Origin of the sequence: Streptomyces sp. NPDC006208 (genome assembly GCF_040613775.1) — a bacterium.
In the GTDB taxonomy this organism is placed as follows: domain Bacteria; phylum Actinomycetota; class Actinomycetes; order Streptomycetales; family Streptomycetaceae; genus Streptomyces.
The window spans coordinates 1-44,489 of the sequence record NZ_JBEXSW010000062.1 but is presented as its reverse complement, the minus strand read 5'-3'; the positions used below and the strand labels follow the sequence as shown (position 1 = coordinate 44,489).

At 70.1% G+C, this 44,489-nt stretch carries 37 protein-coding genes, 2 tRNA genes and 2 pseudogenes; 23 read left to right on the top strand and 18 right to left on the bottom strand.

Features of this window, described 5'->3' with window-relative positions; genetic code table 11:
- Positions 1–565: glycoside hydrolase family 20 zincin-like fold domain-containing protein (locus ABZ208_RS34765; protein ID WP_356913426.1), on the bottom strand; the 565-nt coding region annotated here is incomplete at its 3' end.
- Positions 566–807: 242 nt separating this feature from the next.
- Here ABZ208_RS34765 and ABZ208_RS34760 point away from each other — a divergent pair.
- The 5 genes from ABZ208_RS34760 to ABZ208_RS34740 all read left to right on the top strand — a co-directional run bounded on the left by ABZ208_RS34760 (position 808) and on the right by ABZ208_RS34740 (position 5,313).
- On the top strand, positions 808–1,092 hold the full coding sequence (locus ABZ208_RS34760) for a hypothetical protein (protein ID WP_356913425.1): 285 nt from the start codon (positions 808–810) through the stop codon (positions 1,090–1,092).
- Between the two features lie 10 nt (positions 1,093–1,102).
- Positions 1,103–3,283 carry a 4-alpha-glucanotransferase gene (gene malQ / locus ABZ208_RS34755; protein WP_356913424.1) on the top strand — a complete coding sequence of 727 codons (2,181 nt, stop codon included), beginning with the start codon at positions 1,103–1,105 and terminating at the stop codon, positions 3,281–3,283.
- Positions 3,229–3,459: a hypothetical protein gene (locus tag ABZ208_RS34750; RefSeq protein WP_328400539.1), complete on the top strand. Its 231-nt coding sequence runs from the start codon at positions 3,229–3,231 to the stop codon at positions 3,457–3,459. Before malQ ends, ABZ208_RS34750 begins: the two co-directional genes overlap by 55 nt.
- Positions 3,460–3,685: 226 nt before the next feature.
- Positions 3,686–4,627, top strand: coding sequence for a DMT family transporter (locus ABZ208_RS34745; protein ID WP_356913423.1), 942 nt, complete (start codon positions 3,686–3,688; stop codon positions 4,625–4,627).
- 110 nt (positions 4,628–4,737) lie between these two features.
- Positions 4,738–5,313 (top strand): dihydrofolate reductase family protein, encoded by a 576-nt coding sequence (locus ABZ208_RS34740; protein WP_356913422.1) that lies wholly within the window; start codon positions 4,738–4,740, stop codon positions 5,311–5,313.
- 266 nt (positions 5,314–5,579) lie between these two features.
- Here ABZ208_RS34740 and ABZ208_RS34735 read toward each other — a convergent pair whose 3' ends face one another.
- The 6 genes from ABZ208_RS34735 to pepN (ABZ208_RS34710) all read right to left on the bottom strand — a co-directional run bounded on the left by ABZ208_RS34735 (position 5,580) and on the right by pepN (ABZ208_RS34710) (position 12,598).
- Positions 5,580–6,677, bottom strand: a complete 1,098-nt coding sequence (locus ABZ208_RS34735; RefSeq protein ID WP_356913421.1) for a selina-4(15),7(11)-diene synthase — start codon at positions 6,675–6,677, stop codon at positions 5,580–5,582.
- Between the two features lie 350 nt (positions 6,678–7,027).
- A complete protein-coding gene (locus ABZ208_RS34730) occupies positions 7,028–7,648 on the bottom strand; it encodes an ATP/GTP-binding protein (RefSeq protein WP_356913420.1) in 621 nt (206 codons plus the stop codon).
- Complete coding sequence (locus tag ABZ208_RS34725) at positions 7,629–7,988, bottom strand: DUF742 domain-containing protein (RefSeq protein WP_328400544.1); 360 nt, start codon at positions 7,986–7,988, stop codon at positions 7,629–7,631. The genes ABZ208_RS34730 and ABZ208_RS34725 overlap by 20 nt, the downstream gene beginning before the upstream one ends.
- Positions 7,985–8,401 carry a roadblock/LC7 domain-containing protein gene (locus ABZ208_RS34720; protein WP_328400546.1) on the bottom strand — a complete coding sequence of 139 codons (417 nt, stop codon included), beginning with the start codon at positions 8,399–8,401 and terminating at the stop codon, positions 7,985–7,987. Before ABZ208_RS34720 ends, ABZ208_RS34725 begins: the two co-directional genes overlap by 4 nt.
- Positions 8,398–9,849 carry an ATP-binding protein gene (locus ABZ208_RS34715; protein ID WP_356913429.1) on the bottom strand — a complete coding sequence of 484 codons (1,452 nt, stop codon included), beginning with the start codon at positions 9,847–9,849 and terminating at the stop codon, positions 8,398–8,400. Before ABZ208_RS34715 ends, ABZ208_RS34720 begins: the two co-directional genes overlap by 4 nt.
- Positions 9,850–10,027: 178 nt before the next feature.
- Positions 10,028–12,598, bottom strand: coding sequence for an aminopeptidase N (pepN, locus tag ABZ208_RS34710; protein WP_356913419.1), 2,571 nt, complete (start codon positions 12,596–12,598; stop codon positions 10,028–10,030).
- Between the two features lie 119 nt (positions 12,599–12,717).
- Between pepN (ABZ208_RS34710) and ABZ208_RS34705 the strand changes: the two genes are divergently transcribed.
- Together ABZ208_RS34705 and ABZ208_RS34700 are read left to right on the top strand one after the other, a co-directional pair.
- Positions 12,718–13,965, top strand: coding sequence for a flavin-dependent oxidoreductase (locus ABZ208_RS34705; protein WP_356913418.1), 1,248 nt, complete (start codon positions 12,718–12,720; stop codon positions 13,963–13,965).
- An 87-nt stretch (positions 13,966–14,052) separates the two neighbouring features.
- Positions 14,053–14,142: pseudogene (locus ABZ208_RS34700) on the top strand (type II toxin-antitoxin system PemK/MazF family toxin); the annotation flags it as partial.
- 124 nt (positions 14,143–14,266) lie between these two features.
- Here ABZ208_RS34700 and ABZ208_RS34695 read toward each other — a convergent pair.
- Positions 14,267–15,283 carry an aspartate-semialdehyde dehydrogenase gene (locus ABZ208_RS34695; RefSeq protein ID WP_356913417.1) on the bottom strand — a complete coding sequence of 339 codons (1,017 nt, stop codon included), beginning with the start codon at positions 15,281–15,283 and terminating at the stop codon, positions 14,267–14,269.
- A 260-nt stretch (positions 15,284–15,543) separates the two neighbouring features.
- On the opposite strand from ABZ208_RS34695, the gene ABZ208_RS34690 reads away from it, so the two are divergent.
- Together ABZ208_RS34690 and ABZ208_RS34685 are read left to right on the top strand one after the other, a co-directional pair.
- Entirely contained in the window at positions 15,544–15,975 is a 432-nt protein-coding gene (locus ABZ208_RS34690; protein WP_356913428.1) for a sigma-70 family RNA polymerase sigma factor, read from the top strand.
- Positions 15,972–16,691, top strand: coding sequence for a hypothetical protein (locus ABZ208_RS34685; RefSeq protein ID WP_356913416.1), 720 nt, complete (start codon positions 15,972–15,974; stop codon positions 16,689–16,691). Before ABZ208_RS34690 ends, ABZ208_RS34685 begins: the two co-directional genes overlap by 4 nt.
- Positions 16,692–16,774: 83 nt before the next feature.
- Here the strand turns inward: ABZ208_RS34685 and ABZ208_RS34680 are convergent, their stop codons facing one another.
- Positions 16,775–20,113: a S8 family serine peptidase gene (locus ABZ208_RS34680; protein WP_356913415.1), complete on the bottom strand. Its 3,339-nt coding sequence runs from the start codon at positions 20,111–20,113 to the stop codon at positions 16,775–16,777.
- A gap of 819 nt (positions 20,114–20,932) precedes the next feature.
- On the opposite strand from ABZ208_RS34680, the gene ABZ208_RS34675 reads away from it, so the two are divergent.
- Positions 20,933–21,400: an NUDIX hydrolase gene (locus ABZ208_RS34675; protein ID WP_356913414.1), complete on the top strand. Its 468-nt coding sequence runs from the start codon at positions 20,933–20,935 to the stop codon at positions 21,398–21,400.
- On the opposite strand, the gene ABZ208_RS34670 is transcribed toward ABZ208_RS34675, so the two are convergent.
- Both ABZ208_RS34670 and pepN (ABZ208_RS34665) read right to left on the bottom strand, forming a co-directional pair.
- Entirely contained in the window at positions 21,376–22,365 is a 990-nt protein-coding gene (locus tag ABZ208_RS34670; protein ID WP_356913413.1) for a hypothetical protein, read from the bottom strand. The two genes, ABZ208_RS34675 and ABZ208_RS34670, sit on opposite strands and share 25 nt — an antisense overlap.
- 734 nt (positions 22,366–23,099) lie before the next feature.
- Entirely contained in the window at positions 23,100–25,673 is a 2,574-nt protein-coding gene (gene pepN / locus ABZ208_RS34665; RefSeq protein ID WP_356913412.1) for an aminopeptidase N, read from the bottom strand.
- A gap of 117 nt (positions 25,674–25,790) precedes the next feature.
- Between pepN (ABZ208_RS34665) and ABZ208_RS34660 the strand changes: the two genes are divergently transcribed.
- Positions 25,791–26,429, top strand: a complete 639-nt coding sequence (locus tag ABZ208_RS34660) for a DsbA family protein (protein ID WP_356913411.1) — start codon at positions 25,791–25,793, stop codon at positions 26,427–26,429.
- Between the two features lie 117 nt (positions 26,430–26,546).
- On the opposite strand, the gene ABZ208_RS34655 is transcribed toward ABZ208_RS34660, so the two are convergent.
- From ABZ208_RS34655 to ABZ208_RS34645, 3 genes are all read right to left on the bottom strand, one after another.
- Complete coding sequence (locus tag ABZ208_RS34655) at positions 26,547–27,191, bottom strand: superoxide dismutase (protein ID WP_356913410.1); 645 nt, start codon at positions 27,189–27,191, stop codon at positions 26,547–26,549.
- Between the two features lie 190 nt (positions 27,192–27,381).
- Positions 27,382–28,812 carry an amino acid permease gene (locus tag ABZ208_RS34650; protein ID WP_356913409.1) on the bottom strand — a complete coding sequence of 477 codons (1,431 nt, stop codon included), beginning with the start codon at positions 28,810–28,812 and terminating at the stop codon, positions 27,382–27,384.
- Positions 28,813–28,950: 138 nt separating this feature from the next.
- A complete protein-coding gene (locus ABZ208_RS34645) occupies positions 28,951–30,336 on the bottom strand; it encodes an amino acid permease (protein WP_356913408.1) in 1,386 nt (461 codons plus the stop codon).
- Positions 30,337–30,597: 261 nt separating this feature from the next.
- On the opposite strand from ABZ208_RS34645, the gene ABZ208_RS34640 reads away from it, so the two are divergent.
- Positions 30,598–31,218, top strand: a complete 621-nt coding sequence (locus tag ABZ208_RS34640; protein WP_356913407.1) for a biotin transporter BioY — start codon at positions 30,598–30,600, stop codon at positions 31,216–31,218.
- Positions 31,219–31,309: 91 nt separating this feature from the next.
- Here ABZ208_RS34640 and ABZ208_RS34635 read toward each other — a convergent pair whose 3' ends face one another.
- Positions 31,310–32,752 (bottom strand): amino acid permease, encoded by a 1,443-nt coding sequence (locus tag ABZ208_RS34635; protein ID WP_356913406.1) that lies wholly within the window; start codon positions 32,750–32,752, stop codon positions 31,310–31,312.
- A gap of 194 nt (positions 32,753–32,946) precedes the next feature.
- Between ABZ208_RS34635 and ABZ208_RS34630 the strand changes: the two genes are divergently transcribed.
- Both ABZ208_RS34630 and ABZ208_RS34625 read left to right on the top strand, forming a co-directional pair.
- Positions 32,947–33,435 (top strand): ribose-5-phosphate isomerase, encoded by a 489-nt coding sequence (locus ABZ208_RS34630; RefSeq protein ID WP_356913405.1) that lies wholly within the window; start codon positions 32,947–32,949, stop codon positions 33,433–33,435.
- A 205-nt stretch (positions 33,436–33,640) separates the two neighbouring features.
- A complete protein-coding gene (locus tag ABZ208_RS34625; RefSeq protein WP_356913404.1) occupies positions 33,641–34,450 on the top strand; it encodes a DNA-formamidopyrimidine glycosylase family protein in 810 nt (269 codons plus the stop codon).
- Positions 34,451–34,501: 51 nt separating this feature from the next.
- Here the strand turns inward: ABZ208_RS34625 and ABZ208_RS34620 are convergent, their stop codons facing one another.
- Positions 34,502–35,731 carry a GNAT family N-acetyltransferase gene (locus ABZ208_RS34620; protein ID WP_356913403.1) on the bottom strand — a complete coding sequence of 410 codons (1,230 nt, stop codon included), beginning with the start codon at positions 35,729–35,731 and terminating at the stop codon, positions 34,502–34,504.
- Positions 35,732–35,837: 106 nt separating this feature from the next.
- Between ABZ208_RS34620 and ABZ208_RS34615 the strand changes: the two genes are divergently transcribed.
- Positions 35,838–36,983 (top strand): PP2C family protein-serine/threonine phosphatase, encoded by a 1,146-nt coding sequence (locus tag ABZ208_RS34615; RefSeq protein WP_356913402.1) that lies wholly within the window; start codon positions 35,838–35,840, stop codon positions 36,981–36,983.
- Positions 36,984–37,031: 48 nt separating this feature from the next.
- A complete protein-coding gene (locus tag ABZ208_RS34610; RefSeq protein ID WP_356913401.1) occupies positions 37,032–37,493 on the top strand; it encodes an HD domain-containing protein in 462 nt (153 codons plus the stop codon).
- A gap of 6 nt (positions 37,494–37,499) precedes the next feature.
- Here the strand turns inward: ABZ208_RS34610 and ABZ208_RS34605 are convergent, their stop codons facing one another.
- Positions 37,500–38,666: an acyltransferase family protein gene (locus tag ABZ208_RS34605; protein WP_356913400.1), complete on the bottom strand. Its 1,167-nt coding sequence runs from the start codon at positions 38,664–38,666 to the stop codon at positions 37,500–37,502.
- A gap of 445 nt (positions 38,667–39,111) precedes the next feature.
- Between ABZ208_RS34605 and ABZ208_RS34600 the strand changes: the two genes are divergently transcribed.
- Positions 39,112–39,306 (top strand): hypothetical protein, encoded by a 195-nt coding sequence (locus ABZ208_RS34600; RefSeq protein ID WP_328400588.1) that lies wholly within the window; start codon positions 39,112–39,114, stop codon positions 39,304–39,306.
- 102 nt (positions 39,307–39,408) lie between these two features.
- Here ABZ208_RS34600 and ABZ208_RS34595 read toward each other — a convergent pair.
- Positions 39,409–39,479, bottom strand: a tRNA-Gly gene (locus ABZ208_RS34595).
- Positions 39,480–39,620: 141 nt separating this feature from the next.
- On the opposite strand from ABZ208_RS34595, the gene ABZ208_RS34590 reads away from it, so the two are divergent.
- From ABZ208_RS34590 to ABZ208_RS34565, 6 genes and pseudogenes are all read left to right on the top strand, one after another.
- Positions 39,621–39,697 (top strand) — tRNA-Pro (locus ABZ208_RS34590).
- A 147-nt stretch (positions 39,698–39,844) separates the two neighbouring features.
- Positions 39,845–41,239, top strand: a complete 1,395-nt coding sequence (gene tig, locus ABZ208_RS34585; protein ID WP_356913399.1) for a trigger factor — start codon at positions 39,845–39,847, stop codon at positions 41,237–41,239.
- 307 nt (positions 41,240–41,546) lie between these two features.
- Positions 41,547–42,152, top strand: coding sequence for an ATP-dependent Clp protease proteolytic subunit (locus ABZ208_RS34580; protein ID WP_356913427.1), 606 nt, complete (start codon positions 41,547–41,549; stop codon positions 42,150–42,152).
- A gap of 58 nt (positions 42,153–42,210) precedes the next feature.
- Positions 42,211–42,900 carry an ATP-dependent Clp protease proteolytic subunit gene (locus ABZ208_RS34575; RefSeq protein ID WP_328400592.1) on the top strand — a complete coding sequence of 230 codons (690 nt, stop codon included), beginning with the start codon at positions 42,211–42,213 and terminating at the stop codon, positions 42,898–42,900.
- Between the two features lie 144 nt (positions 42,901–43,044).
- On the top strand, positions 43,045–44,328 hold the full coding sequence (gene clpX / locus ABZ208_RS34570) for an ATP-dependent Clp protease ATP-binding subunit ClpX (protein ID WP_328400594.1): 1,284 nt from the start codon (positions 43,045–43,047) through the stop codon (positions 44,326–44,328).
- A gap of 67 nt (positions 44,329–44,395) precedes the next feature.
- Positions 44,396–44,489 (top strand): annotated as a pseudogene (locus tag ABZ208_RS34565) (potassium-transporting ATPase subunit C); the annotation flags it as partial.

Here is a 44,489-nt window from a genome sequence, read left to right as displayed (position 1 = left end):
GCCAGTCGCGTATCAGGACTCCGGCGACCGACCCGCCGTCGATCAGCTGCCGCAGGGTCTGTACCCCGTGGAAGAGGCCGTCCTCGCCCACGCCGTCGAGCGCGACCGTGTCACGCCCCGCGACCTTGCCCACGGCGAGCCGGTAGCCCCCGGCGGGCAGATCGGCGCGTTCGGGTGCGCGCAGGGCGCGCAGCGCCTTCTCCGCGCCGACGCCGCCGATGTGCACGACCGGGCCACGGCCGGGCAGCCCCGGGTGGACGGTCTTGACCCCCGCGTCGCGCAGCAGTTCCCCGGCCAGCTCGACCGCGTACGGGTCGGCATTGAACGCGGCGACCAGGGTCACCTCGTCGCCGAGCGGCACGTCCTTGCCGGCGGGCTTCACCGCCTGCGGGCGCGGCCAGACGGCCGGCAGGTCCACCGCGCCCTCTGGGTCCTGCGCGCTGCCCGCCGGGGAGCCGGGCTCCTGGGGAGCGGCGACCGCGCTGTGCGTACCGCCGAGCAGGCTGCCGATGACGGCCACCGCGACGGCCGCCGCTGCTTGCCTTCTGCCCGCCCCGAGCCGCACGCCGCTCTCCCCTCGGTCTCCCCTGACGTTCCGGTGGGTTTCGAGCCCACCACCCCCACCGTGAGGGTGTCAATGCGCGTGGCCGTTGTGCGGCTTTTTGCCTGGTGTGGTGGATGATCGGAGCCAACTGCCGGACGGGGGACGGAACGTGACAGACATCACGCCGACCGTTCGCACAGGTCTGCCGCCGTGCCCGGTGGGTAGGGCTGTGGTGACCCTTCCATCCGTTTGGAGTGACCACTGTGACCGCATCCGCACACCTGCTGCTCTCCGCTCTGTCCAAACAGATCCCGGAGCCGTCCGACCGGGTTCCGGCCCCGTCGCGACGGGTCGCCGGCCCGCTCGCCCCCGAGGCTCCGCTGACCAGCGAGCCACAGCTCAGCTACGACACGCCGCTCACCAGCGAGCCCCCGCTCGCCCACGCCGCCCCGCTCACCAGCGAGCCGCCGCTCGCCGACATCGCGCCCCTCACCAGCGAGCCGACCGCCCACGGCACGGCCGGCGGCTCGGAGTTGCCCGGGGTCTGAAGGAGTCCGCATGGGCCTTGCTCGGCTCGCCGCGCTGCACGGAGTCGCCACCGCCTACGCACCGTCCGAGGGGGTCACCGTCCCGGTGGCCGACGCCACCGTCGTCCGCGTGCTCGCCGCCCTCGGCGTGGACGCATCCACACCGCAGGCCGTCCGGGCCGCCGTGGGACGTGCCGATGCGGCCGCCGCCGGGCGGCTGCTGCCGCCCACGGTGGTCGCCTGGAGCGGTGCCGACGGCTCTGTGGCCGAGCTGCCGCAGGCCCTGGCCGAACTGCCCGGTGACACAGCCGTACGGATCACCACCGAGCAGGGTGCCGAGACCGCCTGGAGCGCGCCCGGGCAGACGGCCGGATCGACCCGACTGCCTCTCGGTGTCCACCGGTTGCACGCCACGGCACCGGACGGACGGGCCGCTGAAGCGACTCTGGTCGTCGCCCCGGACCGGGTGCCGCGGCCCCAGGGGCGCTCGCACGGCTTCCTGGTGCAGCTCTACTCCCTGCTGTCCGCCCGCTCCTGGGGCATGGGCGACCTCGGTGACCTCGCCGAGCTCGCCGCCTGGTCGGGCCGGAGCCTCGGAGCGTCCTTCGTACAGGTGAATCCGTTGCACGCCGCCGTACCGGGCGCCCCCAGTGACCCCTCGCCGTACCGCCCCTCCTCGCGCCGCTTCCCCGATCCGGTCCATCTGCGCATCGAGGACATCCCCGAGTACGCGTACGCGGACGGCCCCGCCCGCGAACGCCTGTGCGAGCTGCGCGACAAAGGGACCGAGCTGCGTGAATCCGTCCTGGAAAAGGGTGCGTTGATCGACCGGGATGCCGTATGGGCCCTCAAGCGGGAGGCGCTGGAGCTGCTGCACCGCGTGTCCCTCGGTCCGGGCCGCCGCGCCGCGTACGGCGACTTCCTGGCCGGGCAGGGCCAGGCACTGGAGGACCACGCCACCTGGTACGCCCTGGCCGAGGTGTACGGCGCCGACTGGCACAGCTGGCCGGCCGAGCTGCGCGACCCCCGCTCGCCGCGGACGGCGCGGGCCAGGAACGAGCTGAGGGACCGGGTCGACTTCCACAGCCGGCTCGCCTGGCTGACCGACGAGCAGCTGGCCGCCGCCGGGCGATCGGCGCGCGAGGCGGGCATGGGCGTCGGGATCGTCCATGACCTCGCCGTCGGAGTGCACCCGGGTGGCGCCGACGCCTGGGCGCAGGGCGAGGTCTTCGCCGCCGGGATGTCGGTCGGCGCACCTCCCGACGCGTTCAACGCCCGCGGTCAGGACTGGGGTCTGCCGCCGTGGCGTCCCGATGTGCTCGCCGCGTCCGGCTATGCCGCGTACCGCGGACTGCTGCGCGGCATCCTGCGGCACGCGGGCGCGCTGCGCATCGACCATGTGATGGGCCTGTTCCGGCTCTGGTGGGTGCCCCAGGGCTGTCCGCCCACCGAGGGCACCTATGTCCGCTACGACGCCGATGCGATGCTCGCGGTCCTGGCCCTGGAGGCGTACCGCGCGGGCGCGGTGGTCATCGGGGAGGACCTCGGGACGGTCGAGCCCGGCGTGCGCGAGACCCTGGCGCGGCGCGGGGTGCTCGGCACCTCCGTGCTCTGGTTCGAGCGCGACTGGGCCGGCTCGGGCAGCCCGCTGGCGCCGGAGGAGTGGCGCGAGGGCTGCTTCGCCACCGCCACCACCCATGACCTGCCGTCCACCGCGGCCCGGCTGAGCGGAGGCCATGTGGAGCTGCGGCACCGGCTCGGTCTGCTCGCCCGCCCCCTGGAGCAGGAGCGGACCGAGGACAGCGCGGACGTCTGCGCATGGCTGGACCTGCTCACCGGGCTCGGTCTGCTGCCCGAGGGCGCGGGCGACGAAGAGGGCGGGATCCGGGCGGTCTACCGCTTTCTGCTGCGTACGCCCGCGTCCATGGTCGGCATCTGGCTGCCGGACGCGGTGGGGGACCGGCGGCCGCAGAATCTGCCCGGCACCTGGGAGGAGTACCCGAACTGGCGGCTGCCCGTCGCGGATGCGTCCGGGAGCCCCGTCGGCCTGGAGGAGCTGGCCGCCTCGCCCCGGCTGCACGCGCTGCTGGACGTCTTCCCGGCCCGTACGGCACCCCCGGACGCGCGGCCCGGTCAGCCGTTCGCTACGTTGGCACCGTGGACAAGAAGAACGCCTTGCGCGCCGGCGCCGTCGCGGCCGGTACGACGCTGATGATGCTGCTCATGTCGTCTCCCGCGCTTGCGCTCACGCCGGACGACGGCGACGACCCGGGCCCGGGTCTGAGCGTGATGGAAACGGTCAGCCTCTTCGTGATCGCGCCGATCGCCCTGTTCGTGGTGATCGCGGGTCTTGTGATGGTGCTCGACAAGTCCAAGAAGCAGGTCTGACGCAGGTCCGGCGCAGATCTGACACATGTGTGCGGCAGGGCCGGTCCTGCCGATGAGGCGCCCAGGGTGTGCAGAAGCCCGGGGCGCCTTCGTCATGTCCCCATCCTCCTGACCGTTCAGTTCGGCTTCACGGAATGATCGAAAAGATTCGATGGACCTGAGAAGTCGCGCGATGTGACGGTGATCCCGATGGTTGCCACGCCCTGCGGGGCGGCGGAGGCGAGGGATGGCCGTGACGACAGATCTGGACCCGGTCCGCACCGGCGGACCTGGGCACGCGCACCGGCGGGTGCGGCGGTGTGCCCCGGGCGCCGGGCTGCTGCTGGCCGCGACGGCGACGGTCGTCTGGTCCGGCAGCTTCGTCACCTCCCGCGCGCTGCACGACTCCGTACCGCCCGTGCAGGCGGCGTTCTGGCGCTGGATCATCGCGATCGTCGCCGTCGCCCCCTTCGCGCTGCGGCCGACCTGGCGACGGCGCGCGCTGATCCGCCGCCACTTCGGCCATCTCGCCGCCTCTTCCCTGCTGGGCGTCACGCTCTACAACACCCTGGTCAACCAGGCCGGCCTGACCACGTCCGCCGGCACCATGGGCCTGATCATGGCCGCGGCGCCCGTCCTGCTGGTGGTGCACGAACGCCTCACGGGTACCCGTCCGGGTGCGCGGCGCGCGATCGGCACGGCCATCGCCTGCGGCGGGGTGCTGCTCCTGGCCGGCGGCTCCCGGGCCGTGGATGTTGCGGCCGGCGACCTGTGGATGTGCGGGGCCGCGGTCAGCTTCGCCGCCTACAGTGCACTGCTGCGCCGCCGCCCCGGGGCGATCGGCGGCGTGGTCCACCTGTTCACGACCTTCGTGCTGGGTGCGCTGATGCCGGCCCCCGCGTTCGGCATCAGCCTCGCCCTCCAGGGCGGCTTCACCCCGTCGGCGGGGACGGTCGGGCCGCTGGTCTATGTCGGTGTCTGCTCGTCCGCCGTGGCCTTCTTCGCCTGGAACAGGGCGATCGCCCTGATCGGCGCGGCCCGGGCGGGCGTCGTCTACTACGTGCAGCCCGTCTGCGTGGCGCTGCTCTCCTTCGCCCTCCTGGGGGAGACGACCGGTCCGATGCAGCTCGTGAGCATGGTGCTGATCCTCGGGGGCGTGCTGCTGGGGGCAGCAGGCGCTCCCAAGTGAGGCCGGGGAAAAGGGTCTTGCACAAACCACTACAGGTGAAGCACTATAAGTGTCGTGGTCGAGGCGGGTGCCCCGGCCGGTCACTGCCGCCAAGGACAAAGAGGATCAGCTTGCGCAAGCTCGCGTACTACTTCGCCACATCCGTCGACGGCTTCATCGCCGACCCCGACGGAGACGGCAACATCTTCCCGGTCAGCGAGGAGTTCACCGCCTTCGCCACCACGGAGTATCCCGAGACACTGCCGACGCACGTCCGCCCGCACCTCGGCATCGAGAACGCCCGGAACGTGCGCTTCGACACCGTGGTCATGGGGCGGCGCACCTATGACCCGGCCCTGCAGATCGGCATCACCAGCCCGTACGCCCACCTGCGCCAGTACGTCGTCTCCCGCAGCATCGAGCAGAGCCCCGACCCGGCCGTCGAGATCGTCCGTGGCGACGTGGTCGCCAAGGTGCGGGAGCTCAAGAGGGAGAACGGACTCGACATCTACCTGTGCGGCGGCGGTGACCTCGCGGGGCAGTTGCGCGACGAGATCGACGAACTGCATGTGAAGACCTACCCGGTGCTGCTCGGCTCGGGCATCCCGATGGTCTCCGCCTCCTTCGCCGTCACCGACTTCCAGGTCGCCTCCACCCGGGTCTTCGACAACGGTCTGATCTTCACGACGTACACCAGGAAGCGTTAGCGGGCGGGGTGTGGACAGCGTGCGGGCATGACCGAGTGGGACTTGAGGAAACTGCGGATCCTGCGCACGCTGAGCGAGCGGGGGACCGTGACCGCCCCGCCGTGGCGCGGAAGCCGGTCCGGGGGTGGCGCATGTCCTCGACGCGCTGCGCGAGGCTGCGGCGCAGCGGGCGGGCTGAGACCGCAGGGCCCGCCCGGCGGCACAGCGGGTTCACGGCACGGCGGACATCCGGCCGGGAGCGGAGCGACAGCCGCCCGGCCGTCCGTTCACACGCCCTGCTGCACGGGGATGCGCCGCGCGGGCACCGCCGCCTCCTTCGGCAGCAGGTCCCACCACCAGGCGACCGCCGGGATGTCCAAGGGCTGGTCGCTGTCGTCGGTGGGCGTGTCCCGGAAGACCGGGGGAAGGTTCGCCGGGTCGTCCGGCGTGGTGTGGCGCACCGAGCTGATGCCCCAGTCCTGGGCGCCGCGTATGAAGCAGGAGAGGCTGTGCAGATACTGGCGCAGCTGCGGGCTGCCCGTCCTGGCCAGGTGCTCACTCACCTTCATGTACAGGCACATCACCCGGTCCCGCTGGGATATCGCGGTGTCCAGGGCCTGTCCGGGGGTGAGCCGGTGGTGCTCCTCCAGCACCCGCAGGACGTTGAGGTAGTAGCCGAGACCGCTGCGCTCCTTGTGGTGGGAGAAGATGTCGTTGTCCCAGGTGATGATGAAGGACGCCATCTCGGCCACGGCCCGCACCGCCGTACGGTCGCGCTCGTGCGGCTGGAGTTCGTAGCCGTACCCCATCTCCAGCATCGGCAGCACCACCGAGGTGACGCCGTCGTACAGCCGCATCAGGGTGTAGTCGTTGAGGTCCGGCACCGTGTCCGCACGGCGGTGGGCGGCCTCCCAGACCACGGAGAAGAAGTACTCCCGCAGCGCGTCCACCCAGCGAGCGGTCTGCCCGGCGGTGCCGTAGCGGTCCACGCGCAGCCGCAGGTCCCGTACACCGGCCGCCAGCGGGTCGTCCAGCAGCATGGGGGCTTCGGGGTTCTGCGCGATGCGCAGCAGCCGGTGCAGCAGGCCCGCCAGTTCACCGGGCCGGTGGCCCAGTTCGCCCTCCTCGCAGTGGCCGTCGTCGACGCCGAACAACCACAGGACGAAGTCCGCGAGCAGGGAGACGACCTCCTCCCGGCCCTCCGGCAGTATCCGCGCGGAGAAGGTGCCGATGTCCTGACGGACCAGTTTGCCGCGCAGTTCCTCGGATCCGATACGAAACGTTTCGGCCCAGGCCGCGGTCTGGACGTCGATGTCCGCGTGGCGTGGGTGGATCGCCGGAGGGATGGGAGAGAAGATCGGCGGAACTGTCGGATCGGGCTCCACTACGGCCTGCCTCTCGATGCCCAGGTGCGGGTGGTGTCACGGCCACGCTGACGTAACACCCACCACGTACACCACACAGTGATCAACAATTGCGCATCGTACTCAGCCACGATGGCCGATCCAATAGGACAACTCCGCAGTAAAACGGCAACACTTGGGACTGTTACCCGCGGTCAGTCGACAGGAGCGGAACAGCTGCCGACGCCAGGGCTGCCAGGGCGCGACGCCCGGATGCCGGGCGCCCGGGGGCCGGGCGCGGTACAACCGGAACCGAACGCGCCTGCGGGCCCGGCATCGTCGATGCCGGGCCCGCAGGCCAGATCAGGCCACACGGCCACCACGGGGCGCCGTCAGGACGCCTCCTGTGCCGTGGCGAGGGTCTGGAGGTAGCGCATGAGCGTCATCAGCACATCCCGGCTGGAGCCGCGCAGCCGCGCGTCGCACGGGACGATCGGTACGTTCGCCGGCAGATCGAGCGCGCCGCGCAGATCTTCGATCGGATAGTTCGGAGCGTCCGGGAACGTGTTGACGGCCACCACGAACGGCACGCCGCGCTCCTCGAGCCGGCCGATGACGTCGAAGCTGACCTCGAGCCTGCGTGTGTCGACGAGCACCACCGCGCCCAGCGCGCCCTCGAAGAGACCGCGCCACAGGAACCAGAAGCGCTCCTGGCCCGGTGTGCCGAACAGATAGAGCACCAGCTCCTCGTTGATGCTGATGCGCCCGAAGTCCATCGCCACGGTCGTCGAGGTCTTGCGCTCCACACCCTGGGTGTCGTCGACGCCGACCCCGGCCTGGGTCATCGTCTCCTCGGTGGTGAGCGGCCTGATCTCGCTCACCGAGCCGACCAGTGTCGTCTTGCCTACGCCGAAGCCGCCCACGATGACCACCTTGACTGCGGCGGTGGCCGTCTCCGGCAGCACGTCCTCGCTCCGCGGCCCCACGGCCTGCTCAGAGCTTTTGAAGTCCATCGATCACTGCCTCAATCAATGCGCGGTCGGGGAGAAGGGCGGGCTGGACCGGTGCGCGGGCCAGCACCCGGTCCTCGGCCAGCAGGTCGCTGAGCAGCACGGTGACAACACTCACCGGAAGGCTCAGATATGCGGAGATCTCGGCAACCGACAGCGGTGCCTGGCAGATCCGGATGATCGCGGCGTGCTCCGGCTGCATACCGGGCTTGGGCCCCGATCTCGCCACGATCAGTGTGACCAGGTCCAGCGCGCTGGGCGTGGAGGAACCACTGCGACCGCCGGTGATGACGTAGAGCCGCTCGGGACTGCTCTCCTCCCAGCCCCCGCCCGCGTCACTCACGCGGTCTGTCCCTCATGCCGCGGTGGCGTACTCAGGTGCTCTCCGATCCGCAGCACGAGGTCCCGCATCCGCTGCCCCATCAGCCCCGCGTCGACGCCTTCGTCGGCCAGCACGGCGAGATACGCGCCCGAGCCCGCCGCCATCAGATAGAAGAAGCCGCCGTCCATCTCGATGACGACGAGTCGCATCTTCCCGTCACCGTGCGGGAGTTCGGCACCCACGGCGGCCGCCAGGGACTGCAGTCCGGCGCAGGCGGCGGCCAGTCGGTCGGCAGTGTCGTTCTCCGCGCCGTACTGGGCCATGCGCAGACCGTCGGCGGACAGGACGACGACGTTCCTCGTCTGCGGCACTCCTTCCGCCAGGTCCTTGAGCATCCAGTCCATGTTGGTCTGGTTGGACTGCCGCTGAATCATGGCTGGTTGTTTTCCTTACTCGTCTGGGGGGTGTCACCGGACAGGCCGCTCTGGAACGCTGCCAGCCACATGCCGGGCTGTACGGCCGGTGCGGAGTCCGGTTCGGGTTCGGCGGATGCGGCCGCGGCGGGTGCGGGGGCCGGCGCGGTCACCCGGTTCTTGCGGCGTCGCTGCGGCAGACCGGTGGGGGTCCGCTCGGTGACCATCACAACCTCGTCCTCGGCAGGCGGCTGGGCCGCGGTGGGCCCGGTGACGGGCCGGGGCATGCGCTCGAAGGTGTCCGAGCCGGCGGGCCGCGGACCGGACGCGGTGCCGATGCCGTGGGCGAGGCCGGTCGCCGAGGTGGCCGCCGTGATCAGGTCCTGAGGGACGATGAGGACGGCACGCACACCGCCGTAGGCCGACGAGCGCAGCGAGACCTGGAAGCCGTACGCCTGCGACAGCCGGCCGACCACCGCGAGGCCGAGCCGGGGCGTCTCACCGAGGTCGTTGACGTCGATGCCCTGCTGGGCCTGGCGCAGCATGCGCTCGGCCCGCTTGCGGGCCTCCTCGCTCATGCTGACGCCGCCGTCCTCGATCTCGATCGCGATGCCGGACTGCACGTCGACGGCGGTCAGATGGACCCTGGTCTGCGGCGGCGAGTAGCGGGTCGCGTTGTCGAGCAGCTCGGCGAGAGCGTGGATCAGCGGCTCGACGGCGGTGCCGACGACCGCGACCTCGGAGACCGAGTGCAGTTCGACGCGCTGGTAGTCGATGATGCGGCTCATCGCGCCACGCATCACGCTGTAGAGCGGCACGGCCTTGCTCCACTGGCGGCCCGGCCGCGCACCGCCGAGCACGGCGATCGAGTCGGCGAGGCGGCCGATCAGCGCGGTGCCGTGGTCGATGCGCAGCAGGTCGCCGAAGACCTGGGGCGACTGGCCGTGCCGGTCCTCCATCTCCCGCAGTTCCTGGGCCTGTTGGTGCACGATGGCCTGGACCCGGCGGGCGATGTTGACGAACGCGCGCTGGGCGGACTCGCGCAGGTCGTCCTCGGCGACGACCGCGTTGACGACCGAGCTGAGCACCGCCTGGTGGGCCGGGGGCATGTCCAGCGAGGCCAGTACGTCCTCGGGGAACTCGCCCTTGCGCAGCTGCTCCACCACCTCGGGCAGCAACTCACCGGCGAGGCGTGCGGTTTCGGCCGCCAGGCGGTCGAGCTCGGTCTCCTGTTTCGCGAGCCGGTCCCGCAGTTCGGCCATCAGCCTGCCCCGGCGCATGAGTTCCGCGCAGGCGAGCGCGACTGCGACGACCGATGCGACCGAGACAATGACCACGGGGGTCCGAGCCGAGCCGGGGACCTGGGTGACGGCCAGGACCGCCGCCGCGAGCGTGGCGACGACAGGCAGCTGCCAGATCAGACCGGCCGGGGGCCTCGGACTTCCGGTCGACGTTCCCTGTCGAACCATCAGCATCCTCAGAATCTAACGAGAAAGATCATATGAACGAACGGGCGGGAGCATATCCGGGTTCCCAGAAGGAGTTTGACGAGGGGTCACCAAGGTGGCGCAAATGTGTGTGGTCCAGACCATGAAAAAGCGTCCCGGACCGTACGGTCCGGGACGCCCCTGAGTGAAATTTCCGGTCCTAGCCCGCGGCCGCGTCCGCCGACTGAGCCTTCAGCGCCCGCTCGACGCCCGCGCGCGACTCCGAAATCAGCCTGCGCAGGGCCGCGCTCGGCTGTGCCGACTCCAGCCAGGCATCGGTCGTGTCCAGGGTGGCCTGCGAGACCTCCAGCGACGGGTAGAGGCCCACCGCGATCTGCTGGGCCATCTCGTGGCTGCGCGACTCCCACACATCCTTGACCGCCGCGAAGAACTTCTCCGTGTACGGGGCCAGCAGCTCACGCTGGTCCGTCTGCACGAAGCCCACGATCACCGCCTCCTGCACGGCGTTCGGGAGCTTGTCGCCCTCCACGACCGCGGCCCATGCCTCGGCCTTGGCCACGTCGGTGGGCCGCGCCGCCCGCGCGGTGGCCGCGTGGCGCTCGCCGGCGGCGGTCTTGTCCCGCTCGTACTCCGCGGCGATCTCCTCCTCGTCGAAGACGCCGACCGCGGCGAGGCGCTCCACGAACGCCCAGCGCAGCTCGGTGTCGACGACCAGTCCCTCGATCGTCTCCGAGCCGTCCAGCAGCGCCTCGAGCAGGTCCAGCTGCTGCGGTGTACGCGCGGTCGCGGCGAACGCCCGCGCCCACGCCAGCTGGTGGTCGCTGCCCGGCTCGGCCGCCCGCAGATGAGCCAGGGTGGCGTCCGTCCACTGGGTCAGACCGGCCTCGCGCCAGTTCGGCGCCGCATACAGGTCGATCGCCAGCTTCACCTGGCGGTGCAGCGACTGGACCACGCCGATGTCGGACTCCTTGCCGATCCCGGACAGGACGAGGGCCAGGTAGTCACGGGTGGCCAGCTCGCTGTCACGGGTCATGTCCCAGGCCGAGGCCCAGCACAGTGCCCGCGGCAGCGACTCGGTGAAGTCACCGAGGTGCTCGGTCACGTTCTTCAGCGAGGTCTCGTCGAGCCGGACCTTCGCGTACGACAGGTCGTCGTCGTTGAGCAGGATCACCGCGGGACGGACCTTGCCGACCAGGGCGGGCACGGCGGTGAGCTCCCCGTCGACGTCCAGCTCGATGCGCTCGGTGCGCACCAGCTTCCCGGCCTCGTCCAGGTCGTACAGGCCGATGGCGATCCGGTGCGGGCGCAGCACGGGCTCGCCCTTGGCGCCGGCCGGGAGTGCCGGGGCCTCCTGCTTGACCGCGAACGCGGTGATGACACCGTCCGCGTCCGTCTCGACCTGTGGCCGCAGGATGTTGATACCGGCGGTCTCCAGCCACGCCTTCGACCAGGTCTTCAGATCCCGGCCGCTCGTCTGCTCCAGCGCGCCCAGCAGATCGGGCAGGCGCGTGTTCCCGAACGCGTGCGCCTTGAAGTACGCCTGCACGCCGGTGAAGAACTCGTCCATGCCGACATAGGCGACGAGCTGCTTGAGAACGGACGCACCCTTGGCGTAGGTGATGCCGTCGAAGTTCACGAGAACGTCATCGAGGTCGCGAATTTCGGCCATGATCGGATGGGTCGACGGCAGCTGGTCCTGCCGGTACGCCCAGGTCTTCTCCGAGTTCGCGAACGTGGTCCACGCGTTCGGCCACTTGGAGCCCGGCGCGTATGCCTGGCAGGCGACCGAGGTGAAGGTGGCGAACGACTCGTTCAGCCACAGGTCGTTCCACCACTCCATGGTGACCAGGTCACCGAACCACATGTGGGCCAGCTCGTGCAGGATCGTCTCGGCCCGCCGCTCGTACGCCGCGTCCGTCACCTTCGAACGGAAGACGTACTGGTCGCGGAAGGTCACGGCGCCCGCGTTCTCCATCGCGCCCGCATTGAACTCCGGCACGAACAGCTGGTCGTACTTGGCGAAGGGGTACGGGTAGTCGAACTTCTCCTGGAACCAGTCGAAGCCCTGCCGGGTGACCTCGAAGATCGCTTCCGCGTCCAGGAACTCGGCGAGCGAAGGACGGCAGTACACGCCCATGGGCACGGACCGGCCGTCCTTCTCGTAGCTGCTGTGCACCGAGTGGTAGGGCCCGACGATCAGCGCCGTGACGTACGTCGAGATCCGCGGCGTCGGCTCGAAGTGCCAGATGTTGTCCTTCGGCTCCGGCGTCGGCGAGTTCGAGATCACCGTCCAGTCCTGGGGCGCCTTCACGGTGAACTGGAACGTGGCCTTCAGATCAGGCTGCTCGAACGAGGCGAAGACCCGGCGTGCGTCCGGCACCTCGAACTGCGTATAGAGATACGCCTGCTGGTCCACCGGGTCGACGAAGCGGTGCAGACCCTCCCCGGTGTTGGTGTACGCGCAGTCCGCGACCACCCGCAGCTCGTTGTCGCCCTCGTGCAGATGGGCCAGCGCGATCCGCGAGTCGCGAAAGACCGCGGCGACGTCCAGCGACTTCCCGTTCAGCACGACCTCGTGCACGGCGGGCGCGACGAGGTCGATGAAGCTCTCTGCGCCGGCCTCGGCCGACGCGAAACGCACAGTGGTCGCGGACCGGTAGGTCCCGCCCTCCTGGGCCCCGGAGAGATCGAGGTCGATCTCGTACGAGTCAACGGTGAGCAGGCGCGCCCGCTGCTGCGCCTCTTCACGGGTCAGGTTTGTGCCAGGCACCCGGTCATCTCCTCGGTATGTGATGTTTCGAGTCATCCTTCCACGGGCCGGCCGTCGTCCGCCCGGGAGAATCGTCGGCGACGGTCGCCGCACGCAGGCATGGACAAGGGGGAGCGCACATGAGTGCCGACATCGTGATCGCAGGGGCCGGTATCGGCGGGCTGACCTGCGCCCTGACCCTGCACGAGACGGGGCTGCGCCCCCAGGTGGCCGAGTCGGCCCGGCAACTGTGGCCCGTCGGCGTGGGCATCAATCTGCTGCCGCACGCCGTGGCCGAGCTGACCGCGCTGGGCCTGGGCGACGCGCTCGCCGAAATCGCCGTCCCCACCGCCGAGATGGCCCACTTCGACCGGCACGGCAACCGCATCTGGGCCGAGCCGAGGGGCCGCGCGGCGGGGCACGAGTGGCCCCAGTACTCGCTGCACCGCGGCGAGCTCCAGCAGCTTCTGTACGACGCCGTACGCGACCGGCTGGGTCCGGACACCGTACGTACCGGCACCGCGCTGGACGGCTTCGAGCAGGACGGGCACGGAGATGGGGACGCGCTGCAGGTCTCCCTGCGTGACGTGGAGAGCGGCGCCCGCACCACCGTCCGCGCCGACGCCCTGATCGGCGCGGACGGACTGCACTCCACGGTCCGCAGGCGGCTCCACCCCGGCGAACAGCGGCTCCCCCTGTGGAACGGCATCCGGATGTGGCGTGGCACTGCTCTCGGCGAGCCGTTCCTCGACGGCCGCACAATGGTCATCGCCGGCAGCAACGCCACCGCCAAGCTGGTCGTCTACCCCATCTCGCGCCGCGCCGAGCGCCGTGGCGAGGCGCTGCTGAACTGGGTCGCCGAGGTCCGCGTCGGCACCCCGGGCCCGGTGGAGGGCGCCGCCTGGAACCGCACCGGGCGTCTCGACGACGTCCTTGCGTACTTCGCCGACTGGCGGCTCGACCGTATCGGCCTGGACGTACCCGCCCTGCTGGCCGCCACCGGCGAGATCCTCGAGTACCCCATGGCCGACCGTGACCCGCTGGAGCAGTGGGGCGCCGGCCGCGTCACCCTGCTCGGTGACGCCGCCCATCCCATGTACCCGATCGGCTCCAACGGCGGCTCGCAGGCAATCCTCGACGCCCGGGCGCTGGCGCGCTGCCTCACCGCGGCCCACTCGGTCCCGGCCGGCCTGCGCGCGTACGAGCAGCAGCGCACCGCCCCGGTGAACGCCCTGGTCACGGCGATGCGTGAGATGCCTGCCGATCGCCTGCTGCGGGCCGTGGCCGAGCGCGCCCCGGACGGCTTCGAGCGGGTGGAGGACGTGCTCACCGCGGAGGAACTGGCCTCGATCGACGCGGCCTACCGCAGGACGTCGGCGGCGCGGTGAGCGCCGCGGTGCCAACGCGGTGGTGGCCGCGGCCGGCCGCGGCGTGATCACCGCTGCCCACCTCGAGCACCTACACACCCGTTCCAGGTGCTGCTCCCGGCAGCCGAGTGCCGTCGGACCAAGGACTCCGGGGCGCAGTGCGAGCAGGTCCGCGCGACGGCGTGGGAGCGCCTTCGGCAACGCATCGGCTCGGTGCCGCGGCAGCGCACGGCCGACGTCGACGCGCCGCTGCGTCGTCATCCGGCTCTCGGAACGCCGAGGGGGCGGGCGCCCCCGGCGCCCGCCCCCTCGGACTGCTGTCTCAGCCGCGCAGCTCCGCCGCCACCAGCTCCGCGATCTGCACCGCGTTCAGCGCCGCGCCCTTGCGCAGGTTGTCGTTGGACAGGAACAGCGCGAGGCCGTTCTCGACGGTCTCGTCCACGCGGATACGGCCCACGTACGACGCGTCCTTGCCCGCCGCCTGGAGCGGGGTCGGGATCTCGGAGAGCTCGACGCCCTGCGCGTCCTTCAGCAGCTCGTAGGCGCGCTCCACGGAGATCGGACGCGCGAAGCGGGCGTTGACCTGGAGCGAGTGGCCGGAGAAGACCGGGACGCGGACGCAGGTGCCGGACACCTTGAGGTCCGGGATCTCCAGGATCTTGCGGGACTCGTTGCGGAGCTTCTGCTCCTCGTCGGTCTCGTGGGAGCCGTCGTCGACGATCGATCCGGCCAGCGGCAGGACGTTGAAGGCGATGGGGCGCCGGTACACGCCAGGCTCGGGGTAGGCGATGGCCTCGCCGTCGTGGGTGAGCTCGGTGGCGCGCGGGGCGACGGCCTTGACCTGGTCGTCGAGCTCGGCGACGCCCGCGAGGCCCGAGCCCGACACAGCCTGGTACGTGGTGGCGACCATGGCGGTCAGCCCCGCCTCCTGGTGCAGCGGCTTGAGCACCGGCATCGCGGCCATCGTCGTGCAGTTCGGGTTGGCGATGATGCCCTTGGGGCGGTCCTTGATCGCGTGCGGGTTCACCTCGGAGACGACGAGCGGGACCTCGGGGTCGCGGCGCCAGGCGGAGGAGTTGTCGATCACGACAGCACCCTGCGCGGCGACCTTCTCGGCGAGCGCCCTGGAGGTCGCGCCACCGGCGGAGAAGATGGCGATGTCGAGGCCGGAGTAGTCGGCGGTGGACGCGTCCTCGACCGTCACACCGTCGAGGACGGTACCGGCGGACCGGGCCGAGGCGAACAGCCTCAGCTCGTCGACCGGGAACTTCCGCTCGATGAGGATCCTGCGCATGACCGTGCCGACCTGACCGGTGGCTCCGACGATTCCGACCCTCACGACGACTCCTTCGTGCTGATTCGTGCAGTTCTGCTGGCCTGGGTGCCGCTCCATGATGCGTATGTCCCCGGCGGTCTTGTCCAATCCATTGCCCGAAGTGCGAGACGAGCCGAACGTTTCGCCGGCCTCCCGCGTCACAGGTGGCAGCAAGCGGGAGGGAGGCGCGGGTGGCGCTGTGGAGGAGACCCCGGGGGACGGGGGAGGACCCGTTGGACGCAGCGCTCGTGGACCGGGTGCGCGCGATCCTCGCGCTGGGCGGCATGGCGCACGCGGACCTGCCGGACGGGGTGCAGCAGGTACGGCTCAAGCTGATGGAGGCCCGGGCGAAGGAAGGCGGCGCCCCGCGGGACACCGCCGCCTGGTGCGCCGTCGTCGCCTCGAACGTCGCCGCCGACTGGCACCGGGCGCGACGCAGGAGGGAGCGGCTCGACGAGCGGCTGATCGCGCTGAGGCCGTGGGAGACGGTGCAGCGGGGCGGCGAGGAGGCCAGCGCGCTGGCGCTGACGGTGGCCGAGGGGCTCGAGGCGCTGCCGCTGGAGCAGCGCCGGGTGGTGGTCCTGCGCTTCTACGCGGACCTGCCCCTGGCCCGGATCGCCGAAGCCCTGGAGATTCCCGAGGGAACGGTCAAGAGCCGGCTGCACACCGCCATGCGCGCCATGCGGAAGCGGCTGCGGGCCGAGGAGGTGGTGTGACGGTGGACGAGCACGGCATGGATCCGGTGGCGCTCGCGATGATCGGCGAGCCGGTGCCGGCGGGTGCGGAGCGCGATCCGCAGGTCGCGGCGGCGGCGGCCGACGCGGCCCTGCTGCGTGAGCAGCTCAGGTTCATCGGGGACCACCTCGCCCGGGAGCCCGCCGCACGCGCGGTGCAGAGGCCGGCGCGCGGGCGGCGCAGGCTCGTCATGGCCCTCGCGGCGTCGGTGGCCACGGCGGCGGTCGGCCTTGCAGGGGCCTACCTCGGGGCGCACAACGGCACGGGAGCCGGTGGCGGCACCGCCGCCGCCGAGGACTCGGCGAAGCTCACGCCGGAGGGCCAGGTCGCCTGTGCCGCGTACATCGTCGAGGGCACGGTGGCGCAGGTCGAGGCGCTGGGCGGCGGGAGGGGCCTGCGGGTCGACCTGTTCGTGGACCGCTCGTACATGCCGCAGTACCGCGCGCGGCGGGACATCACCTTCACCGCGTCCGGTGACGGCGACGACGGGTACTTCCGGAGCGGCGTGCGGATGCTCGTCATGGTCTCCCGGTTCCCGGGCGAGGAGCCGATCACCTTCCGGGAGGGTGACGCCGCCCCGCTGCCGCCCGTGGGAGACGACGTGGGCCCTGTGCGCGACCACCTCGACTACGGCCGCAAGTGGGTACAGAAGGCGCTGCCCGGCGCACGCGGTGTCGAGTGCCCCGGCCGTGGCTGAGCAGGCAGGAAGGCTGAGCAGGCAGACAGGGCGAAGGGCGGGCGCCCGTTGCGGGCGCCCGCCCCCTCGTGCCGTTCACACCGTTACGGCGTGACCTTCTCGATCACCACGCTGCCGGTGCCCGCGGCGGTGCCGCGTGCGTTCTGCAGCTGCACCTCGCCGAAGAACTGCCGGCCGGCCGGTGCCTCGCTCGCCACGACGACCTCGGCGGCGACCTCCGCCGTCGCGCCGCCCGGGAGCTTCACCGGGGTGGCGTCGACCTTGACCGAGCCGAGCGCCGCCGAGAAGTACACGTCGCGGTAGTCGAACGTGGTGGTCCCGGCCGGAACCGAGTAGCCGTCGACCACGATCAGGTACGTGCCCGCGGCCGGCTTCACCAGGCTCACGGCCTCCTCGGAGTCTCCGTCGGCGGCCTGGCCGACCACGACCCCGTCCTTCACGACCAAGAGGTCCAGGTCCGCGCCGTTGTCCGACGGCGAGCCGATGGCCACGTCGAGCCGCTCGACACCCTCACCGATGGTGACGGAACGGACCTGCCGGGCACCGTCCGCGATCGTGGGACGCTCCACCTTGGCCGAGCCGAGTGAACCGCCCACCAGTTTGCCGTCGATGGCGGCGAAGCCGTTGGAGACGTTCCACTTCACCGGCGCCGGGGTGCCGATCTTCGCCTCGGGCAGCGTCTTCACAGCCGGGTCGAAGTCCGCGCCGAGCACCGTCACATCGAGCTTGTACGGGTTGTTCAGCAGCGGCGACGTACGCCGCGACTCGACCTCGATCTCCCAGACGCCGGGCAGCGGTTCGGCGTACGAACGCACGTCCGGGCGGCAGGTGTTGGCCGGGTTGTCGTAGTTCGGGTAGCAGAAGGTCGTCGAGTTCTCGTCGACCGGCAGACCGTACGGGTGGATCGAGATGAACCGGGTCTGGCTGCCCGCGCTCAGTCCGCCGAGGGCGACCTCGAGGTTCTTGGCGCCCGCCGGCACGTTGATGAAGTACGACTTCGAGCTGTTGCGCTGGACCGAGCCGCTCGCCGAGAGGGAGTAGCCGGGCTTCGTCAGCTCGCCCGCGACCACGACCGTGGCGAGGATCTGCTTGTCGACGCCCTCGGTGTCCTCGTCGTCGGCCTCGAGGATCGCACTGTGCACACCGGCGGAGCCGGGGCGTGCCTGGACCTTGACGGTGACCGGCTGGTTCAGCGGCAGGTCGACCTCGTCGTCACCGAGCAGCCGGAAGGTGCCGTCGTTGTTCTTCCAGTCGAGCTCGTGCTCGATGGGACGGTCCGGACCGGTGGTGCGGGTGATCGTGACGTCGTACGTCTTCTTCTGACCCGCCTTCAGGCCGCCCTCACGGTCGTAGAGACCGGTGCCGAAGCCCGGCTCCTTGAGCGCGAAGTCGATCGAGGTGTCGACGGGGGCCTTGACCTTGTACTCGTGGGCGGTCGCACCGTCCTTGACGGCCTCCCATGCCTCGACGATGTCGATCAGACCGGCGCCCTGCTCATGCGCCTGGACACCGCTGATCTTCCGCGCGGTGCTGGTGAGCGCGGTGCGCAGATCGGCCGGGTTCAGATCGATCTTCCGCTGCTTGGCCGCGGAGAGCAGCAGTGCGCTCGCACCGGCGACCTGCGGCGAGGACATCGACGTGCCCTGCAGCATGGAGTACCCGGCCGGGAGCGCGTAGCCCGCCTCCTTGACCGGGCCGCCGGGCGACCAGGTCTGGGTGGTGTTGATGGCCGCGCCGGGACCGGTGATGGTCGGCGTGAAGCCGCCGTCCTCGCGCGGGCCGCGGGAGGAGAAGGGGAGCATCGCGTACGGCTTGGCCACCGTGGAGCCGTAGTTGGCGGCCCAGGTCTGCCGGGAGATCGAGGCGCCGACGGAGATGACCTTGTCCGCCAGACCGGGGTCACCGATGGTGTTGGTGCCCGGGCCCTCGTTGCCCGCCGAGATGACCAGCTGGACGCCGTGGGTGTCGATCAGCCGGGTGTAGAGCTCGGCGCGGGCGTTGTTGCCGTCGTTGAGGGGCGGCAGTCCGCCGATCGACATGTTGACGATGTCGACACCGCGGTTGGTGACGAGGTCGATCATGCCCTCGGTGAGCGCGATGTTGGTGCAGCCGCCGCTCCAGGTGCAGGCGCGGGACGAGACCAGCTTGGCGCCGGGCGCGGCACCGTTCATCCGGCCACCGAAGAGGCTGTTGGCGGCGGTGATACCGGCGACGTGCGTGCCGTGCGAGCCCTCGATGACGCCGATGTTGACGAAGTCGGACTTCGTGCCGGCCGCGTCGACCACCACGTCCTTGCGGATCTCGATGACGAACGGGATACGCTCGACGACCTCGGTGGCCGGGTTGTCGGTACCGAAGTAGCCGACCTGGAAGCCGTCCTTGTACGGCTTCATCGCCACGTCGTCGCCGAAGTCGCCGTTGTTGTTCAGGTCGACCCGGGCGGTGCCGGCGGCCGCGTCGTAGAGGACGCCCCAGACGTCGGTGGTGTCACCGTCGCGGTTGAGGTCGCCCGCCATGTCGCCGCCCTTGGTGGCGGCTTCCTCGAACTTGCGGTACTTGAACGAGCCGGCCGGGGCGGTCCAGGTGCGGTCGTCCGCGGTGAACGTCGGGCCGGTGACCTCGACGTTCATCTGGCGCCAGGTGCCGTCGCCGTCGGCGACCGGGTCGGTCGCGGTGACCCAGTCGACGATCTTGCGCTCGCCTGTGGTGGTCTTCTGCAGCGCGGGGTGACCCAGGTCGACACCGGAGTCGAGGATGCCGATGGTCACGCCGCGGCCGTCGGCCTTGGGGTGGTCCTCGACGAACTCCACCGCGCCCGTCTCGAAGGACGGGTTGTACGGGTTCTTCGCGGGCGTGCGCTTGCCCGGCGCCGGGTAGCTTCCGGCCGTGGCGCCCGAGGTGCGGGAGCCATTGGGCGAGGTGGCGATCCCGTTGGCCGTGCCGGGCGAGGTGCCCAGGCCGTCCGGGGTCGGGTCGTCCAGCTTGATCTCGTGCTTGAGGTCGATCCCGTGCACGGAGGACAGCTTCTGGGCTGCCTTGAGTGCGGCGTCCGCCTTGGTGGTCGGCAGGGTGGCCCGTACGTAACCGAGCTTGTCGTCCGTCTTGCCGACCGTGGCGCCGGGCACCGCGTCGAGCTGGTCCGCGACCTGCTCGGTGGCGCCGGGCGCGGTGGCGACCATCACGGTGACGCTCTTCTGGCCCTTGGCCTCGGCCTGGGCGAGCAGATCGGCGTCGGCCGTACCGAGCTTGTCGGTGGAAGCCTTGACGGGGGCGGAGCCTGCCGGGTCGTCGGCGGCACCCGCCGAGAACGCCGGTGCGGCGCCGGTGGCGACCAGCGCGGCCACGAGACCGGCTGCGGCTGCCACGCGTGCCGCGCGTCTCCGCCCTTTTATGGAGCTCTGGGACTCGGGGGTCATCAGCATCCCTGTTTGTGAAAGAAGAGGGTCCGGAATTCGGTGCCGGATGACCGCTCACCCTTTCGTAAATGACAGGGGTTTGTGGAGAGTTGCTGAAGGCGGGATGTTGCCATGGCGTACATCCGCCACTGCGGAGTATGCGCCATGAGGATCAAACAGGGATGAACCGCCGCGCCGGAGGCGGCCGGACGAGGTCTGGTCCGTACCGGGGCGGAACCGGACGGTCAGCTTACGTGGGGCTGACGTAGTGCCGGGACGCCATGGGCAGTGGCATCGAGCCCGTCGCCGACGGTCCTCGGACTCCGGCCCACGAGACCGAACGGGGGTCTTCGCCGGCTGCCCCGACCACCTGCAGAAGCGGGAGCTGTACGAAGGCGTTGCGGCCGCGGGCACCCGAGCGGAGCCGTGCGGCACGGTGCGCGCCTCACCCCCGGCCAGGAGGCGTTCATCCGCGCCGCCGACACCTTCTTCATCGCCACCGGCACCGAGCACGGCGTCGAGGCCGGCCATCGGGGCGGCAACCCGGCTTCGTCCGGGTGGGCTCGCCCGTCTTGTTCAGCCGGCCCGACTACCGGGGCACGCGAGGGTCCTGACCCTGGGCAATCCGGAGCAGGACCCGCGCGCCGGACTGCTGCTGCTCGACCGGAGCACGGGAACCACGCTCCCGCTCACGGGTTCGGCCCGTACCGAGCACGGGGCCCGACGGGGACCGCACCGTCCGCTTCACGGAGGCTCGGATGCGGCAGGCACAAGGCGCTTCGCCGCCGCGCCGGCCGCAGCCCGAGTACTCGCCCGCGAACCCGCCTGTTTGACTAATCTCACGGGATGAACAAGGAGTTGAGGGTCGCGGCCTACGCGGTGTGCGTACAGAAGGAGCAGATACTGCTGGCGCGCTTCGTGGCCCGCGACGGGACCAGGAAGTGGACACTGCCCGGCGGGGGCATGGACCACGGGGAGGACCCGCTGGACACCGTCGTCCGTGAGGTCGAGGAGGAGACCGGGTACACGGCGGAGATGACCGCACTGCTCGGTCTGGACTCGATCCGCCGCCACTATGCGCGCCGGCTCGGCGCCACCGCGGACTTCCAGGGACTGCGGATCGTGTACGAGGGGCGGATCACCGGCGGTTCGCTGCGCAGCGAGACGAACGGCTCGACGGACCTCGCCGCCTGGTACCCGCTGGAGGCGTTGCCCTCTCTCGACCGGGTCGAACTGGTCGACGTCGGGCTGGAGCTGTGGCGCTCCAGACCCCCGGTCGGCCGGTCCGCTCAGCGCGGCAGCACCACCACATAGGCTGCCGGCTCGCGGTCCACGGCTGCCATCAGGGCCGTACGGATCACGACCGCCTGCTGATCGGGCGACTCCCGGAGCTTGCGCGGCGTGATGTGGACGACGGTGATGCCGAGCCGCTCCAGATGTTCCCGCTTGCGGACGGACGCCGACCACCTGGCGTCGTCGTCCTGCCGGGGCGCACGGGTGTCCAGTTCCACGGCGACGGCCTGCTCGGGCCAGTACGCGTCCACCCCGCCGAGATGAGGGCCGCCGGGCAGCCGCAGATCCACGTTCCACAAAGGCTCGGGAAGCCGGTTCCCGCGCACCACCTCGTACAGCCGGCCCTCGGACAGCGCCCGGCCCTCGGCGAGCAGCGAGTCGACCGCACCGACGACATGGGGGAGATCGAGGAGCCGGGTGTCGTTCAACTCCCTTACGAGTATCGCGGGTTCGCAATGGCCGCCGCGCACGGCCTCGGTCAGCAGCGCGCGCACGGCCTTGGCGTCGGCGAGCTGAGCGACGGCATCCGCGACGGCCCGCGCCACAGGTGCCACCGGCAGCCCGGTGATCTGCAGCGACGCCGGCAAGGCATGCGCCCGCACCAGCCGGACACACCCGGTCGACCGCAGCCGCCGGGTACGCGCCACGAGCACGTCGATGAACTCGAGCGACATCAGCGGCGTCGCGGTCGAGAAGCCGTACAGGGCGAGCGCGGCCATCCCGGTGATCATGGCCTCATCGGCATCCCGCCGCCCGGCGTACAGCAGCGCCCCGTGCAGCCGCTCCTGGCTGGTCGGCGTCCCGGGCCGCAGCAGATACACCCCGGGCAACATCAACTGCCAGGTCCCACCGGCCCGGCACTGCTCGGCAATCCGCGCGGGGGCCACCCCGAGCGCCCGCAACTGCGATGTGGACATCACCCGCTGCTGCACCTCGGAGAGGTGGCTGAGGGGGAGGGGGGAGAGGGGAGTGTTGGACTGCGTCATGCCGGGGAGATGCCCACACCTCCGCAGCCCGCTAACCGCTGTTACAAGCCCGTCGACATTCCGGCACAAGCCTGCCCTAAAGTGCAAGCGTTCGACTGCCGATCAGGATCGCTGGGCCGTATGGCTGACGTGCGGGAACGGGGCGGACAGCGCCGGCCACGCCTTGCCGGCCCCGGCCGGCTTCTGCGGAGGGGGCGCGCGCCGTGCCCGCTGACGCCCCCCGGATCCCCTGGCTGCGGGCGAGTTCACCGGCATCGTCCTGCCCGGGATCCTCTGGCTCAGCGCCCTTCTCCCGGTTCTTTCCGGTCCCGCGGGCCCTGGCATGCCCCCACGGCCTTTCGGCGTGGGAAGTACCCCCAACCCCCAGGCCTTTCGGCGTGGGGAGGTGTCCCACTCCGTGGCCCGCGGGGGAGGTGTCCCCATCCCCGTGTCCCCTCAGGCAGGGGAGGCGCCCCAGCAGCGGACGCGGCTCATGGATCCGGCCTGATCCGAAAGAAGGCAGAGCCCCAGCCCGCCGGGGTCAGCGACCGGTCCGTCGGGCGATGGCCCTGGGCGCCGCCCAGGGGCATCGCCACAGTGGGCACCGCTTCCGCGTTCCGCTGCCGGATTCCGTCCGCGTGGCGCGCAGCATCCGTCCGCGGAGGCAGGGGCCGGCACGGTGACGCGAAGCGGGGGTCCCCGCCGCCGCAAGGTGTAGCGGGAAGGGCGGGGACATCCCCGCCCTTCCCCACCGCTCAGCCCGCCGACGCCCCCGCGTCACACGCCTGCGCGCGCAGCGCCCTCGCCAGGTCGTCGCGGGATTCCAGGACCAGTCGGCGCAGGGCCGGAGCCGAGGACTCGTGGGTGCTCAGCCACTCGTCCGTCGCCGTCAGCGTCGACTCGTCGTCCTGGAGCGACGGGTACAGGCCCCGCACCACATCCATCGCGATCTGGATCGACCGCTTCGACCACACCCGCTCGATCGCCTCGAAGTACTTCGGTGTGAACGGCGCCAGCAGCTCGCGCTGCCCCGGCTGGACGAAGCCCGCGATCGTCGCCTCCACCAGCGCGTTGGACAGGGTGTCCGACTCCACGACCGCCGCCCACGCCTGGTCCTTGACCGCCGCCGACGGCCGCGCCGCCAGGCAGCGGACCTGGTGGCGCTTGCCCGAGGCCGTGTCGTCACGGGCCAGTTCCGCCGAGATGACGGACTCGTCCGCCACCCCGTGCGCGGCCAGCGGCTCCAGGAACGCCCAGCGCAGCTCCTGGTCGACGTCGAGGCCGTCGACCTTCGCCGTGCCCTCCAGCAGCCCGGTCAGCAGTTGGAAGTCCGCCTCGCTCCGGGCGACCGCCGCGAAGAACCGCGCCCATGTCAGCTGGTGCTGGCTCCCGGCATCGGCCAGCCGCAGCTCCCGCAGCGCTCCCTCGGCGAGCAGCCGCCCGCCCTCCTCGCGCCACGCCGGAGCCGCGTAGTGGTCGAGCGCCGCCCGCGCCCACGCGTGCAGCATCTGCAGTACGCCGATGTCCGACTCGCGCCCGGCGAATGTCAGCACCAGGTCGATGAAGTCCCGCGCCGGCATCAGCGCGTCCCGCGTCAGGTTCCACAGCGCCGACCAGCACAGTGCCCGCGCCAGTGGGTCCGTGATGTCGCCCAGGTGCGCCCGCAGCGCCTCCAGCGACCCCTCGTCGAAGCGGATCTTGCAGTACGTCAGGTCATCGTCGTTGACGAGAACCAGCTCCGGCCGCTCCGCGCCCGCCAGCTCGGCCACCACCGTCCGCACCCCGGCTACATCAGCCTCGGCACGCGCGTACCGCACGAGCTCCGTGCCCTCGACCCGGTACAGGCCGACCGCCACCCTGTGCGGACGAAGCTCCGCCCCGTCCTGGACCACGGCGAGCTCGGTGATCCGGCCACCCGCGTCGTACGTGACCTGCGGCGTCAGCGAGTTGACCCCGGACGTCTGGAGCCATGACCGCGACCAGGCCTTCATGTCGCGCCCGGACGTCTCCTCCAGCACCGACAGCAGATCGCCGAGCTGTGTGTTCCCGTAGGCGTGCCGCTTGAAGTAGCGCCGTGCTCCATCCAGGAACGCGTCCCGCCCCGCGTACGCCACCAGCTGCTTGAGCACCGAAGCGCCCTTGGCGTAGGTGATCCCGTCGAAGTTGAGCTTGGCGTCCTCCAGGTCACGGATGTCGGCCGTGACCGGGTGCGTGGACGGCAGCTGGTCGGCCCGGTAGGCCCACGCCTTGCGGTTGTTGGCGAAGGTCACCCACCCGTTGGTGAACCGCGTCGCCTCCACCATCGAGAACGACCCCATGAAGTCCGCGAAGGACTCCTTCAGCCACAGGTCGTCCCACCACTGCATGGTGACCAGGTCGCCGAACCACATGTGCGCCATCTCGTGCAGGATCACATTCGCCCGGCGCTCGTACGAGGCTGTCGTGACCTTCCCGCGGAAGATGTACTCCTCGCGGAAGGTGACCATGCCCGGGTTCTCCATCGCTCCGAGGTTGTACTCGGGCACGAAGGCCTGGTCGTACTTCCCGAAGGGGTACGGGTAGTCGAAGTGGTCGTGGAAGAAGTCGAAGCCCTGCTTGGTGACGAGGAAGACGTCGTCCGCGTCGAAGTGCTTCGCCAGCCCCTTGCGGCACATGGCGCCGAGCGGAATCCGCAGCGTCGTGCCGTCCGCCAGCTCCCGCTCGTACAGGTCGGTCACATAGTGGTACGGACCTGCCACGACGCAGGTGATGTAGGTGGAGATCGGCCTGGTCGGGGCGAACCGCCACACGCCGTCCTCACCGCGCGTGCCCTCGCCGTTGCTCCACACCGTCCAGGCATCGGGCGCGGTTACCTCGAAGCGGAACGGCGCCTTGAGATCCGGCTGTTCGAAGGTGGCGAAGACCCGGCGGGCGTCGGCCGGCTCGTACTGCGTGTACAGATAGACCTCACCGTCCTCCGGGTCGACGAAGCGGTGCAGTCCCTCGCCGGTACGGCTGTACGCGCACTGCGCGTCCACCACCAGGACGTTCTCGGCGGCGAGAGAGTCCAGCGCGATCCTCGAGCCGTCGAAGGCCGTGGCGGGGTCCAGCTCCTCCCCGTTGAGTGTGATGCCGGTCACGGCGGGGGCGATCAGATCCACGAACGTCGACGCGCCCGGTTCGGCGGCCCGGAACCGGATCGTCGTCACCGACCGGAAGGTGCGCGGCCCCGAGCCCTCTTCGGACTCCCCGACTGCGGAACGCACGTCGAGGGCAACCTCATACCCGTCGACGGACAGCAGCCCGGCCCGGGTACGGGCCTCGTCGCGGGACAGATTCTCACCGGGCACAAGCACTCCTTCGTGTCTCGTTCGAACAGAATTGATCCTCCCATGGGAATTGATCGGCCGGCCGATGGCGTTGCCCGAGCGACGCAGGCACAACCTGGCGCCCATGTGAGGAGAGAGATGACTCAGAACGGCAGGACCCCGGTCGACTTCTGGTTCGACCCGCTGTGCCCGTGGGCGTGGATGACCTCGCGCTGGATGCTCGAGGTCGAGAAGGTACGTGACGTCGAGGTCCGCTGGCATGTGATGAGCCTTGCCGTGCTGAACGAGGACAAGCTGGACGAGCTGCCGGAGACCTACCGCGAGATGCTCGCCACGAAGGCCTGGGGCCCGGTCCGGGTCGTCACCGCCGCCCAGCAGGAGCACGGGGACGAGGTGCTCGGCAGGCTCTACACCGCGCTCGGCACCCGCTTCCACAACGAGGGCCAGGGCCCTGTCCGGGACGCGGTGGTCGCGGCACTGGAGGACGTCGGTCTGCCCGTCTCCCTGGCGGACTACGCGGACAAGGACACCTACGACGCCCAACTGCGCGCCTCCCACAAGGAGGGCATCGAGAAGGTCGGCCAGGAGGTCGGCACCCCGGTCATAGCGGTGCCCGGTGCGGACGGCGAGCAGATCGCCTTCTTCGGGCCGGTCGTCACCCCCGCCCCCAAGGGCGAAGATGCGGCCAAGCTCTGGGACGGCACGCTGTTGGTGGCGTCGATCCCGGGCTTCTACGAGATCAAGCGCACGCGCACACAGGGGCCCATCTTCGACTGATCGGCCTGGAGGCACAGAAGGACCCCCGCGAGTCATGTCCTCGCGGGGGTCCTTCCTCTTTCCGCCTGCCCGGTGAAGGCTGAGAAGACGATCACGAGCAGGACGACTGTGCCCCGGTCAGGGGGCGATCAGCGGTGTGCGCTCCTTGGCGCGCTCGTACCGCTTCGCCACGTCCTGCCAGTTCACGACCTGCCACATCGCGTCGATGAAGTCGACCTTCTGGTTCTTGTACTGCAGATAGAAGGCGTGCTCCCAGGCGTCGAAGACCAGGATCGGGACGGTGCCCTGGCCGACATTGCCCTGGTGGTCGTAGACCTGCTCGACGATGAGCCGACCGCTCACCGGCTCGTACGCGAGCACGCCCCAGCCCGAACCCTGCGTGGTCGCCGAGGCCTTGGTCATCTGGGACCTGAATGCGGCGAACGAGCCGAAGGACCCGGCGATCGCGTCCGCGAGCTCGCCGACGCCGTCCTGGTCCAGCGGCTCACCGCCGCCGCCCTCCTTCGGGCCCGTCATGTTGTGCCAGTAGATGCTGTGCAGGATGTGGCCGGAGAGATGGAACGCGAGGTTCTTCTCCAGACCGTTGATCGCGCTCCAGGCTTCCTTGTCGCGGGCCTCCGCGAGCTGTTCAAGGGTGTCGTTCGCGCCCTTCACATACGCCGCGTGGTGCTTGTCGTGGTGGAGCTCGACGATCTGCGGACTGATGACCGGCTCGAGCGCCGCGTAGTCGTACGGGAGTTCAGGAAGCGTGTAAGTGGCCATGATCCGGTCCCTCCGGGTGCTGCTTATTGCGCATCTTATGCAACTGCACACTAGCAGCGGCAAGAGTGAATGATGATCAGGTGCCGGCCCCGGTCGATGGCGCGCCGCCTCCGGGGTCCCTGAACGCGCAGGACCCCCGGGCCGGGGCGGCCCAGGGGTCCTGCGCGGGGCAGCGGTCAGCTGCCGTGGCTCACTCGGCGGCACGCTCCTCGGCCGCCTCGGCCGAGGGTGCGGCCGACCCCCGGACCCTCTGCACGACGTAGCCCGTGACGGCCAGCACCACGGTCATCACACCGGTCGCGAGCAGCTGGTCGCGGGTGTCGGGCTGACGGAGCATGAGGACGAAGATTCCGGCCATGCCCGCGATCGCGACCCAGGTCAGCACCGGGTACAGCCACATACGGACGACAAGCTTCTCCGGGCCCTCGCGCTCCAGGCGGCGGCGCAGCAGCAGCTGGGAGACGGCCACGAACAGCCAGACGACCAGGATCACCGCGCCGATCATGTTCAGCAGCCAGGGGAAGACGTCGTCCGGGCGCCAGTAGCTGAGCAGCACGCACAGGAAGCCGAAGACCGAGGAGACGAGGACGGCGATCCGCGGCACACCGCCCGAGATCTTCCCGATCGCCCTCGGCCCCTGGCCGCGTGCGACCAGTGAGTACGCCATACGGGAGGCGCCGTAGATGTTGGCGTTCATCGCCGAGAGCAGTGCGACCAGCACCACGACCTGCATCACGATGCCCGCGCCCGGAATGTCGAGATGGTTCAGCGCGGTGACGTACGGACCCTTGTCGGGGTTGGCGACGTCCGGGTCGTTCCACGGCACCAGCGTGACGATGACCGCCATCGAGCCGATGTAGAAGAGCGCGATGCGCCACATCGCCGTCCGCACGGCCCTGGCGACACCCTGGACGGGGTGCTCGGACTCGGCGGCCGCGATGGTGACCGTTTCCAGGCCGCCGTAGGCGAACACGGACGCGAGCAGACCGATGACCAGGCCCTCGGAGCCGTTCGGCAGGAAGCCGCCGTCGCCGGTGAGGTTGGTGGCGCCGGGGGCCTCGGTGCCGGGCAGCAGGCCGGCGATCGCGAGGCCGCCGAGGATCAGGAACAGCGTGATCGCGCCGACCTTGAGGGCCGCGAACCAGAACTCGAACTCGCCGAAGTTCTTCACCGCGGCCAGGTTCGTACCGCAGAACACCAGCATGAACAGTGCGACCCAGGCCCACTCGGGCGTCCCCGGCAGCCAGCCGCTGACGATCTTCGCAGCACCGATGCCCTCGAGGCCCACCGCGACGGACAGCAGCACCCAGAACGACCAGCCGGCCGTGAAGCCCGCCCACGGCCCGATGGCCCGCTCGGCATGTACAGAGAAGGAGCCGGACGCCGGGTTCGCCGCCGACATCTCGCCCAGCATGCGCATCACGAGCATGACGAGCAGACCGGACACGGTGTAGGCGAGGACGATGCCGGGTCCGGCGGCGGCGATACCCGCACCGGAGCCGACGAACAGGCCGGCCCCGATCACACCGCCGAGGGCGATCATCGACAGATGGCGTTGCTTGAGTCCGTGCGTGAGCGGCGTGCCGGCCTTGCGGTCGACGGGCGCGGAGGTTTGTGACATGGACGTGCCCTGTTCATTGGCTGAGACGGGGGAGCGGACGCCAGTGTGGGCACGAGTTCCGTTCACGCGGAATGCGCGTCCGCTATACGGGCACGATGCTCACACAAGGTCAACACGCAGGTACGGCACGCCCGTCGGTCAGCCGCGCCGATCCCGTATCTCGCGCACGGCCGAGACCAGCAGCACCACGGCCGTCGCACCGGCCGACCACAGCACCTGCGGACGGGCCGTGTCATCGGTCAGCATCAGCACCAGCACCGCGGCCATGGCGGCCAGCGTCACCCAGGTCAGCCACGGGTACCCCCACATCCGCAGAGTGAGCACTCCGGGGGCCTCGCGCTCGATACGGCGGCGCAGCCGCAGTTGCGAGACGGCGACCAGCGCCCACACGAACAGCAGGACCGCGCCGACCGAGTTGAGCATGTAGAGAAAGACGGAATCCGGCCACTTCAGATTCAGCAGTACGGAGACGAAGCCGAAGGCGACCGAGGCGAGGACCGCCCGGCGCGGCACCCCGCCCGCGCTCACCTTGAGCAGTCCCCGCGGCGCCTCGCCGCGCTCGGCGAGCGAGAAGACCATGCGGGAGGAGCCGTACAGCGTGGCGTTCAGCGCGGACAGCAGAGCCACGAAGACGACGATCTCCATGATCTGCCCGGCGTGCGGCACCCCGATCTCGTCCAGTACGGCGACGAAGGGGCTCAGCCCGGCCCGCTGTGCGGTCCACGGCAGCAGCGTCACGATGAGCAGCATCGAGCCGACATAGAAGAAGAGGATGCGGACGACCGCACTGCGTACGGCCCGGGCGACCGCGCGGCCCGGGTCGTCGGTCTCCGCGGCGGCGATCGTGACGACCTCCAGGCCGCCGAAGGCGAAGATGACCGTGAGTACGCCGGAGACGACGCCGTCCCAGCCGTTCGGCAGAAAGCCGCCGTCCCCGGTGAGATGGGTGAATCCGACCGGGTCGGTGTCCGGCAGCAGCCCGAGGACGGCGAGCGTGCCGAGGCCCAGGAACAGCACGATCGCGACGACCTTGAGGGCGGCGAACCAGAACTCGAACTCGCCGAAGTTCTTCACTGCCGTCAGGTTGACGAGGGTGAAGACCAGTATGAAGACCAGCACCCAGCCCCACTGGGGGAGTGCCGGCGCCCAGCCGAGCGCGATCTGCGCCGCCGCGGTCGCCTCCACGGCCAGCACCACCACGGTGAGGAACCAGTAGAGCCAGCCGATCGAGAAGCCCGCCCAGCGGCCGAGTGCCCGCTCCGCATGCACCGAGAAGGAGCCGGAGGCCGGCATGGCCGCGGACATCTCGCCCAGCATCCGCATCACGAGCATCGCGATCGTGCCCGCGATCAGATACGAGAGCACGATGCCGGGCCCGGCAACGGCAACTCCCGCGCCCGAGCCGACGAACAGCCCGGCCCCGATCACACCGCCGAGCCCCAGCATCGTCAGATGACGCTGCTTGAGCCCGTGTTCGAGGGGTTCGGCCTCGGCGGCCAGGGGCGTGGGCGGCGCATCGTGCATGACGTTCGGAACTCTCGGATCACTCGGGGGGAGTTATGGGGTCCCTACAGTCTCGCCCGGCTCTACCCCGTGAGGCAAAATCGGGCATCATGCTCCCGACCTGAGTGATGAGTCTCACGTGATCACCGGGGTGGAGACCTCTCTTTGTCCGAACTCCACCAACACCTGAGGCTGTGCTTTGTGGACGGCTGATGGTGATCACGTGACGGAGCGTGGGCTACGGTCACCGTGTTCGAACTGCCCTCACCCTGCGGAGTCCTGATGAGTACTGCTGCCGCCCCCCTCCGATCCGGTGGGGTTCACCTTGCCGCAGGCAAGGTGCCGGTTCTGGCGGACCTGCTGCCCGCCGCCCGCGCCCGGTACGCCGTGGACGCCGCACTGGTGGCCGGCGGCGCGGCGCTCACCGGCATCGCCGCCCAGATCGCTGTTCCGGTCCCCGGCTCCCCGGTCCCGGTCTCCGGCCAGACCTTCGCCGCCCTGCTGGTGGGCACCGCACTCGGCGCCCGCCGCGGCTTCCTCTCGCTCGGCCTGTACGCGGTCGCCGGTGCGGCGGGCATGCCGTGGTTCGCGCAGGGCACGTCCGGCTTCGGGATGCCGTCCTTCGGCTACATCCTCGGCATGCTGCTCGCCGCCACCGTCGTCGGAGCCCTGGCCCGCCGCGGCGCCGACCGCTCGGTCCTGCGCACCGCGGGCGCGATGGCCGCCGGCTCCGTGATCATCTACGCGGTCGGTGTCCCGTACCTGGCCCTCGCCACCGGGATGTCGCTGTCCGCCGCGATCTCCGCGGGCCTGGTGCCGTTCCTCATCGGTGACGCGCTCAAGGCCGCGCTGGCGATGGGCGCGCTGCCGACCGCCTGGAAGCTCGTCGGCCGCCGCGGCTGAGAGGCTCGGTACCTGCGCCGCCCGTACATACGCCGCAGCCCCGGCCCGCACGAAGCGGACCGGGGCTGCGGCGTTGATGCACGGCTGCGGGTCAGCCGGCGCTGACCGAGGACTTCGACTTGCGCACGCGGTCGAGCACCACGCCGATGGTCACCACGACCGCGGCGACCAGCACCGACAGCAGCACGACCTCGCGGTTGGCGTCGTCGAAGAGCATGTAGCCCAGTACGAAGGTGATCATCGCGGCGGTCGCCCAGGTGAGGTACGGGAAGAGCCACATCTTCACCGTCACCTTCTCCGGCGCCTCGCGCATGAGGATCTTGCGCATCCGCAGCTGGGTGAAGCAGATCACCAGCCAGACGAACAGGGCCACGGCGCCCGAGGAGTTCAGCAGGAACAGGAACACCGTGTCCTTGAACGCGTAGTTGAAGTACACGGCGGCGAAGCCGAAGACCACGGAGCCCAGGATCGCCCACGTCGGCACGCCCTTGGCGTTGACCTTGGCGAACGCCTTCGGCGCGTCGCCGCGCTGGCCCAGCGAGAAGGCCATGCGGGAGGCGGTGTACAGGCCCGAGTTGAGGCAGGACAGGACCGCCGTCAGCACGATGACGTTCATGATCTGGCCGGCGTGCGGGATGCCGATGGAGTCGAGGGCAGCGACGTAGGAGCCCTTCTCCACGATCGACGAGTCGTTCCACGGCAGCAGCGTCAGGACGACGAAGATCGAGCCCAGGTAGAAGACGGCGATCCGCCAGATGACGCTGTTGGTGGCCTTGGTGACCGCGCGCCGCGGGTCCTCGGACTCGCCGGCGGCCAGCGTGACGATCTCGCTGCCCATGAAGGAGAAGACCACCATCAGCACACCGGTGAGGATGGCGCCCGCGCCGTTCGGCAGGAATCCGCCGGCGTCGGTGAGATGGGCGAAGCCCGCGCCCGGGTTGTCGGAGCCCGGCAGGTAGCCGAAGACGGCCAGCAGACCGACGACCACGAAGGCGCCGATCGCGACGACCTTGATGCCCGCGAACCAGAACTCGAACTCGCCGTACGACGAGACCGACGCCAGGTTGGTGACGGTCAGCACGACCATGACGATCAGGGCCCAGGCCCACTGCGGCACCGCCGGCATCCAGCCCTCCAGGATCACCGCACCGGCCGTGGCCTCCACGGCCAGCACGACGACCCAGAAGAACCAGTACAGCCAGCCGATGGAGAAGCCGGCCCAGCGGCCGAGCGCGCGGTCGGCGTACGCCGAGAAGGAGCCGGAGTTGGGGCTTGCGGCGGCCATCTCGCCCAGCATCCGCATCACGAACACGACGAGCACGCCGACGAGTGCGTAGGACACCAGGATGGCGGGACCCGCCGCGGCGATGCCGCCGGAGGAGCCGACGAACAGGCCGGCGCCGATCACACCGCCGATGGCGATCATGGACAGGTGGCGGTTCTTGAGACCGGCCTGGAGACCGTCGGAGGACTGCGGATTACCGGCGTTTCCGGTCTGCCCGCCTTCCTTTGTGAGGGTCGTCTGCGAGCTCATGGACGATTCCTTAGGTTCGAGAACACTCGGGTTACGAGCCCAGGCATTGAAACCCGGTACTCATCGGTACGGAAGGTCCAACTCCGGATCGTGACTCTCCCCACAGTCATGACATCGCCCGGCCGCCCCCGAGTGGACCAAGGTCCCGACCCCGCTGACCGCTACCCCCGCTTCCGCATGCCACACTCGGAACCATGCGCGTGTACCTCGGCTCCGACCATGCCGGTTTCGAACTCAAGAACCACCTCGTCGAGTGGCTCACGGCCCACGGCCACGAGCCGGTCGACTGCGGCCCCCACATCTACGACGCCCAGGACGACTACCCGCCGTTCTGCCTGCGTGCCGCGGAGCGGACGGCCGCCGACGAAGGCAGCCTCGGCATCGTGATCGGCGGCTCCGGCAACGGCGAGCAGATCGCGGCGAACAAGGTCAAGGGCGTGCGCGCCGCGCTCGCCTGGAGCGAGCAGACCGCGGCCCTCGGCCGCGAGCACAACAACGCGAACGTCGTGGCCATCGGCGGCCGGATGCACTCGGTGGAGGACTCGACCAAGTTCGTCGAGATCTTCCTGAACACCCCGTACTCGGGTGAGGAGCGTCACACCCGCCGCATCGAGATGCTCTCCGCGTACGAGGCCACCGGCGAGCTCCCGCCGATCCCGGCCCACCACCCGCAGCAGGGCTGACCCGAACGCCGCAGGCGGGCCGGTTCGCCGGCCCGCCCCGCGCGACGGGGCGCTCGCCCCCGCCATGACGCCGATCCGTGGCCGAGGCCCGGGACAGCCGTCGCAACGGGTGGGACCGGACATCCCCGCCGTGGGCGAAGCCCCGCGACCCGCCCTGCGCCTGAGGCCGGGGGCGAGAGCCGCCGCACGACCACAGGAGACCGCCGTGCCCGAAGGGCATACGATCCACCGCCTGGCGGAGGACCATCTCCACCGCTTCGCGGGGTGGAGCGTCCGGGTCAGCAGCCCCCAGGGCAAGTTCTCGGACAGCGCCGCCCTCCTCGACGGGCGCGTGCTCGACGGCGCCGACGCGCACGGCAAGCACCTCTTCCTCGGTTTCCAGGACACGGGCTGGGTGCACATCCACCTCGGCCTGTTCGGCAAGCTCGGCTTCGGCACGACGCCCGCCCCGCCGCCCACCGACACCGTCCGGCTGCGTCTCCTCAACGAGAGCCACTACGCGGACCTGCGCGGCCCCACCACCTGTGCCCTCATCACCGACGGGGAGAAGCAGGCGATACACGACCGGCTCGGCCCCGACCCGCTGCGGCCGCACGACACCCCCGACCGTGCCTGGGCCCGGATCTCCCGCTCCCGCACGACCATCGCGGCGCTGCTCATGGACCAGAAGATCATCGCGGGTGTCGGGAACGTCTACCGTGCCGAAGTCCTCTTCCGGCACGGCATCGACCCGTACCGGGCCGGCCAGGAGCTCACACGGCGTCAGTGGGACGCGATCTGGAGGGACCTCGCCGAACTGATGCGCGAGGGTGTACGCAACAATCGCATCGACACGGTCCGGCCGGAGCACACCCCCGAGGCGATGGGGCGGCCGCCCCGCGCCGACGACCACGGCGGAGAGGTCTACGTCTACCGACGGGCCCATCTGCCGTGCCACATCTGTGGCGGCGAGATCCGCACCGCCGATCTCGCCGCCCGCAATCTCTTCTGGTGCCCGGCCTGCCAGGCCGCCTGAAGTTCCGGTCGCCGCACAGCAGCCGGGGCACGTTCTCCTGGAATCCGTTTCCTAGAATCCGTGCGGCAGCCAGGGCGCGACATCGGAGCCGAACGCCTCGGACGCCTCCGCCAGCGCCCCCTCCCGCAGCTCCCGCACCCGCCCCGCGCCCGCGAGCGACGTCAGCGACACACCGCCCAGGTACGCCGCGCCCAACTCCCGTACGGACAGGGCCAGATCCGCGTTCTCGTCCGTGCGCTTGCAGGACGCGCCCTTGCTGTCACCGCTCAGCCGCCAACACCCCTCGTTCCACGGGCAGAAGTCGTCCCGGACGGCGAACACCACATCGACCGGCGTCCGGTAGGTGCGCGCCTGCAGCGCGGCCCCCAGCTCCACCAGCCGTACGTGCAGCGCGTCCCGCACCGTCGGCCCGCAGCGCCGGATGTCCGTGACGAGGTGCAGCAGCGGGTCGTCCACCGGCCGGTTGCGGGACCGCACCGTCGAGGTCAGGTCGATCTCGCACACGAACCGCCACAGCGCCGCGTACGCCGCCGGGTCCAGCGCGTCGATGTGCCGCACCAGGATCGAGCCGGCCGGTCCCGACCGGTCCCAGTGCGGCTTGTTGTGGAAGCGCACATAGCCCACGACCTCGCCGTCCCGCTCGGCCAGCACGCACTGCATCGGGGAGGCGCCCTCCCGGTCGCCAGGCGGGTCGAGCAGCGGCAGGCGCTCCCAGCCGGGACGGCGGGCGAGCATGCCGGGCCGGCTGCCGACCGTGCGCAGATACACCGCCTCGCACGCCTCGGCGCTCTCGGCCACCGGTGCGAACCGCAGCCGCACGTCGTCCGTGCCCGGCGGCGCGGCGATCCGCACCCGCGAGGAGTCGATCTCGAGCGACAGCTGGTGGGTCGCGATGCCGTAGCCGAACCGGCCGTAGATCTCCGGCTCGGACGCCGTCAGCACGGCGAGCGGCTCGCCCCAGCCGCGCACATCGTCCAGCTGACGGCGCATCATCGACGTGAGCACCCCGCGCCGCCGGTGCGTGGCCGCCACGCTCACCATGGTCACCCCTGCGGCGGGCACGAACGCGCCGCCCGGGACCGACACCGCGAAGGTGAACGCCCCCGCGGTCCCCACGCACTCCTCGCCGTCCCACGCGCCGATCGAACGCTCGACCTCCGTCAACGCGTCCCACAGCTGGCGCTCCTGCCGGGTCTCGCCGACACCACCGAACGCGAGCTCCAGCTTCCCGTACCAGACGTCCCACTCGGACCGCCGCAATACCCGCAGTTCAGTCGTCATGAGCCATCCCTACCAGGCGTACGCGACCCGTCGCGACCCGATTTGGAACGCAATGTCGCGGGGTCCCCCTGCACGCGGGGCGGGCGGGTGGATAAGGTCCACGGCAATGGCCCGCCGCTCTGCAGCAGACACGTTCACGGCCCGGATGCGTAAGAAGACGCACCGGGCCCGCATAGCCCTGCGCAAGTCCGGGGTCGACTACTTCCGGGGCGACGGCTCCGACTGGATCGCACTGGCCGGGCTGCTGCTGACCATCCCGGCGATCTCGTGGGGCACGATCGCGGCGCCCGTGTGGTGCGCCCCCGCCGCCCTGGTGCTGCCGATCGTGGCCGGCGCCCTGCTGCTGCGGCCCGCGAGCCTGCTGGGCCTGTACGCGGCCGCAGCGGCCGCCCTGATCGTGGAGTCCATAGCGCTCGGCCCGTACACCGAAGGACCGGCCCGGGTCACCCCGGGGACCGTCCTGGTGGTCGCGGCCTGCGGCTTCTTCGGACTGCTCATCGCACAGTTCCGCGCCCGGGTCGGGGTGCCCTGGCGGCGCGGCGGCACCATGCTCTTCGACCTGCGCGAACGCATCCGGGTGCAGAGCGCTCTGCCCCGGCTGCCGCAGGGCTGGCACCGTGAGATGGCGCTGCGCCCGGCCGGCGGCCAGTCCTTCTCCGGCGACTTCGTGGTCGCGGCCCGCACCAACGGCGGCCGCACCCTCGAGGTCGTCCTCACGGACGTCTCCGGCAAGGGCATGGACGCCGCCTCCCGTGCCCTGCTGCTGTCCGGAGCCTTCGGCGGGCTGCTCGGCTCCCTGCCGCCGCACGGCTTCCTGCCCGCGGCCAACGGCTATCTGCTGCGCCAGGACTGGGACGAGGGCTTCGCCACCTCCATCCATCTGGTCCTCGACCTGGACTCCGGCGACTACGAACTGTTCTCCGCGGGCCATCTGCCCGCCCTCCAGCTCCACGCGGGCAGCGGGCGCTGGGAGGAGCAGGGCGCCGACGGCCCCCTGCTCGGCATCTACGACGGAGCGCAGTTCGACCCGATCAAGGGCACCCTGCGCGCCGGGGACGTGCTGATGCTGTTCACGGACGGCCTGGTGGAGGCCTCGGGCCGGGACATCAGCGAGGGCATCGACCGCCTCACCGGCGAGGCGGACCGCTATGTGGCGTCGGGCTTCGAGGGCGCCGCCTGGCATCTGATCGAGGCGGTCGCCAAGGACGTCAACGACGACCGTGCCCTGCTCCTGCTGCGCCGGCAGAGCTGACAGCAGGGTTTCTCACGGATCGGGTGAAGCGGCCCGTACAGTCGTGCCATGGCGCAGCAGAACCTGACCCTGGCCGAGATCGAGGCGATCGCCCGCGAGGCCCACGCGGGCCAGAAGGACAAGTCGGGGCGTCCCTACACCGAGCATCTGGCGGCCGTGGCGAACGGGGTGCGCGGGCGGGGCGGCAGCGAGGAGCAGATCGCCGCCGGCTGGCTGCACGACGCCATCGAGGACGATGCCCTGAGCCAGGAGTGGCTGGAACGGGCCGCGCTGCCGCAGTCCGTCAAGGACATGGTCCTCGCGCTCAGTAAGCGCGAGGGCGAGGACCTGGCGTCCTACACGCGGCGCATCCTCGAGACCCCGGGCGCACTCCTCGTCAAGGAGGCCGACCTCGCCCACAACACGAACCCGGCCCGGCTCGCGGCCCTGGACGAGGCGACCCGGGCCCGGCTCACCGAGAAGTACGCGAAGACCCGGGCCTTGCTCGGGCTCACCGACGGCCAGGAGTGAGCAGGCTCAGCGCCGGGGCCCCAGCTCCGACGCGTCCCGCTTGAACGCCCACTTCATCTCCGGCTCGGTCACGCCCTTGAGCAGCTTCCGCACGGGGGGCGTGCACAGCAGGGTCACTGCCACCGCCGCGACCAGGGTCACCAGGATCTCGCCGCCCGGGGTGCTCAGCCACGGGTTCTCCTCGTAGAGGCCGGCGTACTCGGCGCCCCTGAGCAGGAACCCGTGCAGCAGATAGCCGCAGATGGTGCCGGCGCCCAGCACCGTGAACCACGTCCGGCGGCCCGGTACCCAGGCAAGGAAGCCGATCGTCGCCACCACGGCGCATCCGAAGAGCGCGAAGGTCATCACGCCGCCGGTCCACCACGGAACCCCGAGCTCCTGCACGGAGTCGGTGTGGTAGAACCACTTCACGTTCATCCGGGGAGCGGCCCAGTACGCGACCAGCACCGCGGCCGCGAACATCGGCACCGCCAGCAGCCGCACCTCGCGGCGCCGCACCAGCTGGAAGTGCTCGGGCTTCAGGCACAGGCCCAGCACGAAGAACGGCAGGAACTGCAGCACCCGCTGGAGATTGAGATCGGCCCCGACACCCGGCGTGACCGACGCGAACGCGGCGATGGCCAGCGCGACGGGCACCGGCCACCGGATGAGCTTCCACAGGGGTGTGGTCAGGCGCCAGATGAACAGCGCGGCCAGGAACCACGTCAGGTAGTACGGGTCGAGCAGGGTGATCGGCTGGTCCGGATCGTCGTTCCCGTAGCGGTCGAAGAGCGAGTAGGCGACCTCGAAGACGAGGTACGGCACCGCGATGCCCGTCAGCAGCCGCTTCAGCTGATGCGGCTTGCCGGCGTAACTCCTCGACATGTAGCCGGAGATGAGGATGAAAGCCGGCATGTGGAACGTGTAGACGACCATGTACAACGCATGCGTGGCCCGGCTGCCGTCCATCAGCGGCTCCCAGGCGTGGGCCACCGCCACCAGCACCATCGCCAGGAACTTCGCGTTGTCGAAGTAGGCGTCTCGTCCGGTGGACCGGTCGGAAGACGGCACGGCCGCCTTCCGGTCGGCCGTGACCGGGGCGGACATCGTCGTCTGCGGGGTCATTGCGACGGGCTCCGTCTCCCGGGTCCGGGGGAGCGGGGCCCTCTGATAACCATGCGGAGCGTGGAACATCTGAGGCACCTTAGCCTCGTCCATTCGATTTGGTAAATCGTGCTCCGCGTGTCGTCCATTCACATCTGAAACTATCGGTAACCGCCCGCTATGCCCCAATTAATCCCTCTTCAAGGGGACGTATCGGCCAGGGGTGGGTGCTTGGGTGAATTACCTCACTGGCCGTCTTCGGATTTCTCGTGACCAACGTGTGGGGACATGGAAACGATCGCGATCAATTCAAGACGGTATTCACCCGGCCGGACCTGCGTCGCAGTCGCCGGCAGGCGTCGGCCGTCGGCGGCCCGGTGCACAACGCCCCGTACAGGGTGTGATCTTGGCCGGGACGATTCACCACCGGGCAGCAAGGGCAAGGGGGTTGGTGGCACGATGTGCGGGGCGGGGGTGCGCTGGCCGCGCGCTCCCGGGCCGGTAAGGCGGACCGACCGAGGGTGTGTGATCAGTTGTGGCCATTTCACTGTCTGTGGTGCTGCTGTTGGCGATCGTCCTCGTGGTGCTGATCCGCAGCGGGTCCATCAAGGCGGGGCCGGCGATCGTCGCTGCGCTCTTCGGCTTCTTCCTCGCCTCGACGGGCATGGCCCCGTCGATCAACAGATTCCTGGACTCGATAGCCGAGACGATCAACCAGATCAGTTTCTGACGCGGACGGGTTCCGACCGCACGCCCGTTCTCCGGCCGGGCCGGGAACGGCTTCGGGCCCGGCAGGTGATCCATCACCTGCCGGGCCCGAAGCCGTACACAGAGCGGGCGACGGGAATCGAACCCGCGTAGCTAGTTTGGAAGACTAGTGCTCTACCATTGAGCTACGCCCGCATGCTCGCACCGCAGGTCACGACCGTGCGGCACGAAGAGCATCGTAGCGGTTTCCTGCCGCTCACCGCACACCCCATTCCGGACGCCGGGAAAACGGCACGGCACACGGCCTGCGGGCATGTACCCTACGGTTCGCACCGACGGGGTGTGGCGCAGCTTGGTAGCGCGTCCGCTTTGGGAGCGGAAGGTCGTCGGTTCGAATCCGGCCACCCCGACCAGGAAGATCGCGTTGTGAGGCTCCTCCTGCTTGCCGTTACTATGCAAGCTGCGTGCCCGTGTGTCTGATGTGCCGGGCCCGATCCGCTGAACCGCTGAATCGCAGCGTCAGCGAACCCCAAGAAGTCAGCCACCAAGGAGACCGAACCGTGAAGAGCGCCGTGGAGACCCTGAACCCGACCCGGGTTCGGCTCACTGTCGAGGTGCCCTTCGAGGAGCTCAAGGACAGCCTCGACGCGGCGTACAGGAAGATCAACCAGCAGGTCACGGTGAAGGGCTTCCGCAAGGGCAAGATCCCCGCCCGAGTGATCGACCAGCGGTTCGGCCGTGGTGCGGTGCTGGAGGAGGCCGTCAACGACGCGCTCCCGAAGTTCTACACCGAGGCGGTCAACGAGGCGGAGATCAATCCGCTCGGGCAGCCCGAGGTCGACATCACCGAGCTGAAGGACGGCGACACGCTGAACTTCACCGCCGAGGTCGACATCCGCCCGACGATCGAGATCCCGGACTACTCCGGCATCGAGGTCACCGTCGACGCCGTCGAGGTCACCGACGAGGACGTCGAGAAGTCGGTCGAGCAGCTGCGTGAGCGCTTCGCCTCCACCAACCCCGTGGAGCGCGCCGCCGCCGAGGGCGACGTCGTGACGATCGACCTCGAGGCCAAGGTCGACGGCGAGGTGCTGGACGACGGCGTTGCCAACGGCATCACCTACACCATCGGCTCCGGCGAGCTGCTCGACGGCATCGACGAGGCCGTCACCGGCCTGGAGGCCGGCGGCGAGGCCACCTTCACCTCCGAGCTCAAGGGCGGCAGCGCCGAGGGCAAGGAGGCCGAGGTCTCCGTCAAGGTGACCGCCGTCGCGGCCCGCGAGCTCCCCGAGCTCGACGACGACTTCGCCCAGATGGCGAGCGAGTTCGACACCCTCGATGAGCTCAAGGCGGACAGCCGCCAGCGCCTCGAGAACATGAAGCAGTACGACCAGGCCACCCAGGCCCAGGAGCGTGTCCTCGAAGAGCTGCTGAAGCTGGCGGAGGTCCCGATCCCCGAGAAGCTCCTCGAGGACGAGATCAACACCCGTAAGCACAACCTCGAGCACCACCAGCTCGGCCAGATGGGCATCGACCTCGCCAAGTACCTGGAGATCCAGGGCAAGTCCGAGGAAGAGTTCGACGCCGAGACCAAGGAGCAGGCGGTCAAGGGCATCAAGACCCAGTTCCTCCTCGACGAGCTCGTCAACAAGGAGAAGCTGAACGTCAACCAGGAGGAGCTCACCGAGCACCTCATGCGGCGTGCCGCCTCCTCCGGCATGAGCCCCGACCAGTTCGCCAAGGCCGTCGTCGAGGGCGGCCAGGTGCCGATGCTCGTCGGCGAGGTCGCCCGCGGCAAGGCGCTGGCCGTGGTCGTCGAGTCGGCCAAGGTCGTCGACACCAACGGTGAGGTCGTCGACCTCGAGGACGAGGACGAGACCGAGACCGCCGCCGAGACGGTCGAGGGCGTCGTCGAGGCCGAGTCCGGCGAGGCCGAGGAGAAGACCGAGGCCTGAGCCTCGCGCTGATCCCGCGACGGGCTCCGGACGCCATCACGCGCGCCGGGGCCCGTCCGCATACCGGTGCCCCACCGCGGCCGCAAGGCCGCAGGTCGGGGACGCATTCCGGTACGTCTGCGCGCCTTCGAACAGGCACCGCTCACCTTGCGCTCCGAGCGAACAGTTCGGGAACCGGGATGGCGGCCGCCCACCTGCGCGTTAGGGTCCATGAATACGAGGGCAGGTCACTGACCGCCCCGGGTACGAAGACGCTGAGACGGCAGGCAGCCGTCAGAGACGAGCAGGTGGATACGTGACGAATCTGATGCCTTACGCCGCCGGTGAACCGTCCATCGGTGGTGGCCTCGGCGACCATGTCTACAACCGGCTGCTCGGCGAGCGCATCATCTTCCTCGGCCAGCAGGTCGACGACGACATCGCCAACAAGATCACGGCGCAGATGCTGCTCCTTGCCGCTGACCCGGACAAGGACATCTACCTCTACATCAACAGCCCCGGCGGTTCGGTGACGGCCGGCATGGCTGTCTACGACACCATGCAGTACATCCCGAACGACGTGGTGACCATCGGCATGGGCATGGCCGCCTCGATGGGCCAGTTCCTGCTGACGGGCGGCGCCGCGGGCAAGCGCTTCGCGCTCCCCAACACCGACATCCTCATGCACCAGGGTTCGGCCGGACTGGGCGGCACCGCCTCCGACATCAAGATCCAGGCCGAGTACCTGCTGCGCACGAAGCAGCGCATGGCGGAGATCACCGCCCACCACTCGGGTCAGACTGTCGAGACGATCATCCGCGACGGCGACCGCGACCGCTGGTTCACCGCGGAGGAGGCCCGGAACTACGGCCTCATCGACGAGATCATCTCCGCCGCATCGGGCGTCCCCGGCGGCGGCGGCACCGGCGCCTGATCCCTCGCGGCCGCAGCCGGCGCACCTGCCTGACCTACGCCCACAGAACGCCACCAGGATGGTGAACACCGACATGAGCAACTTCTCCGGCCTCTCCGGCGCCGCCAGCGGCCTCTACACCGGCCCTGCGGTGGACAACCGCTACGTCGTCCCGCGCTTCGTCGAGCGCACCTCGCAGGGCGTGCGTGAGTACGACCCGTACGCGAAGCTCTTCGAGGAGCGCGTGATCTTCCTCGGCGTGCAGATCGACGACGCGTCCGCCAACGACGTCATGGCGCAGCTGCTGTGCCTGGAGTCGATGGACCCGGACCGCGACATCTCGATCTACATCAACAGCCCTGGTGGCTCCTTCACCGCGCTGACGGCCATCTACGACACGATGCAGTTCGTGAAGCCGGACATCCAGACGGTCTGCATGGGCCAGGCGGCCTCCGCCGCGGCCGTGCTGCTCGCAGCCGGCACCCCCGGCAAGCGGATGGCCCTGCCGCACGCCCGCGTGCTGATCCACCAGCCGTCTTCGCAGACGGGCCGGGAGCAGCTCTCCGACCTGGAGATCGCGGCCAACGAGATCCTGCGCATGCGCGTGCAGCTGGAGGAGATGCTGGCCAAGCACTCCACCACCCCGATCGAGAAGGTCCGCGACGACATCGAGCGCGACAAGATCCTGACCGCCGAGGACGCGCTCGCGTACGGCCTCGTCGACCAGATCGTCTCCACCCGCAAGAGCACGGCCGCAGCGGCCGCCTGAGCGGTCCGGCGCCCTTGGCGCGGTACACGACAATGTGAACCGCGCCAAGGGGGGCCCGAACGGGGGGCTCGGCAAGGTACCGTCGGATATGAGGCACCAGGAGCGGCTGAACCAAGCCGCTCCCAGGCGAAGGGGAAGCACCTCGTGGCACGCATCGGTGATGGCGGCGATCTGCTCAAGTGCTCGTTCTGCGGCAAGAGCCAGAAGCAGGTGAAGAAGCTCATCGCAGGACCCGGTGTGTACATCTGCGACGAGTGCATCGATCTCTGCAACGAGATCATCGAGGAGGAACTCGCCGAGACCTCCGAGGTGCGGTGGGAGGAACTCCCCAAGCCGCGCGAGATCTACGAGTTCCTCGAAGGCTATGTCGTCGGGCAGGAGCCCGCGAAGAAGGCCCTCTCGGTAGCGGTCTACAACCACTACAAGCGCGTCCAGGCCGGTGAGAACGGCGGCGCGCAGGGCCGGGACGACGCGATCGAGCTCGCGAAGTCCAACATCCTGCTGCTGGGCCCCACGGGCTCGGGCAAGACGCTGCTGGCCCAGACGCTGGCCCGCATGCTGAACGTCCCGTTCGCGATCGCGGACGCGACGGCGCTGACGGAGGCGGGCTATGTCGGCGAGGACGTCGAGAACATCCTGCTCAAGCTGATCCAGGCGGCCGACTACGACGTCAAGAAGGCCGAGACCGGGATCATCTACATCGACGAGATCGACAAGGTCGCCCGTAAGAGCGAGAACCCGTCGATCACCCGGGACGTGTCGGGCGAGGGTGTCCAGCAGGCACTGCTGAAGATCCTGGAAGGCACCACGGCGTCGGTGCCCCCGCAGGGCGGTCGCAAGCACCCGCACCAGGAGTTCATCCAGATCGACACGACGAACGTGCTCTTCATCGTGGGCGGCGCGTTCGCCGGCCTGGAGAAGATCATCGAGTCGCGTGCGGGCGCCAAGGGCATCGGCTTCGGCGCCACGATCCGCTCCAAGCGCGAGATCGAGGCGAGCGACCAGTTCCAGGAGGTCATGCCGGAGGACCTGGTGAAGTTCGGGATGATTCCGGAGTTCATCGGCCGTCTCCCGGTCATCACCTCGGTCCACAACCTGGACCGCGAGGCCCTCCTGAAGATCCTGGTCGAGCCGCGCAACGCACTGGTGAAGCAGTACCAGCGCCTGTTCGAACTGGACGGCGTGGAGCTGGACTTCGACCTCCCGGCCCTGGAGGCCATCGCCGACCAGGCGATCCTGCGCGGCACGGGCGCACGCGGCCTGCGGGCGATCATGGAAGAGGTCCTGATGTCGGTGATGTACGAGGTCCCGTCCCGCAAGGACGTGGCGCGCGTGGTCATCACGGAGGACGTGGTCCACAACAACGTGAACCCGACGCTGGTGCCGCGGATCGTGAAGGACGACGGCCGCCACGAGAAGAGCGCGTAGCGCACAGGGCTTGAACACGAAAGGGGCGCCCGGCCGGTTGAACAACCGGCCGGGCGCCCCTTTCGTGCCGGACCTCAAGTGGTTCCAGCCCCGTCCCTCCAACGGTCTGGGCAGCAACAGCGTCAACACCCCGTACTCGCTGATCCTCTCCGGCGCGACGA

Bases quoted from the DNA above. Each gene is read 5' to 3' on its own strand.
- malQ (WP_356913424.1), top strand. From the start codon at position 1,103: ATGGGCCTTGCTCGGCTCGCCGCGCTGCACGGAGTCGCCACCGCCTAC.
- ABZ208_RS34745 (WP_356913423.1), top strand. From the start codon at position 3,686: ATGGCCGTGACGACAGATCTGGACCCGGTCCGCACCGGCGGACCTGGG.
- ABZ208_RS34730 (WP_356913420.1), bottom strand. From the start codon at position 7,648: ATGGACTTCAAAAGCTCTGAGCAGGCCGTGGGGCCGCGGAGCGAGGAC.
- ABZ208_RS34720 (WP_328400546.1), bottom strand. From the start codon at position 8,401: ATGATTCAGCGGCAGTCCAACCAGACCAACATGGACTGGATGCTCAAG.
- ABZ208_RS34715 (WP_356913429.1), bottom strand. From the start codon at position 9,849: ATGGTTCGACAGGGAACGTCGACCGGAAGTCCGAGGCCCCCGGCCGGT.
- ABZ208_RS34705 (WP_356913418.1), top strand. From the start codon at position 12,718: ATGAGTGCCGACATCGTGATCGCAGGGGCCGGTATCGGCGGGCTGACC.
- ABZ208_RS34690 (WP_356913428.1), top strand. From the start codon at position 15,544: ATGGCGCACGCGGACCTGCCGGACGGGGTGCAGCAGGTACGGCTCAAG.
- ABZ208_RS34680 (WP_356913415.1), bottom strand. From the start codon at position 20,113: ATGCTGATGACCCCCGAGTCCCAGAGCTCCATAAAAGGGCGGAGACGC.
- ABZ208_RS34675 (WP_356913414.1), top strand. From the start codon at position 20,933: ATGAACAAGGAGTTGAGGGTCGCGGCCTACGCGGTGTGCGTACAGAAG.
- ABZ208_RS34670 (WP_356913413.1), bottom strand. From the start codon at position 22,365: ATGACGCAGTCCAACACTCCCCTCTCCCCCCTCCCCCTCAGCCACCTC.
- ABZ208_RS34660 (WP_356913411.1), top strand. From the start codon at position 25,791: ATGACTCAGAACGGCAGGACCCCGGTCGACTTCTGGTTCGACCCGCTG.
- ABZ208_RS34655 (WP_356913410.1), bottom strand. From the start codon at position 27,191: ATGGCCACTTACACGCTTCCTGAACTCCCGTACGACTACGCGGCGCTC.
- ABZ208_RS34650 (WP_356913409.1), bottom strand. From the start codon at position 28,812: ATGTCACAAACCTCCGCGCCCGTCGACCGCAAGGCCGGCACGCCGCTC.
- ABZ208_RS34645 (WP_356913408.1), bottom strand. From the start codon at position 30,336: ATGCACGATGCGCCGCCCACGCCCCTGGCCGCCGAGGCCGAACCCCTC.
- ABZ208_RS34640 (WP_356913407.1), top strand. From the start codon at position 30,598: ATGAGTACTGCTGCCGCCCCCCTCCGATCCGGTGGGGTTCACCTTGCC.
- ABZ208_RS34635 (WP_356913406.1), bottom strand. From the start codon at position 32,752: ATGAGCTCGCAGACGACCCTCACAAAGGAAGGCGGGCAGACCGGAAAC.
- ABZ208_RS34630 (WP_356913405.1), top strand. From the start codon at position 32,947: ATGCGCGTGTACCTCGGCTCCGACCATGCCGGTTTCGAACTCAAGAAC.
- ABZ208_RS34620 (WP_356913403.1), bottom strand. From the start codon at position 35,731: ATGACGACTGAACTGCGGGTATTGCGGCGGTCCGAGTGGGACGTCTGG.
- ABZ208_RS34615 (WP_356913402.1), top strand. From the start codon at position 35,838: ATGGCCCGCCGCTCTGCAGCAGACACGTTCACGGCCCGGATGCGTAAG.
- ABZ208_RS34610 (WP_356913401.1), top strand. From the start codon at position 37,032: ATGGCGCAGCAGAACCTGACCCTGGCCGAGATCGAGGCGATCGCCCGC.
- ABZ208_RS34605 (WP_356913400.1), bottom strand. From the start codon at position 38,666: ATGTTCCACGCTCCGCATGGTTATCAGAGGGCCCCGCTCCCCCGGACC.
- ABZ208_RS34580 (WP_356913427.1), top strand. From the start codon at position 41,547: ATGCCTTACGCCGCCGGTGAACCGTCCATCGGTGGTGGCCTCGGCGAC.
- ABZ208_RS34575 (WP_328400592.1), top strand. From the start codon at position 42,211: ATGGTGAACACCGACATGAGCAACTTCTCCGGCCTCTCCGGCGCCGCC.